Source organism: Paraburkholderia sp. BR10937 (genome assembly GCF_040965695.1).
Lineage (GTDB): Bacteria > Pseudomonadota > Gammaproteobacteria > Burkholderiales > Burkholderiaceae > Paraburkholderia.
This window is the reverse complement of sequence record NZ_JBFRCL010000037.1, coordinates 1-57,671: the sequence shown is the minus strand read 5'-3', so window position 1 is coordinate 57,671 and position 57,671 is coordinate 1. Positions and strand designations below refer to the sequence as shown.

Sequence of the window (57,671 nt, the reverse complement as noted above, 5' to 3'; positions counted from 1 at the left end):
TAAGGAAATACTGACCCAGAAGCAGGCGTTGGCTGATCTGACTTTCAGCCGATACCGATGGAAGCGTCCTGGGCGACCTCGCTACCATGAGGTGCATTACTGGAAATTTCTCTCGTACGCCACAACAGCGTCTTTCCTGCCCCATGGAGAAACGTCAACTCTACAGGCACGAGAATAATTGCCACTCGAATCATGCATGAACCTGGATGGTATTACCGCGCCTGACTCCCGCGCCATCGCTCACGGCAGGCCTGTACTGAGAATCCCAACGTCTCCTAGCACACTGACCCGATGAACATTCCTGCCGCAATCAACACGACATCTGTCCTACTATACGCGTCACTTTCGGCCATCTATAAAAGCGCGCAGGTTCTTCACACTCTACCGACTAGCGGCGGCCCACCTGCATGCATCAAGGTATTCGACATAGAGTATTTGCCGGACATCGACGTCATCGTCCCGTGCTTTAACGAAAACCCCGAAACGCTGCGGGCGTGTCTCGACTCGATTGGCGCCCAGGATTACGCGGGCGCTATCAAGGTTCACGTAGTCGATGATGGATCCGCCAACCGCGATGCGTTGAACGTGGTGTATCGGGAGCACGAGCATGATCCGCGATTCAAGGTACTGCTTCTTCCACAGAATGTGGGAAAGCGTAAAGCGCAAATCGCCGCGATACGTTCTTCGACCTCAGATCTCATACTTAACGTAGATTCCGACACCACTCTGGCGCCGGACGCAGTAAAGAAACTCGTGCTGACAATGAGCGACCCATCGGTCGGTGCAGCCATGGGTCAATTGGTAGCCAGCAATCGCAGCGACACGTGGCTGACCCGCCTAATCGATATGGAATACTGGCTTGCGTGCAACGAGGAGCGCGCGGCGCAAGCTCGCTTTGGCGCCGTGATGTGCTGCTGCGGACCGTGTGCAATATACCGGCGCACAGCGCTTCTTCTGCTGCTGGACCAGTACGAAACGCAAATGTTCCGGGGCAAGCGCAGCGATTTCGGCGAAGACCGCCATCTGACAATTCTGATGCTCGCGGCGGGCTATCGGACGGAGTACGTTCGAGATGCAGTCGCCGCGACCGTGGTTCCGGATAGGCTGCGACCATACCTGCGCCAGCAACTGCGCTGGGCGCGCAGTACCTATCGCGACACGCTGCTCGCCCTTCGCCTTTTGCCTCGTCTTGACCGCTACCTAACTCTTGATGTGGTAGCGCAGAACATTGGCTCTCTGCTGCTGGCCATTTCAATGATCTCTGGCTTTCTGCAGATCGCGCTCACAGCCACTGCTCCTTGGCAGGCATGCTTCGTTATTGCTTCAATGACGATGGTCCGTTGCTCCGTTGCGGCCATTCGCGCTCGCGAGCTTCGATTTCTCGGATTTTCAGTGCACACACTCATAAATCTTTTGCTCCTGCTTCCTGTAAAGGCATACGCTCTATGTACATTGGACAACAGTGACTGGCTTTCCCGCAGTTCTGCCGTCCAAGACCGCGACGAGCACCATGTTCCCAAAAGCGAGTAATGCGTAGCATCGCGCGCGCTACGGAATCTTCCTTAAACAGTGGTCTGTATACATTTCCGGCTCCATGTCTAATGCAGCGATCACCTTCTCCAGCGTAAGGAAATCTTATGGCGGTAAGCTTGCCGTCGACGGATTGTCCTTCCGTGTAGAGCCCGGCGAGTGCTTCGGTCTGCTCGGGCCTAATGGTGCCGGCAAAAGCACTACCACGCGAATGGTGCTGGGTATGGCGCTGCCTGACGCAGGCGTGATTACCGTCCTCGGAGAACCGGTGCCAGCGCGGGCACGCCTGGCGCGGAGGCGCATTGGTGTCGTTCCGCAATTCGACAACTTGGAGCCAGGTTTTAGTGTGAGCGAGAACCTGAAACTCTTCGGGCGCTACTTTGGGATGAGCAAAGGCGAAATCGAGGCGGTCGTTCCATCCTTGCTGCACTTCGCACGTCTTGAGGACAGGGCTCACGCACGCGTCACAGAGTTATCGGGCGGGATGAAGCGCCGCCTAACCATTGCACGCGCGCTCATCAACGATCCGCAACTTATTGTCATGGACGAACCGGCAACCGGGCTAGATCCGCATGCGCGCCACCTCATCTGGGATCGTTTGCGCTGTTTACTCGCACGCGGCAAAACAATTCTTCTCACTACCCATTTCATGGAAGAGGCAGAGCGATTGTGCGATCGGCTATGTGTAATCGACGGGGGACGCAGCATTGCTGAGGGTGCACCTAATGCATTAATCCAGGAGCAGATTGGAAGTCACGTTATCGAGATATACGGCGGCAACCCACATGAACTCAAAGCGCTGCTCATGCCGTTTGCGCAGCGTACAGAGGTTAGCGGTGATGCACTCTTCTGCTACACGGCCGATCCACAACATGTATGCGCGCGACTGCGTGAGCGTAACGGTCTGCGTATTGTGCAACGTCCCGCGAACCTGGAGGACGTTTTTCTTCGGCTGACCGGACGAGAAATGAAGGATTGAATGATGCGCGAAGTGTTTTTGATTACTCTACCCGGCAACGCCTGGAACTGGCGCACAGTATGGCGGCGCAATTATCTGGCGTGGAGAAAAGCGGCACTTATCTCCCTTCTCGGCAACCTGGCTGACCCGATGATGTACTTGTTCGGTCTCGGCTTCGGCGTCGGAATAATGATAGGTCACATCGATGGCACTCCTTACATTGCATTCCTGGCGGCTGGAATGGTTGCGACAAGCGCCATGACCTCAGCGACTTTCGAAACGATTTACGCTGCCTTCGCTCGCATGCAAGTTCAGCGCATGTGGGAAGCCGTGCTCTGTACCCAACTGACAATTGGCGATGTCATTCTTGGCGAATTGGCATGGGCCGCTACAAAAGCCCTTCTCGCGGGCTCCGCCGTGATGGTAGTTGCGGCGACGCTCGGTTACGCGGCGTTTTCGAGCATCGTATCTGTGATCCCTGTCGTTTTTCTGACTGGCCTCGCTTTCGCGAGCGTGGCAATGGTACTCGTTGCGATCGCGCCGAGTTATGACTATTTCGTTTTCTACCAGACGCTTGTGCTTACGCCCATGTTGTTCCTGAGTGGTGTCGTCTTCCCTGTGGGCCAACTGCCCGGCGCGCTTCAAGACCTTGCACAGTTCCTGCCGCTTGCCCACTCCGTTGAATTGATCCGTCCGGCGATGCTTGCACGTCCGGTCGGCGGAATGGGGCTGCATCTGGGCGTGCTTTGTGTCTACACAATACTGCCGTTCTTCCTGTCTGCGACACTGGTCCGCCACCGGCTGATGTCTTGATGCCGACGGCGTTGCGCCTCAGCAGCAGTCTTGTGACAAGCGTCAGACTGGGGCTACACCCGAACCACCGCTTTCAACCTAATGAAATGCACGCCATGACCCACTTGATGCCGAAAACTCAGCCATTCGTGATTCTCGGGATGCCCAGAACCGGCACTCACTATCTGGAAGAACTGCTGAATGCTCATCCGAGCGTCTTGAGCAATGGCGAGTTGCTCAACACCTATGACACCAATTGGCCTGATACCAACCGGCTCAGGTGCAGCAATCTGGAACTTCTCGAGCTTGCCTATCTTCGCTATCCGGTCCAAAAGGGAAAGGCACACGCCACGCATATCGGTTGCAAGATCAATCAGCCGCAATTTCTGGAACGCCCAGGATTCTTTGAGGAATTGGCACGGTGGCCATGCCTGAAGGCAATGCTTGTAGTCCGCAGGAATACGCTGGAATCGCTGCGATCTCTGGTGCAAGCGAGACAAAGTGGTGAATGGCTGAAGTACGGTTCGGACAATGGATCAGCTCCGCCTCCTCAGGTCGCGTTGACCATTGAATTGTGCGAAGCCTACTTCAAAGCTGCAGACGATTTTCATCGTCAAGTCGTCGACTCTTTCGCGCCAGAGAATCTGCTTTCAATAGACTATGAAAACCTCCTCGATGATCCCGCCGGATGCATGGAAGCGGTACAGACGTACCTTGGGACTTCCATGCATCCCTGCTCTCACAGGACAGTTCTTCAAAGGCAGGAAGTACGGCCTCTGGAGCAGACCGTACTCAACTTCGACGAGTTGAAATGTCACTTCAGTGGCGGGAAGCATGAGAGATTTTTTGAAACAGCGAGAGGTGGACTTTCCTGTAATGGCAGGATCCATGTTCGCCCATGTTCATTTCCATAGAAGCAGCACCAAATCTATCCTTCAAACAAGTCTGCTATCGAAAGACTAATTTTACGATCTTGCGTTCCCTACTGGCGCAACATCCCGAACGCGAGGCTTCCACCTCCTGGGTAATCGCACGCCACTGGTTGCGCGTAGACGCAATTGAACAAGGTATCTTTCCATGTCTTCAAAGGTGCAGTGGAAACTGTGCTGGGAAAATGAGCTCCAGCTTTCCGATCATCTCGAATTGGCCCAGTTTTTTCGGACGACGTATGGCCCGACCGGACCGTTCAATGCTAAGCCGTTCGATGGCGGTCGAAGTTGGGCCGGGGCGAGGCCCGAACTCCGCGCAATTGCCTACGATTCGCAAGGTGTGGCGGCGCACATGGGTTCGTTGCGCCGCTTCATCAAGGTTGGCACAACCGATGTGCTGGTGGCGGAACTGGGTCTGTATGGAGTGCGGCCAGACCTCGAGGGGCTCGGAATTAGCCAATCCATTCGCGCGATGTATCCTGTATTGCAGGAGCTTCGCGTGCCATTCGCATTTGGCACCGTCCGCCATGCTTTGAAGAACCACTTCACGAGGTTGTGTCGACATGGAATGGGAACGATCATTCCAGGAGTTCGCGTCCGTTCAACGCTTCCCAACGTTCACCTCGATTTGCCGGCAACACGTGTTGAAGATGTACTGGCGGTGATTTTGCCAATTGATAGGGCTATGAGTGAGTGGCCGCACGGGACTGAAATCGAACGCAATGGCCCTGAGCTATGACTCGCCTGCATCTGTACCGGACATGCGGTCAGCGGCTCGATCTGTCCTGCAACGAGATTAGAACGCACACTCTCGGGTAACTAAATTGAAAACCGTAACGCATTTTGACTTGCTGCGACGGGAGTTGGACGCGGACGACCCGTGGCAACTGGACAGTAATCCGTTCGAGCATGAGCGTCATATGCACATGCTTCGATTATCCCTCTCTAAAGGCCCCGTTGCCCATGCCCTTGAGGTTGGTTGTGCGGGGGGCGCGTTCACAGAGAAATTGGCGCCATACTGTGGGCGGCTCACCGTGATGGATGTGATGCCGCAAGCGCTTGCGAGAACACGCAAGCGCTTAAATTACCCGCCGAACGTGAACTGGATCGTTGCAGACGTCCAGCACTTTTCTAGCGCAGAGCGGTTCGAACTGATCGTAGTCGCGGAGGTTTTCTACTATCTCGCCGACATCGCCGAAGTGCGAGATGCTATCCGCAATCTGGCATGCGTACTCGCGCCTGAGGGCCAGTTGATATTCGGTTCAGCACGTGACGCCAATTGTCGACGCTGGGGACATATTGCTGGTGCCGAAACGGTGCTGAAGATGCTAAACGAACGGTTCACCGAGATTGAGCGAGTCGAGTGCGTCGGCCAGTCGTCCAACGAGGATTGCCTGCTCGCACGCTTCCAGAACGCAGTGCATTTTTCCCATCAATCAGATTTACCTCGCTAGGGTGAAAGATACCATGCGCATCTGTGGCCTCAAGCTGACACACGACGGAGCGATCGCCGTTGTCGAAGATGGAAAGCTCCTTTTTTGCATCGAACAGGAGAAGCGGGACAACAATCCGAGATATCACGCTATATGGAACCTCGATGCAATTGAAACCGCATTAGCCGAGCACGGTCTACAGACAGACGACATCGACGAATTTGTGATAGACGGCTGGGACGGCGAAGTGACGTCAAAGTTCCAGGCGCTGAGCGGCCCCACCCCAATCGTCCTCGAGGGTGCCCCCTATACGGAACGAAGAAACGGCGATCTTCTGGCTTCGGTCGACGGCACTGGGCTGCTGATCGGCGGCAAGTCATATCGATACAGGAGCTACCCTCACGTGTCCGGCCATGTCGCCGCCGCATACTGCACGAGTCCATTCGCACAACTAGGGCAACCTGCGTTATGCCTAGTGTGGGATGGCGGCATGGTGCCACGGTTGTACCATGTAGGACGCGACGACGTGCGGCTCATTGACCAGCTGTTCCCCATCATCGGTCAAATGTATGCAGCGGCCGGACATCATTTCGGGCCGTACGCAAAGGCGGCGGGTGCTGAGTGGGACCTGGGAGTGGCTGGCAAGCTAATGGCGTACATCGCGCTGGGGTCAGTCGACGAAGACATCATTGATATATTTCGTCACCTTTACCTGGAACGCTTCGCAGGCGACACAGAACTCGCGCGAAACTATCGCCAGAATCTCCACCTTCCGAGTACATCGCTCGCAGCGATACGCGATTTCTTCCACGCATGCGTGCCGGACCTGCAAGCTAAACCTCCCGAAGACGTACTCGCCTCTTTCCATACTTTCCTTGAACGCCTACTCGTCCGCGAAATGGAGAAGGCCCTGCGGCAGCATTGTATTCCCGGGCCGCGCAACCTGTGCATATCCGGCGGATGCGGGCTCAATATCAAATGGAACAGTGCATTACGCACAAGTGGCTTGTTCGATGCTACCTGGATTCCGCCCTTTCCGAACGACAGCGGTTCGGCGATCGGTACCGCATGCTGCGCGATAGCCGCGAACGAGGGCTTCATGCCGTTAGAGTGGTCGGTATATAGCGGCCCCGCAATGAAAACGGGCACCCGAGTGCCCGGCTGGTCTGCGTCGCCTTGTTCCTTAGCTGAACTTGCACATATTCTCGCCGAAAATAGACCCGTCGTTTTCCTTGCCGGACGCGCCGAGCTGGGCCCACGAGCACTTGGGGCGAGAAGTATTCTCGCCGCTGCGACTTCGCCGAGCATGAAGGCTCTTCTCAACGATGTCAAGCATCGGGAATATTTCCGTCCTGTGGCACCTATATGTCTTGAAGACCGGGCGCCTGCTGTATTTCTCCCCGGCACTCCAGACCCCTACATGCTGTTCGATCATCAAACACGCGACGAATGGCGGGACAAGATACCTGCCGTCGTGCATCTCGACGGTTCTGCGCGGTTGCAGACCATTGCAAGGTCATCCGAACACCCTGTTGCGCAGCTGCTAATCGAATACGAGAAGCTCACAGGCCTTCCCTTGCTGTGCAACACCAGCGCCAACCACCTGGGACGAGGCTTTTTTCCCGATGCTGCGTCGGCGTGTGAATGGGGACGTGTCGAACACGTTTGGTGCAATGGTCTTCTATTTACCAAGACATGCAGAGACGAGATTTCGGCGTCAGTCGATGAGCCGGTCTCTTTTGGACTCGCATGACTTTGGATCTTCACCGCAATGCCGCAACAAGTGAGCGCTAGCTCATGCCCCGACCGGACCGATCTAAGTAGGCAAGTATGGCGAATGAGCCTTCCACTTCAGAGTTGTATGCGCACGGCTTCCGGGTTCCCCCGGAGGCAAGAGCACGCTTGCTTCGGCAAACGCCGGCCATTCTCTGGTTTACCGGCCTATCAGCCGCGGGAAAGTCGGCTATTGCTGACACCGTGGAGGCGCGTCTCCATACAGCTGGCCGACTCACCTACATTCTTGACGGCGACTCCGTCAGGCTCGGTCTATGCAAAGACCTTGGCTTTACCGATGCAGACCGTCACGAGAACGTACGGCGCGTCGCAGAGGTCGCAAAATTAATGGCCGACGCCGGCATCGTAGTTTTGGTATGTCTCATCTCGCCGTTCCGCCGCGATAGGGAACTCGCCCGCTCTACGGCGGGCCGCCGTAACTTCGCCGAAATCCATGTCCACGCGAGTTTAGCCGCGGCGGAAGCCCGTGACCCTAAAGGGTTGTATCGGCTGGCAAGGCGCGGCGCAATCCAGCGCTTCACCGGCATCGACTCCCCGTATGAGGCGCCGACGGATCCGGACGTCTTCATCGACACATGTTGCAAGTCCATCGACGAAGGTGCCGATATGGTCCTGAATTGGCTCCGCAGTTCAGACCGTTACCATCATTCGTGATTGCATACACGCTCGCAGCAACACCGTTGAAACTGGAGGAGTTCTGCATCCAACAATTGAGAACACCCATCGCTCGCAAGCCAGGTAGATAGATGAATGACGAGGTCCAATGCGGCTCCGGTCGTGCACGTTTGCATCCGCAATCCAGCGCGGTAGCTTTTCACTGCACAACAGGCCGGGTTGTCACGCGTGCCGCAGTAATCGCTGTAGTGTTTCCACTCCTCGGCTCGCTGGCCGGCTGCACGGTCGGCCCCGAATACCACACGCCAGCGCCACCCGCGATTCAGCATTACACAGCAACGCCTTTACCTGATCGCACGGCTTCGTCGCAGGGCGAGGCGGGTCTCGAGCAGCGGTTTGCGGCCGGCGGCGACCTGCCCGCTCAATGGTGGACGCTCTATCGCTGCGAGCCGCTCAACACGCTGATAAGCGGAGCACTTAAAAATAGCCCAACGATCGCAGCAGCCAGTGCCGCGCTACGCCAGGCCGCCGAGAATATGAGCGCACAAGCAGGCAGCGCACTCTCCCCGTCTGTCGATATCAAGCTCAACGCGATACGGGAGAAGCTGAACGGCGCGACGTTGGGGCAGCCCAACATCAACAAAATACTGACTCTATACAACACGTCGGTAAGTGTTTCGTATGATCTGGATCTGTTTGGTGCAGTTCGGCGCGAGCTCGAATCGCAGGGCGCGCAGGTCGATTTTGAGCGCTTTCAGCTGCAAGGCGCCTACCTAGCACTGTCGGCAAACATCGTGACGACTGCCGTCAAGGAAGCGTCGCTGCGTGAGCAGATCAGCGCGACCGAGAACATCGTAGCCGACGAGGAGACGCAGCTTGGCGTTTTGCGCAAGCAATTCGAATTCGGCGGTGCGGACCGGATTGCCGTGCTCTCGCAAGAGACGTTAGTCGCGCAAACACGGGCGACGCTACCGCTGCTGCGGCAGTCGCTCGATCGGACTCGACACCAGCTTGCCGTGCTTTCGGGCAGATTACCGAGCGAAGCAGGTGTGTCCGAATTCACGATGTCGATGTTCACACTACCGCAAACCTTGCCGGTCAGTCTGCCTTCCTCGCTGGTCCGGCAGCGGCCGGATATTTTGGCCGCTGATGCCGTGCTGCACCAGGCGAGCGCCGAGGTCGGTGTCGCCACGGCAAACCTCTATCCACAACTCATGCTCTCCGCGAATTACGGCCCACAGTCTTTAACGCCGGCTGGCATGCTGAAGTATGCCGACATGATCTGGAACATCGGCGCGGGACTCACGCAACCAATATTCCATGGTGGGCAATTGACCGCAAAAAAAAGAGCGGCGGAAGCCGCCTTTGACGAGGCCAACGCGCGATATCGGCAAGTCGTGCTGCTCGCATTCGAAGATGTGGCGGACACGTTGCGCGCACTCGATCACGACGCGGCTGCTCTTGCCGCCCAAACCGACGCCTGGCGCGCGGCTAGCAGTTCACTGGATGTGGCGCGCGGACAGTTTCGAGTCGGCGGAGTCAGCTATCTGTCGCTGCTCGACGCACAGCGCCAATATCAGCAGGCCGTCGTGAATCTCGCGCAGGCGCAAGCAGCTCGCTATGCAGATACAGCTGCTTTATTCCAGGCACTGGGTGGCGGTTGGTGGAATGACACGGCGTATGACGAGAAGGGGCATGCTGGGCATGCAAACGCCGGCGCCCGCTCCCAGTGACTGCTCATGACGATTGCTGCCGCCGCATACGTTTCACGGGTAGCGCGCCAAAGACGCTTGTGCCTCGTGAGTTTGCCGTGCAAGGACACTACGATGACGATGAAAAGACTAACAGGAAAACGGATGACCATCATGCTGATCTGCGTGGGCAGTCTACTCGGCACGCTGATCGGCTTCAATCTTTACAAAGCGCATATGATTAAAAAGTTCATGATGCGCGATGGCATGGCCGCCGCCACGGTCACGTCAGCTGTGGTCAGCTATCAGACTTGGCAGCCGCAGCTTTCCGCCACGGGCAGCCTACGCGCGGTGCGCGGCGTCGACGTGACGACAGAAGTCGCAGGCCTCGTGCGCGAGCTCGAATTCAGTTCCGGTGAGGAGGTGAAGGCCGGACAGGTTCTCCTGCGCCTCAACGCCGACTCTGATCGCGCACAGCTCGCATCGCTAAAAGCTGCCGCGGACCTTTCGCAAACGGTTTACACGCGCGACAAGGCACAGTATGACATACAGGCCATTTCAAAAGCCCAGTTGGATGCCGACACAGCCGAACTGAAGAGCAGACGGGCGCAAGTCGAACAGCAAGCTGCCCTCGTCGCCAAGAAAACCATTCGCGCACCTTTCGCAGGACGCGTGGGGATCACCACCGTTAATCCCGGCCAGTACATCAACCCGGGGGACGCAATTGTTACCCTGCAAGTCGTCGATCCCATTTACGTCGACTTTCACCTACCCCAGGAACAACTGGCGCAACTCGAGGCCGGACAGCACGTCTCCGTAAATACAAGCACATTTGCGAGCCTTAGCTTCGGTGGCCAAGTCCGCGCGATAAATCCGCGCGTGGACAGCACAACCCGCAACGTTCAGATCGAAGCGGTCCTGGACAACCACGAGCGCAAGCTGTTGCCCGGCATGTACGCGAACGTGAAGATAGATGTGGGTAGCGAGCAGCGCTATCTGACCTTGCCGCAAACCGCGATCGCGCACAATGCGTACGGTGCAACGGTATTCGTCATTAGACGGCGCGAGCAAAAAAACGCGCACGGTAAAACAATGCCGGTGGCGCAACAGGTATTCGTGACGCCGGGACCCACGCGCGGGGATCAGGTGGCGATCCTGAGGGGTCTCGACGAAGGCGCGCAGGTCGTCACGAGCGGTCAGCTCAAGCTACAGAACGGCACACCGCTCATCATCAATAATCGTGTGCTGCCTGCGGACAGTCCTGCTCCGACGCCTCAGGAGGAGTGAGAGGCCTCCCAATGAAATTCACCGACATTTTTCTCAACCGGCCAGTCCTCGCGTCAGTACTGAGCGTGCTGATCCTCGTACTAGGCTTGCGTTCGCTCTCCACGCTGAAGGTCAGTGAATATCCTCAAACCCAGACGGGCGTAGTCACGCTTACCACTTCCTATTACGGTGCGAGCGCCGACACAATGGCTGGGTTTATCACGCAGCCGCTAGAAGCCGCCATCGCTCAGGTGCAGGGCATTGACTACATGTCGTCGAAAAGCAGCACGGGCGTGTCGACGATCAACGCGACGCTACGCATGAATTATGATCCGAACCGCGCACTCACCGAGATCAATACACAGATAGCGTCTGTGCGTAACCAGTTGCCGCGCGAGGCCCAGCAGCCGGTGCTGACGATGCAGGTGGGCCAGACCACCGACGCGATGTATATGGGCTTCTACAGCGACGTGCTGCCGCCCAACAATGTCACCGACTATCTGCTGCGCGTTGTGAAGCCGAAGCTCGACTCCATTCAGGGCGTGCAGACCGCGGAAGTACTGGGCGGTCGCCAGTTCGCATTGCGCGCATGGCTAGATTCAACCAAGCTCGCAGCGCACAATGTCACTGCTTCTGATGTCTACACAGCACTCAACAACAATAACTACCTCGCGACACTCGGCACAACAAAAGGCCAGATGACCAGCGTCAGTCTAAACGCGCGTACCGACGTCCGTTCGGTGGAGGACTTTCAGAAACTGGCTGTCAAACAAAAGAACGGAGTGATCGTGCGTCTCGAGGACGTTGCCAATGTCGTGCTAGGCGCGGACAATTATGATTCCAGCGTCGCATTTGGCGGCAAGCGTTCTGTATTTATCGGAATTAAGGTAGCGCCTGACGCAAACGTGCTCGATGTGGCCAGACGCGTTAAATCCGTGTTTCCCGATCTGCAGAAGCAGTTCCCGACGGGGATGGCTGGTGATATCGTCTACGACGCGACAGACTTCATCAACAGCGCGATTGATGAAGTAGTGAAGACGCTCGTCGAGACGTTGCTGATTGTCACGGCCGTTATCTTCCTCTTCTTCGGTCGTTTGCGCGCCGTCATCGTACCCGTGGTCGCGATGCCGCTTTCGCTGATTGGCACGTTCTCCATGATGCAGTTGCTCGGTTACTCGATCAATCTGTTGACGTTACTCGCGATGGTGCTCGCGATTGGGCTGGTGGTCGACGATGCGATCATAGTCGTCGAGAACGTCGACCGCCACATGAATGAAGGCAAGTCTCCCATGGAAGCCGCGCTAACTGCCGCGCGCGAGCTTGGCGGCCCGATTCTGGCAATGACCGCCGTGCTGATCGCCGCATATCTGCCTATCGGCTTTCAGAGCGGCCTGACAGGCACCCTTTTCACTGAATTTGCGTTCACCCTTGCGAGCGCCGTCGCGGTGTCAGGCGTGATTGCGCTAACCCTGTCGCCGATGATGTGCTCGCGCATTTTCCAAAATGTGCACGAGTCCGGGCGTTTCGCCGTTTTCGTCAATCGACAGCTGGATCGTGTGCATGCCGGCTATGCGCGGCTCTTGCATGCGGCCCTCGACACATCTTCCGTGTTCGTCGTCATGGGAGTTATGCTGCTTTGCGGAACCGTTTATCTCTTTTCGACTTCGCAGGCAGAGCTTGCGCCGCAGGAGGACCAAGGCATCGTCCTATCGCTGATCCAGGGGCCGCCGAATGCCACAGTCCAGCAAATGCAGACATACGCCGATCAGGTGTTAGAAATGTCGAAGCGCTTGCCCGAATATGCCCAGCTGTTTCAGCTAACTGGCCTGCCAACATTGAATCAGGGCTTCGGTGGCGTTCTCTTCAAGACTTGGGACAAGCGGAAAAGAGGCGCAACCGAACTACAGCAGGAGCTCCAGCAGAGGTGGAATGGCATTGCTGGTGCTCGTGTCGCCGCGTTCCAGTTCCCGCCTTTGCCGGGCGCACAGGGTTTCCCCGTGCAATTCGTGATCAGCACGACAGAGCCCTTCGAGAATCTCGACCAGGTGACGAAAGCCGTACTCCAGAAAGCGCGTGCAAGTGGCATGTTTCTCTTTATTGATAGCGATCTAAGGATCGACAAGCCAGAAACGGTCGTCATAGTTGACCGCGACAAAATCGCGTCACTCGGCCTCACGCAAAGCGATGTAGGACAGGCGCTAGGCGCTGCACTCGGCGGTAACTACGCAAACTATTTCTCGATCGCTGGCCGCTCATACAAGGTGATTCCGCAAGTCCAGCAAATAGATCGACTGAATCCGTCACAGGTACTCGACTATTACTTGCGCACGCCGGACGGCAGCATGATTCCGGCATCGACGGTTGCGCACCTGAAGCAAGCAGTCGTCCCTGAATCGATCAATCGGTTCCAGCAACTCAATGCGGCAACGATCTCCGCTGTGATCTCACCTAGCGTCTCCCAGGGCGAAGTTCTCGACTTCCTTCGTCAGTCCACGAACGAAGCAGCTCCGGCAGGTTACAACACCGACTACGCAGGGCTATCGCGCCAGTTCATGCAAGAGTCCGGTAACTCCTCGGTCACGCTCATGTTCGCGACGATTATCGTGTTTCTTGCGCTTTCAGCGCAATTCGAAAGCTTCCGCGATGCCCTGGTCATTTTGGTGTCCGTCCCGATGGCGCTCTTCGGTGCTCTCGTCTTCATCAATGCCGGCTTTTCGACGCTCAATATCTATACGCAGATTGGACTTGTCACGCTCATGGGACTCGTCAGCAAACATGCGATTCTTGTCGTGCAGTTCGCGAACCAGCTTCAGCGCGTGGGCCGCGGCAAGCGAGAAGCCTTGGAGGAAGCGGCAGGTGCACGCTTGCGCCCGATCCTCATGACGACGGTCGCCATGGTGCTCGGCGTACTGCCCTTAGTCGTCGCCTCGGGCGCGGGCGCAGCAGGCCGCAACGCAATGGGTCTGGTGATCTTCACCGGACTATCGATCGGCACTGCGTTCACACTGTTCGTGGTACCGGCGATGTATATGTTGCTGGGTGCAAATCATCAGGGGACGCCAAAAGACCAGTCATAACCTGGTTGTCCAACTGTGCAGTAGCGATGTCTTCGTCTATTCAAAATACACACTCCCCGGCACCCGTGCGTCAGCATGATTGCCGTGCGAGGACGAGCGATGCGCTGCTTGGCATTGGATTTCGTCGAGCACGCCTAACCCACCCTTTTGCAGTTAGGGAAGCCAACGCTGGAAGGTCCACCGGTCGTGCTCCTCGAGCGCTCTTGAGCTCACAGGCAATGAGATGGACAAGAGGACGACGAAGCGTCAAACGCTTGCAATGGCACCTAGATCAAGGTGCTGGCGCCGTGACCCTCGCAAACGCGCGGGCGCGACGAGGTTTCTGACCCGATGAAAAAACCATCGTTGTCAGCGCCCTTAAGGTTGACCCAGAGCACATTGTCGGACCTCAGGTATAGCATCTCCATTTTCACACTATCGGCACAACTATCCATAGCCCGCTTCCAGATTGCTACAGACATCAATTTTACTTGCTTGATTTCGCTACAGCAGATTGCTATCGTCGATTGCATAGACATTCCGGCGCGGCATTTTCTACTGACGAGCAACACGTTATCGGAAACGAAATATAGGATCTCGCCCCGTTCTATCGAGATTCGTGCGTCACTTCCCGCCATCATCGTCTTTCGCGTCGATGCATTGCCATTACAGGAGAGGAATTCATGAAAAACTGCGTCGCATCTTCAAAAGTACCATCGACGACCGTCGATCTACTGTATGACTATGCTCCGTTTTTGGACCGGGGCGCATCTGTAGGGGCCATCGGAACTCTCTCCTCGAATATCGCAAGTCCACGCGTTGCTATTGTGGGAGCTGGCATCAGCGGCCTTCTGGCCGCGAACGAACTGATGCGAGCAGGTGTATGCGACGTCACTGTGTTTGAAGCTCGCGATCGTATTGGCGGCAGGTTGTGGTCACAGGCGTTTGATTCAGAGCACCCACATCTCATCGCCGAAATGGGCGCAATGCGGTTTCCCCCAAGTTCGACCGGTCTTTTTCATTACCTTGACCGGTATGATATTCCCACCACAGCATCGTTCCCCGATCCTGGAGTCGTTGATACGGAACTGCATTATCGCGGCGTCCGCCATATCTGGCCGGCCGGAAATCCACCGCCGCCTCTATTCAGGCGTGTACACGAAGGGTGGAGAGCTCTTTTGCAGGATGGATGCGTGATCAATGGCACAGCTCTCGTCGCGCCAGCCGAAATTACTGCCATGTTAAAATCGCAGCGCTTGAACGAAGCACGCACCGCGTGGCAAACATGGCTGGATTTATTTCGCGACAGCTCGTTCTATGCCGCCATCGTCACCATTTTCACGGGTCCTTGCCCGCCTGGAGGTACCGCTTGGGAAAGGCCGTACGACTTCGAACTGTTTGGGTCCCTTGGGATTGGCTCAGGTGGTTTTCTCCCTGTCTATCAGGCCGGATTCACTGAAATTTTGCGTCTCGTCATTAACGGTTACATGGACGATCAACGCCTCATCTCGTGCGGAATTTCAACACTGGCTGAACGCATTGCAGGCGAGAATATTTATGGCAACACCGTTTCCGAACGAGTTCGCTTCAGCGGCGTCGGTCGCATCTACAAAGAAGGTTCAGAGATCAAGATCGTGACTGACGATAACGAAATTGCGACCTTTGACCGGGTGATCGTCACCAGCAACAACAGGGCGATGCAGATGGTTCATTGCTTGACAGATGATGAAACGTTTCTCAGCCGCGACGTATCCAGAGCAGTCAGAGAAACTCATCTGACCGGATCGTCAAAACTCTTCATGCTCACCCGAGACAAGTTCTGGATAAACAAGAAACTGCCCATAACCATCCAGTCTGACAGCTTCGCACGAGGCGTATACTGCCTTGACTACGAACCTCACAACCCAGATGGTCGGGGTGTGGTTTTGCTCAGCTACACTTGGGAGGACGACGCTCATAAGTTGCTGAGCGTTTCGGACAAAAAAGAGCGATGCGAGTGCTTCGTCGACGACCTGTCAACCTTCCATCCAGAACTTGCGCGTCACCTCGTCCCTGCAGATAAGGACTATGAACGCTGCGTCCTCCATCATGACTGGCTGACCGACCCGCATTCGTCCGGCGCCTTCAAGCTCAACTACCCCGGCGAGGACGTCTATTCGCAGCGTCTTTTTTTTCAATTTCAGACGGCAAACGATCCAGCAAGCGATACAGGACTCTACTTGGCAGGATGCGGCTGTTCTTTCACCGGTGGGTGGGTTGAGGGAGCCGTGCAGACAGCGATCAACAGCGCATGCGCCGTTATACGTAGCGTCGGGGGTGATCTTTTGCCTGGCAACCCTCTTGACGATATACGCAGTGCCTACAGCTACTAATATCGCACTCCCCGACCTCCCACTTGCAAAATTTCATGCATTTTCACAACACTCTTGAATCACTTCGCGACGTCATAAGGTCTGGAGCAGTTACAGCGGAAGAGATCCGGGATCGCGCGCTGAACGCAGACGCTAACCAGACACATCTAAACTGCTTCATACGTGCTCGCAGTCCGGAGGCTCACTTCGCGAGGGCGAGGGACAATCTGCGAGGCGCGCCACTCTACGGCATTCCTTTTTCTACAAAAGACAATATTTGCGTCAAGGGACTCCCTGTAACCGCCGGGACACCGGGCATGGTAGATTGTATAGCCACACGCGACGCACTTGTGGTCAGAAAGCTCAAATCCCTCGGTGCCGTCGTCGCCGGCAAGAACAACATGCATGAACTGAGCTTTGGAATCACGTCCGTCAATCCCCATTGGGGAACCGTGGGCAATCCGGCGGCTCCGGGCCATTTGGCCGGCGGGAGCAGCGGCGGCTCCGCCGCAGCTGTGGCAGCCGGTATTGTCCCGATGGCGATCGGAACCGACACTGGCGGCTCGGTGAGGATACCCGCAGCCTTTTGCGGCATAGTCGGTTTCAGACCAACAAGTGGCCGGTGGTCTTCATCCGGGATCATTCCGGTTTCACGCACGAAGGATTCACCGGGCCTCCTGACGCGTTCGGCAAAAGACGCATTGTTTCTATACGACTTGCTGAGCTCCGATAGCCAAAGCCCGCCAAAACAAACAAATACTCGCTGTCGAATCGGTCTTCCAAGCTCCATGTGGAACGACTTGGATGATGATGTTCGGAAGCATTCCTGGCAGGCGATCAGGCGTCTCACTCGTGCAGGCTTTCAGTGCGTCGACCTCGATGACGCTGTTGTTTCAGAATTAAATAAGTTCGGCACTTTTACTATTCCAGTTTACGAATTTTTTACGGACTTTCCGCGCGCACTGCTCTCGTTTGGATGGGGAAGCAGGGTTAATGCTGTGTTCGACAACATCCATGACAAGTGCGTGAGGAGCATCATTCATCAACACCTTGACGGAAGTTTGATTTCCGCGAAAGACTATTCCGCCGCAGTGCAGAACATTAACGACTTGCGGCTACAAATGAATGCGCTGCTCAACGCTCGATGGATCGATTTTCTAGCTTATCCCACTGTCCCGCGCAGCACTCCTCACGTTAGCGATGCACAGCGTCCGGGACTGTTCGCAGACGTAATACGCAACACCGACCTCGCAAGCAATGTCGCAATGCCCTCCATTACCTTGCCTGTGGCGCCGAACGATGCATTACCCGTGGGATTGAGCCTTGATGCCGCACGTGGCCAAGACCGCCGGCTCCTTCTGATGGCGGCCGCTGTGGAGGAGATTCTTGCTTCGTAGCGTACGCGACTCTCAATCGCGCTGGCGCTGGACTTCCAAACGCTCACGCACTGCCAGGAGGTAAACAGTTCATGCAGATTTCGTTGCAAAGAGTTGGCATGCTTTTTGATGCGGGTAGCTTTGTCGAACATGATCCAAGAGCGGACGCCCACTTCCTCTGCGGCGAGGGACTAATCAATTCGGTCAAGTCATTTCTGGTCATGAATCGTGGACAAGACTGTATGTTCAATGGAACCGGACAATGGCGTACTGCCGAGCAAATCATAAGCACTGTGAATCAGGCCCGGGACCAGCGGGCTCCGTTGATATACATTCAGGATCATCCGGGAGAGGTGGGCAGTTTCGATACAACGAAAGTAATTTCATCAGATATGTCGAGATTGCTTTTGTCTCCAGCAGGGATGGGCAGGGTCAGCGCGTCGCTCGCAGAGTTAGCAGAAGCCAATCTGCTGATCTCAGCAATACTAGGACCGACGTCAGGCCCGTTGGCTCTTCCGATCATGCTCGCCGATCTGGTTTTGATGACTGAGAAAGGGGCTCTATGTATGGGCCGTCCGGATATGGTGAAGGCGATGCTGGCTGAGCAGTCGGATCTTCATTCGCTTGGCGGAACAGACGTTCACTGCCGGGGCTCGGGGTCAGTTCAGCTCGCGTTCAAAGATGAACGCCATTTGTTTGAATGCGTAAGAGATTTTCTACGCTGCCTCGTCAAAGGCACACCGTCGACCACGCTTGAATATGAGGAACCCGACGCAGTCGATTTTGAAAATTTGATTCCGTCCAATCATCGCACCCCCTATGACATGCATCATTTGCTGCTTTCTTTTGTGGACAAAGGCAGCTTCACTGAAACAAACGCCGAATACGCACGAGAAGCATTGACGGGCTATGCGCGCATTAAGGGACATTTCGCGGCAATCGTGGCAAACAACCCGCGATTCAACAGCGGCGCCATCCACCGGAAATCCGCGGCCAAGATGGCAAAAATGATAAACATAGCTGCAAAGACCAGCATGCCAATCATCTTCCTTGCCGACGTTCCCGGGTTCATGATAGGCAGGGAAGCTGAAAGTAGCGGTATATTTTTGGCAGCAGCGGAGTTGTTCAGAGCACATGTCAGATGCCACGTACCTAAGCTACTCCTTGTCGTCCGAAAAGCCTACACCGGCGGTGTGTATGCGATGAGCGGCCCCGGATTCGATCCAATAGCCGTGCTGGCGTATCCGCACGCACACATCGGCGTTTTTAGCCCGGACACGATGGGCAAACTGATGTCTGGTGCTGAAGGCGCTATTAAAGACACGATGCGGAAGCTATCTGACGAGATCCAGAATCCTAATCTTTTAAAGGCTGATGGACTGATTACTGACGTAATAGGAGTGGAAGAGACTAGACAAGAGGCTGTCAGATATCTGTTTCCGACGTGACACGGTCCGTTCCTCACGGAAGATTTGAGCGGACGGTCGCGCGCAATGGCGCCTCGAAGAGGACCGTTCTGCGCCATCAAAATCCCTCAGAAAGTTTTAGTAAAATCGAGGCATCTGACGATGCGCAATTAGCCAGACCTGATCGCTTACGCGCACATAGAACCAGACTGCACTATCAGCCGCTAATCGTCGGCGTTGTCACGTTGTCAGTCCGGCACCGGGACTTTGGACATTTCCGCCCCGAGGACACCACGTCGCTGGACCATACAGGCCCCTTCACCGAACGGCCGTTGGCTCTTCCGCACTTGCCCATCCGCTCAACTATGATGTAGGGCGATATCGGTGCATCAGGCAGGGAAGTCAAATCGTTGAATGCCAGCTGTGGTTTCTCGCGTCTCCTAGTGCCCAGATGTCCTTGAGAGACCGACTCGCTGCTGTGGGTTTCGTGCCGCGCCAACCCAACTGTGACGGCATAGGAAGGACGGTCGGCCGCGATGAGATTGCCGTCCTATCCGCAGAAGAGCAGGATCGGTGAACAGTGTGGCAATCAACTCCTGCGGCAAGTCAGCTGTGGCTGAATGCCGCCAGTACTTACGACGGAAGCGAAAACGGCATTTAGAATACGAATGTTTCCTATCCAAACAATTGATTTTCGCAATGGCGCGAAGCGATGCATACTAAAACTTACCGTGCAGTCGTCACGGTTATAGTTTGATATGGTTTGAAGTACTACGGTACTGATGTTGCTTGATCTGCTAGGTGCAACCCGCGCACTACCACCCTCACATCGAATGGCATGCCGAATCGGTATTTATAGGACGCGCCGGACCAAATAGTTTCGGACCGGTGAAGCGACAGCTGTAAGGCGGCTGCCTGACGATTACCGCTTTAATCTAGGCTCGCGCATAGAGCGCCGATTCGCCGGAGCAAATGAATGCACGTTGTCGATATTGATCAGATGGCCCGGTTCTTCGTGAGCTCATTAGAGCTCGTGATGGTGTTCGCTAACGTCTGCGTCGTACTCGAGCTGATCTATCCGGCCTACCGCTACAGTTTTGCGTCATACATTCGAGGCGTGCGGAACTGGATAATCCGCATTGGTTGTGGTGCATTAATCTGGCACCTTTACGCTATGGGGCTGCAGTGGCTAGGGGTGAAACCACTCCTGACAGTCGATTTTGGGGCGTTGTTCCATTCCGGCAACACGATTGTCGGCGTGTTTATGGCGGTTCTTTCTGGCGTCCTGGTTGCAATTGCCGGCGACTTCTTTTACTACTGGATGCACCGCGCACAGCACGCAATTCCGCTCCTGTGGCGCTTGCATGCCACTCATCACTCGATCCGCGAGCTGACCGCGTGGAACTGTAATCATCACATTTCCGAACCGCTTGTTTACGCGGTGTTTGTAGCACTGCCACTCGCGCTAATCCACTTCAATTCCGGTGTCGTGCCCGCGATTGCCATGACGCTAATTAGTTTTCAGGCACATCTTTCTCACTCTAGCACGCGCGTGAATCTCGGGCCGCTCCGATACATCATCGGCGATAACCAGTTTCACCGCATTCACCACTCAATGGAGTCGCATCACCGGCACCAAAACTATGGGTTCTTCACCACCATCTGGGACACGGTTTTTCGCACGGCATACTGGCCGGATAAAGAGGAATGGCCGGAAGTGGGTCTTCGCAACCAACCGGAACCGCATACGGTTCGCGACTACGTTCTGTTCCCGTTTGACCAACGCCGCTGGTTCCGACCGGCGGTCAAAAGTGGCAACAGGATGAGTGAATGATAGTTCCGCAAAGTTACCGCTCATATCCCCTAAAAGCCAAGAGAGACCAATCTCGACTGACATCATCCACTGTATAGGAGACAGCAACCTTATGCCGCGAACGCCATTCCTCGCCGGCTGTGCCGCCACAGTTTTGATGGTTTGCAGTGCAGAAGCACAGGCCGATGGCTGGTCTGCAACTTCGCCCGAAGCCTCGTCCTGCTATCCGGCCGATCTCCTTTTTGCTTCTAGCTCCTACGGTAGCTATACGTTCAACAATGACGTTTGGGCGCCCTGCCAAGGTGTCGCCGCAGGCAAGCAGACGATCTGGGCCAAGAGCAACGTTGACTGGGGCGTCTCTTCAAAACAACCCGACACCGGCCACATCAAGTCTTATCCGCACATCGGATACGCGGTCAACAAGCCACTCAGTTCGCTTAACTCGCTGACCGCTGTCGTCTCATCGACCACGCCTTACGGCGGCGCTTGGGAATCGACCTTCGATATCTGGGCCGGAAACAATGCGCACGAAATCATGGTCTGGCTCAACTATACCGGATTGCCTGATGGCTGCGGCAACGTCAAACCGATTTCCGCGAACTGGACGTTCTCCGGCTGTGCGATCCCAATTCAGAAAGATGTCCCGCTGTCGGGTGGTACCTGGAATGTCTACGTGGGCAGCAACGGCCGTAACACGGTCTATTCGTTTCTTCGCACAACAAAGACCGACCACACCACGCTCGACGTGCTGGCGTTCATGAATTACCTCAAGTCGCGGAATTATTTCGATGACGTCGTGCTTGGTGAGGTTCAGTACGGCTTCGAGATCACGTCGTCGCCTAGTGGCCTGTCTTTCGCGTCCAAAAACTTCGCCGTCACCACCGAGTGATGTGGCCGCCTCCAGTCCTCGCGTAAGCGTACGGTGCAGGCCGTTCTTGACACCGGTGAGTGCTTGAGGATTCTCAGGCGTGGTCGTTCTTGAGATGATCGGCAATTACCCACGGAAGCAGTTCGCCGACGCGACTGACTGGATGATCGGCGATACATGCAATGACGTAGCGCAGAGCTTCGGGGTCGAGGCCGTTCAGCTTGGCCGTGGCGACCAGCGCGTAGATTGCGGCAACCCTTTCGCCGCCACTGCCCGAGCCGAAGTGCAGGAAGTTCCGTTCCAGCGCTACCGTTTTGCGTCTTTGCCCTCATGCGATTTGCACGTTTTGATCAAACCATGCTAATCGCCCCCTTAGCGGGAGATGCCAGAATCGCTCGTGCGCTGGATCAAGTCATGCAGAAGATCGAGGTTTCTTTCCAGCGAACCCTTGACGGTGTCGAGACAAAAGGCGCGGCCCGCGGCCTCAGTGACCGTCTTGTTATAGCGGTCCGATTACCATTCGACGAAGCGGTTCCACACCGTCGTCGGCAGCGGGCCGTCGCGTTCGATGCCAAGATACAGTCTGCTGGCGTGGGCCTATGTCTGACGGCCACATCCGATGCTGGCCATCAAGCGCTGGCCGCCTGATCATGCCACCGACCCGCATACACCATTCTTGACGATTTCTCGCAGACCCGATCGGAAACACGAGCGCCCCGAACCAGGGGACCTACATGCCGTCCTGCTGCGCAAGCGGCAGGACGCCGGCCAGCGCAAGCACGGGCCACACTGCATGCGGAACTTGCGGCTACCGACCGAAGGAGAGCGGCCCGAGAAAGCTGATGGCGACTGCAAGACCGAGTGACACGCACGCGCCGGACGGCTTCGAAGTAGCACAGCGTCATGCCCGCCATCGCACTACCGAGGACGATGGCGGCGATCTAGCGCCGCCGGAGAAGGTTGAAGCGGCGGTCGCACCACGATTGACGGTACCACGCCCGCGAAACAAAGGCACACCCAAGTCGTGCTGAACGTACCATATTGTGCCATCACGGGCCGCGGCAACGCGGCACCAAGCTGTACGCTGCACATCGACGCGATGGCCATGATAGGCGCGGGCCCACTTGCACTACGATTTACGCGGACGGAATCCGATTCTTCGCTCATACACGGCTCAGTGACGATGAGGCACAAATCCTAGCAGCACCAATTCGCTTTATATAAATGGTTATTTCTTCTGGATACTTCAATCATATTGATGCCCCTTTTAGTCCATTGTATCGTTGAAAAAGCACCTTATTTGGTATCCAATGGAACACATGGAAAAGATGAACTTGACCACGCTTGGACGGTCGAGCGTCGCGCCAGGGAAGTTGCTGCGAGCCATGCTAGTCTGGATGCTTTACAGCGTTCGCTCGGAGCGCCAACTGATGGAGCAGGTGGCTACATACCGCGGAGAGTAATGCATGTTGCATGAGCACGCTGCGGGTTTTCGTGCCAAACGGCACGAAAACAAGACTTTTCATGTAGTCATGCAGAGCACTTTCCGAAATCTTAGTAGTCTTATGACCTCCGCAACTAAAAATCTGACAGATCCCTTCGGGCGTCGCTTGATTGTCTGCGCCGCCCTGTCGGTTATCCCTCGCCCGGTAGCCGGGGCCATTGAGCGTCTAACACGCTGTTGAAGCGTTTCGTCTTACCATAAATTGGCGTTGCAGATTATCTTGCAAAGGTTCACCCTGCGACTGTCAAAAAATCTCACCGTCGATGGCCGGCTCTGCCTCGAACTAGCAGCTGCTTCATCCGCCACTTACGCTTCAGTCAAAAAGGACGCGATCATCCCTGCTCAGGATATCATCCTACCGCGCTCGGAATTCCGAGCGTCTCGCACAGTCCCTGCTCGACGCGTCGCAGCTCCGCGCGGCCCTTGATGGCCGTAGCGGGTTAGCTATTGTGCGTGACAGGACGGCGAATCAGGGAAACGGCCACAGGCACAAACCGAAACCGAGATGAACTCCGCGCGGCGGGCGCCTACGTGCGGCCGCACCTGGCCAGAGACTCGCAACGAGGCTCGACGTAGCGCAGGCCGAGAGAGAGTTAACCAGCGCGAACGGCCCGCAGCGTGCCGGCTGGTGCATCGTCGCTCTCGATGAGGAACAGACTGCGATCCTTGCCAGCGATCCAGGCCGGTTCACGGCCCCGGCCGCTCCACTCGCGGCCAGTGGCCGGGTCTCGGTACTTCGCGAGAACCGGCTTCATGTGGTACGTGCCACGTCGATATCGCCGGAGCTCGTTCGAAGTAATATCCCACTCGGTCATCTTCTCACGAATCTCCCGCAAAACGTTTTGCCGTTCGTCCTGCCTCGCACTCTCAATGCGCCGGTTCAACTTTTGCAACTCGGCGATGAGGTGCTTGTACGTATCGCCTTTCACCTGATTCTGTCCTCCGTGCTAGTCGATGCGATCAGTTCGAACCGGCCGCCTTCGGTGCGGTCGGCTTCCACGTCTGGAATGCCTTGTCTGGCTTTGTCAAGTTAAGCGATGGAGTTTGCCAAACCCCATTAACAATAGGCATCCTTATCAGATAACCATGCAGTTCGTACCGGTCCACTCAAACCAGCAGCGCAGGTGCGCCTGAAGTTCAGCTCTATGGCAGGCTGCGCTCATTTGATGCCGGGGCAACGCCGAAATGCTGACGGATCGGTCCGAAGCGCGTAAGAAACGCCTGCGTTCGGTGTGGATCGCGAAACCCCTGCGTTTGACACTAACGCCCGCGCGTGGGCTGGTGGCTATTCTCGGCGCGGTTGTTGACCCCGGCAGAGGCCTTCACGAAGAGGTGCTTCACACCGACCAGCTCGGTCACTTCCGCTTTGGCTGCCGGGTAGCTCCGCAACTGGTCGGTAACGATCTTCGTGGGCACCGGGGGTGCGAGCAGAGCCCCCCTGAAGAAGCGTTTGGCCGCAGCCTTGTCGCGGCGCTCTTGCAGCAGCACATCTAAGCTCTGCTCCATGTTCGTCCACCGCGCGTCACAGCACGTACGACCCGCCGCGCAGCTTCACGAACATTTCATCGAGATGCCAGGTGGAGCCAGGCTTTGCGCGCGCGGCTTTCCCGCGCCGCGTGGGCCCCGAACCGGTCGCACCAGTTTCGCACCGACTCGTAGCTGACCATCACGCCGCGCTCGAGCAATAACTCCTCCACGTCGCTCAGGCTCAGGTTAAAGCGGTAGTACCAGCGTACCGCGCAGCTGATGATCGCGGCCGGAAAACGCAAACCATAGTACGGCGTTTTGTTCCTCTTCACCCTCTCATTCTAACCGCCTTCGACTTGAAAAAGCCAAACAGACGGCCGCCAGCCATCGTTGTGTCTGCTGGTACACGAGTTGCCACGGCGTATAAATTGGTCGGCAGCACTCGCCACGCCGCCCAAGCGCGAGCCATCCAGCGCAACGCATTGAGCATCTCGCGCAAGATCGGTTGATCGCTATTCAATGCCTCCTTGCTTGCCGTCTCGCTCGTGAATATCTTTATCGGACAGATCGTGACGGCGGGCTTTGTCGCATCGATTATTCAGATCCAGACGACAGAATGGGCTCGCGAGGATATCCTCCACGTGACTAGTTGGAAATTGTGAGCGGAGCGCCACCCCAATTGCTTGCCAATTGGTAAAGGCACCGCTTTCGGCGAATTCGAAGGCCTTTTTTCGGATTCGCTCGCGCCGCTCCATCGTGTCGGTGTCGATCATATTCTTCATAGTCGTCCAGCTTCAGTGCGAATTAAAACTTGAACTGCAACGGCGTGAGGCCCCGTACGGCTTGCGCCAGCCAGCGCATCTCCTCGGCAGTGACCTTGGCGCCCGGCCGAGGACCGGCTCGACGAGCAAGGCGCTTTGTCCGCCGTTGGCGAAGTCGGCCAGCCAACGATAGACGCTGCGTTCGTTCACCCCGCAGGCCGCCACTACACTCGCCACGTCCTGTCGTTCGCCAACGGCTTCACTGCTTGCTGGCGCATTGCCTGCAACCTCACGTGATCCAGTTTCCGGCCATAGGGATGACGTTTGGATTTCATGCTCGTACTGTCTCGTCATTGTGACAATACTTTGAAAATGTTAGTAAACGCGGTGCGCCACGCGCTAACGGCTTGCCGCACGCTTGCGCACCTGCATTCGCAAAGATACTCATGCGACTCGACATCGACGTTGATATGCATCATATGGTTCTTGGGAGACGGGCTCACCCGTAGAATTGGCGTTGTCACGTTAAGGTACGAGATGCAAGAGCGCACAGGACGTACATTCGCTCAGAAATTGGACGGATCTTGGGTGAGCCTAGTGAAGCGATGCCACCCGGCAGAGCGTGCGTCGAGCTGTTTGCGATAGAGTGATGCACGCAGTAAATGTCGCTTGAGCGCGAAGTGCTGGCGAATCGGTCCGAAGCTCGATAAGAACGCTTGTGTGCGACCAGGATCGCGGAAACCACACATCCGGCGTTCGCGCTCACGCGTAGGTTGATGGCTGTTTTCGGCACCGTCTCGTAACTGACAACGACAGCGCGCTCGAACAGCAGTTCTTCAATATCACACAGGCTAAATTGGAACCAGAAACACCGCCGAACCGCGAGACTAATGATTGCCGCTGGGAAGCGGTGGCCGTGATAAAGCGATTTTCTTTTCTTCATCGAGACATCTTACGTTACAGTGCCCTCGCTAGTCCTGATAGTCGGACATTAACGCAGTTGGGTCGACATCGGCGGTTATTCCCTTCGCGTCATGCCCACCCGCATGACGCGCCTTTTTTCGCTACATTTACTCCTTGGCAGCATGCTTTCTGCTGAGGTGTGAGTGGCCTGCCGTTAAGAATCTAAACGCGGGTTAGCATCGCTCGCGCCGGGTTTTGACGGCGCCGCACCGATCGACTTCCAGCATGCAAGCATACAGCTCAACGCCATGTGGATAAGACGATTGTCACGCGCGGTGAACGCGAAACCGTCAACTGGAATATCTGAGCGGTCATCTCTCGGCGATGCAATGATTGCGACATTACTATAACTGAACGACATTTCAATTCTTTTGATATTAATTGCCTTGCGTCTCTACTGAACGCGAGGCACACTTCTGAAAGCGTGTATAAAGTATTAGATCCGTCGACGAACAATAGATTTGTCAACCCGAGGCCGAACCGCGAGTGCCTATTTGCGCGGGTCTTGCATTCCAACCACGCTAAGCGCACAGGAGGAAAACCCATGGTCCGGCTCACCAATCCCCCGCCTACAGCCACAATTGATGCTTGCCACATAAACCACAGAAATGAACGCACGCTGCCCGTCACAGAACCAATAGCATATAGACTGCAGCCGGGTAGGCGATTAGCACGAGAACCGCGTAATGCTGGTCAATCATGACGTAAGGCGCAACAACTAACCACCGCCGCACTGAACCTGTCATAGGTGAAGGCATGCTCGCTCATTTAATTAATCAGACACATGCTGAAACTAATGAAGCAAAGTAATGCTCTACACGAGTCAGATCGCCCGGTGCCAAAGGGGCATCAAGCTGAAATTCAAGCCCCCTCTGACGACGAGGGCCTGGAGATCTCGTCAGTTGCAGCCGGTCGGATCCTCGACGCGATTCGCGATCTTGCCCCGGACATGCTCGCGCGCGTAACCGAAATCGAAGCCGGACGATGCATGCCGTCCGACCTTATCGAGAAATTGCGATCGATCGGGGTGTTCCGCGTGTTCGTGCCACGCAGCCGTGGAGGATTAGAGTTAGATTTGCCTTGGGGAATGGAAGTGATCAGCGCGTTGGCTCGGCTCGACGGGTCAGTCGGCTGGACCGCGATGATCGGCATTTCATCGGCAATTATGAGCCCTCGATTGCCGAGACAGACTTACGATCTGATGTATCAGGAGAAGTCGGACATCATCATAGCTAGCGTATCCATGCCTGGAGGCACCGCCGAGAAAGTGCCAGGTGGGTGGCAGATCAGCGGCCGTTGGCCGTTCGCCAGTTGTTGCCGCAACGCCGACTGGATGGCGGGTCTGTGTGTCATGTCGGAAGGAGGAAAGCCACTCCTTGGCCCGGCAGGGGATGCCGGGCCAGCCTTGGTCCGGGGTGTCGCCTTGCCGGCCTCGGCTTGGCATATTGAAGACACTTGGCACGCCTCCGGCCTCAGAGGTACCGGCAGTCACCACATAGCCCTACAGAACGTACTCGCGTCGGAGGCCAATTTTTTCGACTTTCCGGCTGGCGCATCATGCGAACCGGGACCGCTTTATCAAGCTTGGCGGCACCTCCAGTCGGTGCTTATTGGCGCGGTCTGCGTAGGCATCGCGGAGGGCGCGTTGTCGGATGTTGCCGAGCTCGCCCAAAGCGGCAGGCAACAACTTCGAGCGCCGGCTCCTATGCGCGACTCGGAGATGGTCTTGGGCGAGCTGGGCCGAATTGAGGCAGATGTGCGTGCGGCGCGGGCGGCCATGCAGGTTCAGGCGGAGAGTCACTGGCGGCACGCCTTGGCCGGCACGCTGAATGGCCAAGCGCTGTACAGCGAGGGCATACAGACTGGAATCTGGATTGCGACGATCTGTGCCCGCGCAGCGCATGCCTGCTTTACCCTGGCCGGCGGTGTCGCAGTGTATGAATCTTCACCACTTCAGCGGCGGCTGCGCGATCTGCAGGCGGCTGCGCAACACGCCATGGTCCACCAGCGGCACTACGCGGAAGCTGGTCGGATGATGCTGGAGCGGGTCGTATGAACGTCAAGGTCGGACAAATGGCCATAGAACGGATCGGGGAACGGCAGGAGGCTTTAGGAGTGGCAGGCCTGCGTATCAGCCTTCCGCATGTCCATACTCAGCGAATTCCAAGCGCGCCAACCTCCCGATCGGTCGGCTTTCCTCCTATATGGTTAGTTATCCGATCGGCGTTGGCAATGCCAGTTCAACCCCTCGCAAGCACACCGGGGCCGCACCATGATGACCGTTATAAGGCGCAACTAAGATGCAGAGTATCCAGCTCGCCCCAAACTACGAGATTTCACGAGTGATCCACGGAGGCTGGCAACTCGCGAGTGGCCACTGCACGCCCCGAAGCGAAGATCCCGTGGCGGACCTGGTGGCCTTCGCGGATGCCGGAATAACCACCTTCGACTGTGCCGACATCTATACCGGGGTCGAAGAACTGATCGGTCATTTTAGAAGGCGCTATCGCGATCTGCGAGGGGAAGAGGCCCTCGCCCGAATCAAAGTCCATACCAAATTTGTGCCGCATTTAGACATACTACGGCGCATCAGCAAGTCTTATGTCGAGAGGGTGATCGACCAGTCACTGCAACGCCTCAACCAGGAGCGGCTCGACCTCGTACAACTCCACTGGTGGGAATACCGAGAGCCACGTTGGATCGAGGTGGCGCTGTGGCTCGATGATCTTCGCCGCGCCGGCAAGATTGATAAGATCGGCGGCACCAATTTCGACACTTACCATATGCTGGAGATCGTGAACGCAGGAGTGCCGTTTACCTGCATGCAGGTGCAGTATTCGCTGCTCGACGGACGTCCAGAGCGGCGGATGGCTGCGGCGGCAGTCGAGTACGGTATCCCCCTTCTGTGCTATGGAACCGTGGCAGGCGGCTTCCTCGCCGACAGATGGTTCGGCGCACCGGAACCGACATGGGAGCTGGAGAACCGTTCGCTGGTCAAATATAAGCGGATTATCGACGACATCGGCGGTTGGGATCTATTCCAGGCCCTTCTGACAATGCTCCGCCAGATCGCGGACCGGCACGGATCCGACATCGCCACAGTCGCCAGCGCTGCGATGCTCGACCGACCGGGGGTGGCGGCCGTCATCATCGGCGCGCGCGACCGCACTCATCTAGCCTCGAACGTCGCCATCTCAGGTCTCACCTTGACCGCCAAGGATATGGACCTTATCACCGGAGTTCTGGCAGAAGCGACGGAGCTTGAGGGGGATGTCTATGGGCTGGAGCGCGACGACCAAAACGGTAATCGCACCCGCAAACCCTGATTCACCTCAATCTAGGCCGGTATCCGGATATAAGTTGGAGAGAGTTGAATGAGAAACGCTTTACCGCCTAAGCGGGCCTTCGGCATCTTGGACGACGACGATTTGCGCAATTGGACAACAATACGTGGACCGCCTCGGGCTAGCCGAAGCCTGTCAACAGCGAGGCTTTTACGCCTACCCTCTGGCGGAGCACCATTTTACGGCGCATTGACGACGCCGTTCCTGTCGAGCGTCGCACAGCGCGCCGCGTAACTTCGTCTCGGCCCTCTAGTCATGCTGCTTATAGCCTTCGTCATCCGCTACTTGCGCTTGAAGAGATCTGCATGCTTTATCACCTGAACGGTGGTGGGTTCGAAACAGCACAGGCTCGGCTCTCTTCCGATCAAGCGAGGTTACTTCGGGATAGATGTGGACGCGGTGCCAGAACGTTACTTCAAAGCAAGCGAGATTCTAATGGAGGCGATAAAAGGTGGCGCCCTTTCGTATCGGGACCACCGTTTTCAGCTAGACAACGGCCCTTTGACTGATGCCCCATCAAGGTCCGTGCCAACCGCCACCAATGGACCAGAGTCTGCGGGCAGGGCCGCTGCAATCGGCGCAAAATTCGCATCCGCAGCGCCCGCGTCGTCTTTCGCAAGTCGGCCCCTGAAATGCGAAAACCCGAGGGCACATCACCAGGGGCCAAGACGAGAGCATAACGGTTGCAAAAGCCGCGTCACTCAATCGAAATTAAGAATTCTCAATGAGGCAATATGGGCTACATCATAAAAACGGATGACAGTGCCAGGCTAAGACTCGGCATCCAAAGCCGGTTATACGAACAGTCCAGTGTCGACCTTATAAGCAGAGCCGGCACGCTTCGCGGAAGGAAGATCCTTGAAGTTGGCTGCGGTAGTGGCGCAATGACACTGAATCTGGCGCGCGCGGTTGGACATCAAGGAACGGTGACGGCTATAGATAACAGTCCGGCGCAGCTAGATGCGTCCCGCGAATTGGTAAGAGAAAATGGTTTCAAGAATGTTCGCTTTTTCGAAGGTGACGTTAATTGCCTAAATCATTTGGATAACTCATATGACTTAGTCTATTGTCGGATGGTGCTCCATCATGTGGCGGATGCTGATCACGCGATTCGTGAAATGGTGAATGCGCTCCGCCCAGATGGCCATTTGCTGTGCGAAGAGCCGGTGATTCATGACGGCTCATTCTCTTTTCCACCGTCTGAAGCAATCGATGAGTTTATAAGAATCTTAAGATCTTGTTTTATCGTGAACGGCCGTGATTACAATATCGCCTTCCGTATGGAGAGTGTTATCAGGAATCTCGGTTTGACAATTGAACATTACCGCTTATATCACCCGTTACTCAATTCAGCCAAAGATAGGTTGCTTTACGCGATGAGCTTGAGTGACCTCGCGCCGCAGATGATCAAAAACGGAATAATCGATCCTTCGTCAGCTTCTGAACTTCATGAGAAACTAGTACACGTGGCGAATTCTGAGACAACAATGACTTGGGCGAGGATGCACAGCGTTCTGGCACGGAATTGTTCAAAGGCTTAGAGACGGCTTCATAAAATTGTTGGGCTTGCTGAAAGGTGTTCCAGCAGATCACCCAACAGCCAGCTTAGAAGGCGCTTTGCAGCTCTGTTAAGGGCTGCGCAGTGGAAGAGAATAAGCAGGGAGAACACGACGAAATGCAAACCAGCCAAGGTTTTGGGCAAACCCTCGTAGTTTCTGGCCAGTCGTCTGAGGCGGTTGAGCCAGCCGAAACTGCGCTCCCCCACCCAACGACGCCGCAACAGTACAAAGCCTTCATTTGCCTCCGGCAACCTGACCACGCGAAGCTCGATGCCTTCATCGCGAGCGGCTTCTGTGGGCTCTTCGCCGGTGTAGCCTTGGTCAGCGAGCGCGATTCTCACCGTCTCCCCCGTAGCCTGCTCGACCTGTCGCGCCAGTTCCCGATCTATGCACGCTCCTGTTCACTCGGCGGCGTGACATGCGCGCCCAGTGGTTGCCCAAATGTACGCACGGGCAGGGTATATGAGCTTACTACCCGTCATAGCCTGCGCGTGGACCACGCTACCACTTCGACTGCAGAGCGCGTCCATCGAGAATGCCCCCACTGACCCCGGCGATCGTGCGTCACGCAGATAATCAACCGCAGACACTTACCATTTATTTGAAACAGCCTGCCTGGAACCAGCGCTGCGTCTACTGGTAGACCGTCTCCCAAGGCGGAAAGTCATTGGGGGTTAGTTTCCCCAGTCTGGCCTACCGCCGCAGCCCTCTCCCATAGCATCGGACGCCGGATTTCGACGAAGTAATACGATTGATTCGCGAATTATCAACTTCACAAGTCTAACGGACTCCTAGTGTCTGACTATCAAAGCATTCTTGTTTATTACGACGGATCGGAAGAAAGCCAGCAAGCTCTGAATCGTATTCCCGAGCTGCGCTGGCAAGGAGCGGGTGAACTCCATGTGCTTGCTGTTGCCGACATTTCCACTGCACTCATATCGACAGCTGGGATCGTGACCGACCTTGCTTATTCAACATATTTAAGCAATACATCACAGTTGCTGGACAACGCGCTTTGTCGTCTGAAAAGCGAAGGCATTAGGGCGAGCGGCTACCTTTCTCACGGTACAGTGGTCGACAGTGTCGTGCACTACGCGGAGCGATTGAATGCTGGTTTGATCGTGGCGGGATTTCGCCATCGTCAAGGAATTTCGAGGCTATGGCGTGGCCGCCCTTGGCAATTCGATTTGATCGAGCGTTTGGTTGGCCGAATGGTTGTTATTGTCTCTCAAATCTGACGCCAGCATTGAGGTTCCCTCGGTTTTTCGCCTTCCAGAGTTTTCTGGTTACGCGGCCACATCCTTGGCCTGCTGAGCTTTGATGCAGTCTTGCAGCAACTGAACCGGCGATACAAAGCCGAGCGACGAATGAGGACGACCGCGGTTGTAAAACACTTCAAAGTATCCGAACAGGTCCACCATCGCTTCCTGATGGGTACGGTATCGCGTAGCATGCCCCCGTTCGTTCTTCAGGCTGTTGAAGAAGCTCTCCGTCGGGGCGTGTCCCAACAGTTTCCCTTGCGGCTCATCGAGCAGCACATACCGTATTGCGCCAGCTTGCGCTGGAAGTCGTCGCTGGCATATTCGCCACCCCTGTCCGAATGGTGCAGCGCGCCGGGCTCGGGCTGGCGTCGGAACCATGCCATTGTCAGCGCGTCCGTCACGATGTCAGCCGTCATGCGCGGCTTGATCGATCAGCTGACAACTTCCCGCTTAAACAGGTCCAGCACGATCGCAAGATACAGCCAGCCCTCATCGGTCTAGATGTACGTGATGTCCGATGTATAGACCTGATTCGGCGCTGTCGGCGTGAAAATCGCGCCCCAGCAGATTTTCCGCGACCGGGAGCTTGTGCTTCGAGTTCGTCGTGACAGGGTAACGTCGCTTGTGCCGAGCCCGCATGCCGTTCTCGCGCATGAGCCGCTCGACCCGCTCCTTGCAGGCCGGAAAGCCGCGTGCGCAAACTTCCTCGGTCATCCGTGGTGAGCCATAGGCGTTCTTGACCGCGGCGTGGATAGACTGGATCAGGGCGAGCAACTGGGCCTCTGTGAGACGCTCGCGCCCGGGCGTGCCGCCGCGCATCCACGTCCGATACCGACAGGACCCGCACAGCGCCGACAGCGGATAGTGCCGGCGATGCGAATCAATCCGGGCATACTTCACAGGAGGTCCTTCACGAACAACGCCGCCGCTTTTTTTTCCGATTTCAAGTTCCATCTGCAGACGCTTGTCCTCAGCCCCCAGGCGTGAGAACTCCATCTGTTCCGGCGTGGCAGCCTTTGTCCCCGGGACATTGAGTGTGCCTGCCTCATCGGCCTTGACCCAGTTGCGCAGCGACTGGTGGGAAATCCCCAGTTCACGAGCAACATCCCGCGCGCTTTGCCCGTCCTTCACTCGCTTTACCGCGATCGTCCTGAACTCAGCGGTGTATGCCTGCTTTGGTACCTTGAACATCGATTCTTTCCTTCCTTCGGGTCGAGTTTACACATGACCTACTGGAAGGCGAAAATTCTGGGGAAGCTCATATATCCTTATGTCTTACTGTGTCACATAATTAGTTGCGCGCTCTATTGCCGCGCAGGAAGAGAGCCATCGTTGCATGAGTCTTTGTCCAAGCAGGATGCGCAACGTAGTGATGGAATCAGGAATGTGGCGTTGAGCGCGCTGGACTGCCCCGCGGGATGTAATCCGGAGGAAGGGCAGGCAGCGCGCGTTCAAGGAAGTTTTTTATCGCGTCCATCTGGTCGCATTCGGAGTCGCTGAGCCATCAGAAACGCATACGAGGCGATACTCAGTGTGGCGTGGTGGTGAAAGCCACGCCAGCCCCTCCCTTCATGATGACCGAGCCCAAATTCCTGTTTCAGGTCCTGATAGTCGCGCTCGATGCGCCAGCGCATCTTGGTCACGAACACAAGCTGCTCAAGTGTCGCTTCCTCGGGGGCGGTAGCGAGAAAGTATTTGAGCGGCTCCGTTTTGCCATCGGGCCATTCGATGAGCAGCCATTCTTCGTCGCGGACGGCGCTTCGCCAATAGTCGCGATGTGCGGGACGAACCCGTACGGCGGCAAAGCGTGAGGATAGTGCTGCGTTGCTGCCTTCCCGCCAGGTTACGGATTGCCAGGCGTTCACGGGTAATTGCATGTCCAGCTCCTTCACGGCGATCGGCTCGTGGCCGGGCGCACGGCGCAACAATGTCGGCGGCTTGCCGCGCCCGCTCCAGGGCTTGGGCGGAAGCGGCTCCATACCGGGCGCCCACACTGAAGTGCCAGGCCGGATCCCTACCGCATACAACAAACCCAGTTCAGTTATGCTTTCCCGAAAAGCGGTTTTATCGCCGTACCCGGCATCTGCGAGCACAATGCCCGGTGCAATGCCGGATGCTATAGCCTCTCGAAGTTGGGCCAGCGCAATCTGTGGTTTCGTCTCGAAGGTGAGATCGTCGGGAGTGCCGGCATAACGCGCTCGTTCACGGTCGTCAATCCATTCCTTGGGGACATACAGCTGCCAGGCAATCAGCAGACTGCCGCGTTGCGTCGCGATCGACAGGCTTACGGCGACCTGACAGTTGTCCTGCTTTCCGAGCTGCCCGCCGTACTGACGTGCCACCTCGACCGAATGACGTCCCTTCTTTGGAAAACCGGTGTCGTCAATAATCCAGTAATAACCGTTCTCTTCGGCTGCGTGTGCGTCTAACGCAGGCATCACCCATTCTCGTACCCGCTGCAAGACCGCACGGTCAGACCAGTCTGCCCTGGCTACAAAGTGGTGGAGAGACTAGTGCTTCGCACTCGCGTGAAGTGGGTCAATGTGCGCGGCCATTGGCTCGACACTCTTGCGCGACAGGGGCAAAACCAAGCCCGAACAGTAGCCGCTGAGGCCGGCATGGCGATCGGCATGCCCTAACGCCTGCCCAAGATGATTCGGATATGTCTCAAATTCGTCGACATCTTCTCTCATCGATCGCCCGAAGTCTATAGTATTCAATGCGACCAGGTATCGCTTTGCCGCAAACAGATTTTGTGACACAGTAAGACTTCTATGGTGCAATGGAAGTCAAGCCCTTTCGCGATCCGTTTTCCCGTCAGTTATCTCCCGAGCGCGACAGGTGGTTATCCACGGCCGGCCGGCGGGGTCGTCTGTTACGACCACGACGCTGGCCGTGGACAACCTGCTCGATCAGATGTTTTGCAATCCTCCATATCAAGCGAGAACAGTAGTGAGGTCGGGGTGTCTGAAGTCCGGGCACTTGACCGGACCAACTTCTATCCGTTCCGGCACGAGACCGGGCACCACATACCGCATGCGCAAGGCACTGGAACCGCCCCTTATGGACGCGCCCCATCTAGAACTACGGTCACCTGCGAAGGTGACCCGCTTACTGTCCGGGCGCGCCGAACCTTCAAACGCTGCTGCCGCTCGACGTTGGCTACTCAGGTCGCTGTCACCTTCTTCGCAGGGGCTTGAGGGTTGCCCCGAGGGGAATCTCGCCGAATGCGCCATAGCGCGACCGCCAGACGTCTGGCAAGTGCCACAATGCCGATGCGTCGCATACGCTTGTCGCCGCCTGCAAAGCGCTCGTTGAACCAATCGCTTAGCTGGCTGCTGGGCTGGAAGCGCAACCAGTTCCACCATCAGCCATCGCGCTCGCTTGTTGCCGATCTTGCTGATGCCCTGCTCAACTTCACTGGTGCCGCTGGCATAGGGCGTCGGGGCTAAGCCCAGGCAGCCGGCCACTTCACGGCGGTTGTGAAACTGCCGCCAACCAAACAGTTCCCTGATCAGGACCCAGGCACTGCCGGTGCCGATACCCGCAAGGAGCGCGAGCCGCGCAATCGCGGGTTGCGCACCGCTGCGCACTTCGCGCTGCTGCTGTACCTCGAGCGCCCTGATCTGGCCTGGCAGCGAGCAACAGCCGTTCGAATTCGCGTTCGATCTCGGAGCGCAGGGCAGGCAACAGCTGTGCAGTGTGCTGCGTCCACCAGTGCGCCCACGCGCGGCCACCGATTCGCTCGGGCCGCAGGTTGTGGAGTACAGCAGCGAGCGGATGCGGTTGCTATGGGCAGTGCGCTCCTGCCTCAGGCGAGCGAGTTCACGGTGTACCCGCCGCTCATCTTCCTGTTCGGGGGTGGGGATACGTGCGACCGCCCAAGCCCGGCGCTCACCACCGTAGTAACGCATCAGCATCGACAGAAGCTTGTCGCTGTCGAGACGGTCGGTCTTGACGCGACGTCTGCGCCGGTTCACTTCGATACTGGCTGAATCCACCACCAGGTTCGTGATCTGATGTGCTTCCAGGCAGCGGCGAAGCCAGAAGCCGTCACGCCCGGCTTCATAACAGCTGCGCACCGGGGCATCGATGGTCAGATGACAGCGCGCTTTGGCTTTTGAAATCGCCGTAAAGACCGCGGCCGTATCGCCAGCGGCCACTGTGCAGCGGCTCGGGAGTGCACTCCATCGCCCAGCGAGAGCTTCCAGTTCTTGTCACCCAGTTCAAAGGCGACGTACAGCGATCCGGTGATGGTTGTATCCTGCCCATGAAGGGCCGTGCGAGGCGCATTCATTTGCGTACCACCTCGGAAAACGGGTGTCGGAATCCTCGTTTTACTCCAGGAGGCTTACTTCCGCGGCCCTTCCCTAGTATCTAGCAGGCTGTTGAAATACACCTCACTGATGCGCGGGATGCCTTTCCAAAGAGTCGCTGCGTCGGTTGGGTTTGTGTCGATTTGTTACCGGGCGCTCCCGCGCAAGCCCACTCCTGCCGAGAAGCGTGCGGTCGGTTCCGTCACTTCACAAGACGTGCATTCTAGCGCTCCGATCTTACCGCGACAAAACCATTTACCTGCAGAACAAGCTTTTTCTGGATCGCGAATCATCGATATGATTGATGCGCTCAAAAATATTAATGGCTCATACGAAGCGGATCTGCGCTGTTAGGATTCTCCCGTCGTTGCCACGAAGCCGAGTATGAGCGAAGATTTAGATGCCGTCCAAGCGAATCGTATCGACACCGGGCTTGAGCCAGTTAACGGCGATGCGTTTGATGCTAACGCCCTTGGTTCTGAGCCGTCTTCGCAACGTTTTTCCAGCGTGCTCGCGCCTGCCATGGCTATCGCATCGATGTGCAGCAGCGTGCAGCTTGGTGCTGCATTGTCGCGACCCGTGATGATCCGATACGGTACGCTCAGCACGACTTGGCTGCGTCTTTGTTTCGCGGGATTGGTACTCGCGATCGCGATGCGACCGCCGCTCCATGCCTACTCCCGACAGCGCTGGATCGCCGCTCTCGTTCTCGGTAGCGCCATGGCCGGCATGATGCTGTGCTACTTCGAAGCCGTGCAACGCGTGCCCCTTGGTCTCGGAGTCGCCATCAGCTTCATTGGCCCCCTCTTCGTCGCGATGGCCGGCATCCGCAAATTCCGGATGCTAGTGTGGTGTGGCCCATGGTGGCGATGGTCGGCGTCGTCCTGATTGCGCGGCAGGGCGGCATATGGACCACCTCGCTCGCCGCGCTGGTCTTTCCGATTGGGGCTGCGCTCGGCTGCGCAACCTACATCGTGATGATGAAACGAGTCGGCACGCTGTTCGATGGCCTGCAGGGGCTCTCAATGTCGCTGATCGTCGCGGCCCTTGTCACCACGCCGTTTGGTCTTGCGCAAAGCGGTGGCCATCTGCCCCGCCGCTCAACTGATTGACGCCGCATATCTCGCGGTACTCGTGCCGCTCCTGCCCTACGTACTCGAAATGTTCGCGCTGCGGCGCATGACGGCGTCCGCGTTCGGCATTCTGATGAGCGTCGAACCCGCCATTGCCGCCGCAATCGGTTTTATCGTCTTCGGTCAGCCTATGACGGGCTTGCAAAGCATCGGCACGTTGCTCGTGGTCTGCGCCAGTACAGCCTGCTGTCGCCAAAAATAGGCCAGTGTTGCCGGCAATTGGATCGTCGTCTCGCACTGCATTTTTTTCCAAGTCTTCGAATGTTGCCGAGACACTAACTAGGGATGGTTCGCTTCGTCGTTGTATGTGTCGCGCTCGCGATGCTGTTTCCCTTCATGTAGTTTTACTGGAGACTGAAAATGGCCCACCAAGATCGTGCCCGTTTCGAACCGGTTGCAGACTGTGAAATGCAGGCGCTCTTTTCCGCCTCGCCCGACACCGCCGCGTTTCACCGCGGCGAACGGATCGACCGCGAATACTATCGGCGGCATCTCGTCGAGACAGTGCTGCGCATCCGCCTGAACAATGAAATCGATGCATTCGCGCTCTACAAGATTGGCTTCAAGGACAATCAACTCGCGCAGATCCTCTCGCAATACCTCGCCGAGCAATACGGCCACGAAGGACTCTTTCTGCGCGACATCAAAAAATTTGGCCTCACCGCCGAACGGATTGACACCATTCAGCCGCTCCACTCGACCAGCAAGCTGATCAATTACTTGTATCTCAGCATCGAACGCGATGGCCCGTTGCCGACGATGGTGTGGAACTGGTTCGTCGAATGGTATTCGGGCCGCTACAATAAGACGATCACCGAGGCTGCGGGTCGAGCCTTCGGCCACCACACCGTTAAGGGTTCACTTGGCCATATCCAATACGACAAACCGCGCGACCGCGACGGTCTGATGTGCGCCTCCCTCCAGCGGGCGATCGACGGATGGGGTGGCATCGACAAGGCCGAAATGCATCTGCGCAACTTGCTTGGTCGGCGATTACTTCGACGAACTGAAGGCAGAAACCGGGCGCCAGTCGGAGGTGGTCGTCGCATGAGGAGCGCATCATGGCTACTGTCGTAGTAGAGCCCGTCTCATCGGGCACCGCGCCGGTCGCTGCAGCGCAGCGGCTCGGGCATCCGGTACACGCGTTCTGCGCAGATACTCGCATCGTGCCGCCAACGCACCTACGGACCGTCGCGTCGCTGACGAGTGTCGACACTGGCTCGGCTGATGACGTCGCTGCGGCGGTGCGGACAGTCGGAGGCATCGACGCGCTCGTTGCCGGCTTTGAGTACGCGGTCGACATCGTCGCGCAGACGGCCGCACAATTGGGCTTACCTCATCTAGCGCCCGAAGCGGCCGCGCTCACAACGCGACAAATACCGTTGCCGTCGGCGACTTAGCATGTCCGGGCTCGCCGTCCCGCGTTTCGCGTCGATCGCGAAGCGTGGCGACGTCGCCCGCGCGGCGGCGCACGTCGGATTTCCTGCCATAGTGAAGGCGGTCGATGGTTGCGGCAGCCTACTGGTGCGCCGCGTCGATTCCCTCGCGCCGTTGCACGCGATAATCCGCAGCGTTGCGAATCGATCTGTGCCGGACATGGGCCGCGAAGTCGGTCAAGCGATGATGCTTGAAAGTATCTCGACGGCCCCGAGTACAGCGTAGAAGGCTACGTCGGTCCACTCGGTCCGCGCGTGCTTGCCGTTACCGAAAAGATCCTCGGGCCCGAGCCGTACTTCGTCGAGATGGGACATGTGGTCGACGCTACGCTCGACGAGCGCGACCCAGCTCGGCTGAGCGCGTATGTCGAAACGGTGGCGAGACAGATCGGCTTGACGCTGGGCGTGTTTCATGCGGAAGTGCGCATGACGCGCGACGGTCCCACGCTGATCGAAATCGCCGTGCGGCTCGGTGGCGACCGGATCTATCGGCTCGTTGAGCTAGCTAAGTCAATCTCGATTACTGTCAACGCTACGCGCAGACCAGTACTGCCGATGTTCTTATTGGATACACGGCTGCCTGTAGTCGCTGAACGCCTCCCCATGTCAGAGCTCCGCATTGCAGCTCAGAAACCACAATGAGGCCCGGCGCAATAGCTACCAGTATTCGTCTTCTCGAACATTCCAGTGCTTGCACTCCACGCTGGCTCGCCTGTTGCCCACCGCCTACAAGGCAACACCGTCACCGAAAGACCCTTCTTCCCCGGAATCAGTTGACCGCGACAGTTCGCTTTAACGTTGTCCGAGTTTTTGTCGAAGAAGTGCCACATTGCGCGTTATCTATATAACAATCCAGACATTCCCGCCTAGTGCATTCAGGTCGCGGCAGACGCGCTAACTCATTCGGAATCAAGGATCGGGGGCTTGGGTCTGTGGTTATGCCGGCAGACAGAACAATCCCTCGACGAGAAGGACCCGGGACGCACTCTCAGTTAATGCCGAGTGGATTCGGTCCTGCGAAAAAAGACCTGGTACCGGCCTTGTGTCACGCGGCAGCTTTCGCGCTTGCCCGCGTTGCTGGTTTTCTAACTCCTCGCCCGTGGAAACTAGCGCATTCGGATCGCCCCCCGGCAACGGGCGCGTATATCTTCGATCTCCCTTTCCCGGGACTTCTTCCTCGCCGATGCAATCAGGTCGGCACATTGGCACCGATTTTGCTCTGAGGTAACCCGCCCGGCGGATGCAATAGTGCTCCGGCAAACCAAATCGCGACTTACGAAGGAGACTTGACCATGGCGTTATTGGAACGCGTCGACTGGTACGACATCGCCCGCGCCAACAATTGGACCCCGTCCTACGTGTCGGATTCGGATCTCTTTCCCGACATCATGTCTGGCGCACAAGGTATTCCGATGGTCCAATGGGAGAGCTACGACGAGCCGTACAAGACGTCGTATCCCGAGTACGTCCGTATCCAGCGCGAAAAAGACGCTGGTGCCTATGCTGTGAAGGCAGCCCTGAATTGCTGCCGCAGCTTCGAGGATACCGATCCAGGCTGGCTTTCCATCCTTAAGGCCCATTACGGCGCCATTGCACTCGGCGAGTATGCGGCAATGAGCGCCGAAGCACGCATGGTTCGCTTCGGCCGTGCACCAGGGATGCGCAACATGGCCACCTTCGGCATGCTCGACGAAAACCGTCACGGGCAGTTGCAGCTCTACTTCCCTCACGACTACTGTGCAAAAGACAGGCAGTTTGACTGGGCGCACAAGGCCTGTCACACGAACCAGTGGGGTGCAATTGCCGCCCGCAACACATTTGACGACCTTTTTATGTCCCGCAGCGCGATCGAGATCGCGGTTATGCTCACCTTCGCGTTCGAAACGGGCTTCACCAATGTACAGTTCCTCGGTCTGGCAGCCGACGCAGTCAACGTCGGCGATTTCACTTTCGCAAGCCTGATCTCCAGCATTCAAACGGACGAATCGCGACATGCGCAAATCGGCGGCCCGGCGCTGCACATTCTGATTGCAAACGGCCGTAAGACGGAGGCCCAGAAGCTCGTGGATGTCGCAATCGCACGGACATGGCGCCTGTTCTGTCTGCTCACGGGATCGTCGATGGACTACGCCACGCCGATCGAGCACCGCAACCAGTCGTTCAAGGAATTCGCGCGCGAGTGGATCGTCAGTCAGTTTGAGCGGACACTCATCGATCTCGGCCTCGATTTGCCCTGGTACTGGGACCAGTTGATCAATGAATTCGATTACCAGCACCACGCCTATCAGCTAGGCATCTGGTTTTGGCGTCCCACGGTTTGGTGGGACCCCGCAGCTGGCGTGACGCCCGAATGCCGCGACTGGCTGGAAGAAAAATATCCCGGCTGGAACAACTCGTTCGGCAAGGTATGGGACGTCATTATCGAAAACCTGCTCCTCGGCCGCCGGGAACTTACGATGCCCGAAACGCTGCCTGTCCTCTGCAACATGAGCCAGTTGCCCATTTGCGCCATTCCGGGCGATGGCTGGAACGTGAAGGACTACCCTCTAGACCATAACGGCCGCAGGTATCACTTCAATTCGGAAATCGACCGCTGGGTCTTCCAGCAGGACCCGGTTCGTTACCGCGATCACCTCACGCTCGTCGATCGCCTCCTCGCCGGTCATATCCAGCCACCCGACCTGTTGGGCGCGTTGAACTACATGGGGCTCGCGCCGGGCGAAATGGGCGACGACGCGCACCAGTATGCATGGGTCGAATCGTACCGAGGACCCGTGACAACAAAACAAGCCGCCTGAGGCTGCCACGCAAACGAGGACGACATGGCACTCTTCCATGTGATCTCAAATTTTCAATACGACTTCGTATTGCAGCTGTTGCCGGTGGATACCGGCAATACGATGGATGAAGTTGCGGCCGCCGCCGCGTTCCATTCCGTGGGCCGACGCGTCATCCCACGGCCTGACAAGGTTGTGCGCGTGCGGCGCCAGGGCGCCGGGCAGTTCTACGCGCGCGACGCAAAGCTCGGCGAGACGGATATCAAGCCGATGGAAACGCTCGAATTCATCTTTTGCGACGAATGAGGTCGAAATGAAGTACCAGAAAGTCTGCACGCTCGACGACCTTTGGGCAGGCGAGATGATCGAAGCGGAGGTGGATGGCCGCGTGATTGTGGTGGTGAACTCAGAAGGCGGCGAGCCGCACGCCTTTCGGGGCGCTTGTCCGCATCAGGCGATTCCGCTCGGGGAAGGAAAGTTCGACGGCCGCGTGCTGATGTGCCGCGCGCATCAATGGACCTTCGACGTGAATACCGGCAAAGGAATCAATCCTGGCGACTCCCGGCTTCGCGAATACCCCGCAAAGATCGAGGGCGAAGACGTTCTCGTTGCGGTGGGCAGCGTTGAAACCCTCTTTGCCCATTCCTGAACGTCACAGAGAACCGATCATGACCACCGAAACCACCGCCTTGGCTTACCGCAACAACCGCGTGGGTCCCGTGCTTCGTGCGGGCAGCATTACGGCGGGCGTCATCGAAGCCGCGCACGAAGACAACCCCGGCAAGACGATCCGCGTGGACGACAAATTCGCGTATGTGCGCATCGATACGGATGGCGAACTGATCCTCCGCCGCTCCACGCTTGAGGAAACGCTTGGCCGACCGTTCATGATGTGCGAGCTGGAAGTCAGCCTCAGCTCGTTTTCAGGCCGCATCGAAACAACCGAATGCTACGTGCGGTTTTACTACGAGAAAACGCTTTAACCGGAGACGAGCATGACTGAGCCCGAAGTCCTCAAGCCGCTGAAAACATGGAGCCATCTAGCCGCGCGGCGGCGCAAGCCAAGCGAGTATGAGATCGTCTCGACGAACTTGCACTATACCACCGACAACCCCGACGCCCCCTTCGAACTGGACCCTAACTTCGAAATGGCGCAATGGTTCAAGCGCAACCGCAACGCCTCGCCGCTGCGACATCCCGACTGGAACGCATTTCGTGATCCAGACCAGATCGTCTATCGCACGTACAACCTGCTGCAGGATGGTCAGGAAACTTACGTATATGGTCTCCTCGACCAGTTCTCCACGCGCGGTCACGACGCCCAACTCGCCCGGCCATGGGCGGCCTCGCTCGCACGCGTCTATACCCCCGCTCGCTTCCTGTTTCATGCGCTGCAGATGGGCTCAGCGTATCTGGTCCAGATGGCCCCCGCTTCCACGATCTCCAACTGTGCCGCATACCAGACCGCTGACTCTCTGCGCTGGCTCACGCACACCGCGTATCGCACCAAAGAACTGTCCCTGACTTTTGCGGACCTCGGCTTCGGCAGCGATGAGCGGCGCCGCTGGGAACTCGACCCGCCTTGGCAGGGCTGGCGAAAACTAGTTGAAGAAGCACTCACCGCGTGGGACTGGGCTGAATGCTTTGTCGCGCTAAATCTCGTGGTACGCCCGGCAGTGGAAGAGACCGTATTGCGCGGCCTCGGCGTCACGGCGCGCCAAAACGGCGATATCCTACTCGGCCTTCTTACCGATGCGCAGCTCATTGACACCGAGCGGCATCGGCGTTGGGCCAAGGAGCTCGTTCGCATGGCCATCGAACAGGAAGGCAATCACGCCGTGCTGCGTGCGTGGGTGCACAAATGGGAGCCGCTTGCCATTGACGCCATAACAGCATGGTGCGCCGTCTTGCCGGACGCACGCGGAGCTAGCGCACGCGCGAAGGTAGCCACGCGCGAATTCCGGCGTTCGATCCGACTGTGAGTCAATAGGCCTTGAATGAAGGAAGTGTCGTCGGAAGCCCGCCCGCTCCGACAATTTGGGGAACGTCAAACGTAACAACACCTAGAGCGGAGCTTTAGATCATGAGGACAATCCTTGCAGCTTCGGCGATTGTATGCACCCATCTGCACGATTACCTAAGCCAAGACCATCGGCAGCGGGCTCACGGAGGCGGGCACGCTTCGAGCAAATGTATCGGTGTCGTGGCTTGATGATCCCGGCTAGCCCTTGCTCCGAATGAATGATGTTGCGGCGTGAGCCCGAGCCAAGCGGCAAGTTTCCCTGGGCGTGTCGATGTCTATCGTTTGTAGGATCCGTCCGTCTGCTCCGACATAAGCGACGGGCTAATTAATCAGTATTTCCTTTCCAAATAGGAAAAATATGAGAGTTCTTTGTGAAATTCTTATTCGTGGCACGTTGCTGCTATCTTTTCTTTATGGGGTGCCGGCCCATGCTTGCCTCTCAAAAGTTATCCCGGAAGCGGATCGAAGATACGACGTATTGAATAGCAAAATATTCTATACAGGGCCCGTTACAATTCAAAAGGCGAATGACTTGATAGCGGCGCTGGACGAGTTGAACGCGAAGTACCCGAAGCTAAAATCGATCTATCTATACATCGACAGCGGTGGTGGAGATACGGACGCGGGGTATATTACTTACCGCGCCATCCAGAGTTCGAGGGTTCCGGTAATAACAGTTAATTTAGCCACGGTGATGTCGGCTGCTACGATGATGTTTTGCGGCGCTCAGGATCGCCTCTCCTTTCCTGGGGGACGCTTTATTCTGCACCCGCCAAGCATAGACCTGAGCAACAGGTTTCAGCCGGATCAGCTCAATGTTGCCACGGAAAATTTGGATACCGTCAAGCAAATGCTTTCAGATATCTACAGAAGTTGCACCAACCTGAACGGCAAGGAAATAAATTCAATGATTTACAGTGAAAATAACAGAAAGGTTCTCAGTCCAGATGAGGCTTCTGCAAATGGAATGGTGACTGGCATAGCTCATGAGATTATTGATGCACCGGTGTCCTACTATGTAACGGATCGCGCAAAGTAAGCTTTCTGGGATGGACTGGCTTCCGGTCGCTTTGTCATTAAACAAATCGAACTTGCGCCGGCATTCATGTGACCGAATGCCGGCTCGATCGCACCGCAATCTTGTGGCCCCAATGAATAAATGCGCGCCGGCAAGCTGTTTGCGATAAAGTGAGGCACGTAGGACGCGTCGCTTGAGAGCGAAATGCTGATGGACCGGACTGAAACAATCGCCACCATCACGGAACGCGGTTTCCAGCCGTTCGCATTGCGCTAGGCGATCCTCGATCGTGTTGCGGTGTTCATTGAACGCCAGCCGCTGTCGAACTTGCGCGTGCTCAAGCGGCGTCGGTGTGTCGGCCCCCAATCCGCACGTCCAATGTAGTTCACACCATGCTGGAGCAGGAACGATTTCAGCCCGCATCGCAGCTGTTTAAGGTCTTCTCGCGCCGATGACCAAGCACTGGCCAGATCGCGACACGCTTCATCTTCCGCCGCATGGCACATGCACCGCGGACAGATCGCCCGCTCGCAGCGAACGCACCAGCTTGATGGCGTCACGCCGGTCGGTCTTGACGGGCTCGCCGGGTTTGCGCGGGATGAGCGATGGTGCACATACAACATGTCGAGGCCTTCTGCATCAGTCGCCGGCAAAGGCCATAGCCGCGTGGAACTGCTTCGTAGACGATGCGGATGCGCGTCGCTTTGAACTGCAGTCGTTTGCATAAGCGATCATCTTCCATCTGTGACGTGCCGATCTTGCCGAGCAGTTCCACATCGCTCATACCGACCGCATAGGCAACCATGATCGAATCCTTATGAACGTCGCGCCCTACATACAACGTGCTATCGTCTTGCATGCTAGCTTCCGTGCCGGAAACAGTACCTGTTTGGCACCAGTCCCCCGTCCAGGCAGCACACTCGCGCCCGCCGCGAAATGCCTTCTTGACATTCCTGTCTTCCTTTTTCCACTCGCGCATACGTCGCTCGATCCGGGCGATTTGCTCATCAAATCCGCTCAATCCGTTCCACTACTAGCGCAGCGTGTCCGTCCACGCGGCAGGCATCCGCCGCGCTACGTAAGGCAGTAGACCTTGCTCACCGTTCCCTGGAACAGTGCTTCGCGCTCATCGGCGCCAGCTTGCGCAGTCAATTTCCTGAAAGCGTTCCAACCGTTTCTGAATGGGTGGCATCCCTTATCGACAGGGAAATTGCTCTCGCACATGCAGCGCTCCGCACCGAACGCTTCGATACACGTATGCATCCAAGGCTTCCACGCGTGCGCCAGCTCATCCGATGACGGCGGACGTTCGCCCTTTTCAAACGCGAAGCCATTCATACGCATGCCGAGGCCACCAAGCTTCACATAAACATTCGGCAACCCGGCGAGCATGCGCATCGAACGGGACCAGGCATCGAACACTTCCACGCGCTGATTCGCATAGCACGCGATGCGGACGACACCGCCGCAATGGTTGATGATGAAAGGTGTATCCGGAAAGGCCTTTGCCATGTCGAACAGCTCCGGCAATTGCGGAAAGAATAGCCATGCGTCGTACGACAGGCCCAGCGGAGCCAGTTGTGCAACGCCCGCCCGATAGTCGGGGTCAAGCAGCAGCCCTCGCGGCGGCGCCGAAAAGGGATTGGCGAGTGTCTGGTCCGCGTCCCATGTAACGAGATGTCGAATGCCACAGAACCGGCCATCGCCGGCGTGCAGTTCCGCTCCGAGAACATCGCGCACCGCCGCGCCCCGTCGAAGATCCGCGTAGCCGATCATACCTTTCGCTACCTGTGGCTTGCCGCCTTGCAACGCCGCGGTGACGCCAGCCACGTATTCGATTTCGCCGACCGGGCGCAACGACTCCGGACCAGAGGCGCGATACCGTGTCAGCGCCTGCATGAACACGGAGGCGGTGATGTTATGACCCGTGCGCGCGTCCTCGAGGTACTCGTCGAGAAGGTAGGTCCAGCCCGGTCGTTCGTAAAAGTGATGATGCGCGTCGATGATCGGCATATCGGGTTCGAGCGCCCCTTCGCCACCGGAGGCGAGCCAGTCGGCACTAACGGGGCAGCTAGTTGTTGGTTATACTCACGGAATGCGTTTCCTCTTTTGCAAATGCAAGACGCGCGCTGATAGCGGGCAACAACATCGATGTTGCGAGAGCGCCGAGGACCTGAGGGCGTCGGAACGAGGGACGTGGCTCCATTCTTAATCTCCGCGACCGAAGGCGTAGAGGGAAAAGGTCAGCAAGGTCGTGATACCCAGCACGATCGAAAGACCAGAAGCCGGCCTCGCCGATGCCCAGCAGCAGCCGGATCGCGTAAAAGCTCTTTGGGCCCACGGCCAGCGCTGTTGCCGCTGCGAAGAAGCCCCACGTGATCACGATTCGCGCGAGCCAGCGCGGCCCACCGAAGCGGTACAACGCCAGGTTGCTCGGAACCTCGAACACGCAGTACCCGGCGAACATGATGCCCGCGCCCCACCCGAACTGTGTGGCGGTCAAACCAAGATCGCGATTCATCGTCAACGCCGCGAAACCGACGCTCGTGCGATCCAGGTCGTTGAAGAAGTACGCAAGCGCGATCAGCGGAATGAAACGCCACGCCGCCTTCCTGACCGCGGACTGCACATGAGCGGACGCGAACGCGCTGCCCGTTGCGATGTTTGATGAGATGGATGTCATGTCGTTTCTCCGCGCGGCGGCCTCTCCTGCTTCCGCGGCTCGATGATTCCATGTGTCTTTCGTGTTACGTGGCTGCTTCAGGCGCTGGCGAGTTCGTTCGCCGAAGGCTTCGACGCATCGCCAGGCTGCCTGTACGCACACTTGAGGACACCGAACTCGGTCAATTGCCTCACATCCTCCGGCCTGTATTCGAGACCCATCAGAAGCGCTCGCGTGTCCTCACCCAGTGAGGGCGGTCCCGCGCGCAGTTGCAAGCGCTCGCCGCCGAGCGTCAAGGGCCGCAGCGGCGTCCTCGTCTCGATGGGCCGCCCTGCGCCACTGGCATCGGACGGCAAAGTCACCTCGGCGAGCCCGAAAGCGTCGCAGAACAGTGCCCATTGGGTATCGGAGACCACCACCAAAAAATCTGCTCCCCGTTCTTGACCGAAAACACGTCGTAGACAGCCCACGCGAAAATGCGGTTCGGCATCGGCGCCGCGGCCTGGCCCGTCACGGCAAACTGCATCATGTGCTGGGCTACGAGGAACACATTGTTCTCGAACAACGCGCAGGGCACTTCCTGACCGCGGCCCGTGCCTTCGCGTTGAGCCAGCGCCGCCATTGCGCCGAACATACCGCCCATGATGTCGTTGACGCTCGTCCCGGCGCTTAGCGGTCTGCCCTCGGGCCCCGTCATGTAAGCGAGTCCGCCCATCATTTGCACGACTTCGTCGAGCGCGGTGCGATGATCGTACGGGCCGGGCAGAAACCCCTTGTGCGACGCATAGACGAGACGTGGATTGACCCTGGAAAGCGCGACATACCCGAGGCCTAGCTTGTCCACTCTTGAAGTTTTCGCTGAACACCGCAGCCGCGGCAAGCAGCTTGTGGACGATTTCCACGCCACGCGGGTCTTTCACATCGACCGCAATGCTTTTCCTGTTCCCGTTGAACGTGCCGAAGAAGTCCAATCCGGAGCCGCACAAGGCACGTTCGCTGGCACCGATCCCTGCCCCCCGCGAAATCAATACTCCCAACCGGTCGGATAATCCCAGCCTAGGCCGACGCGGTACCCGTGACCCAGAAAGCCGTGGTTACCTTTGACTACATCGTGAAACGCCGGCGGATTAGCGGCCGCAGTCTTATATATCGATGCGCCGGGGAAACCGAATGTATTGTCACTGGCTGACAGCAAGCGAGCGAAGAGCCCGACGAATCTCGGTGAGGCCAAGCTTGTTCCGCCAAACGGCGAGGCATTGCCGTGCCGTAGATAAGCGCCCCAGTTTCCGCCTTTGCATCAAAGGGAATGTCGGGCACGCCGCGCCCAGATGGACCCGCAGAGGACCTTAGCGCAGATTGCCACGGCGGCATTGGTCCGTAGGGGCGAGTGCCGCCCCCTGTCGCCCACAGGACTCCTTCTTCCACCCATCGTTCCAGACGCATAAGCTCCGCTATGAGTTGTGTAAAGCGCTGTTCCGCCAACAGAAATGACGTGCGGGGACGAAGACGGCAATGAAAGCATCGAAACCGCTCCTGTCCGCTCGTCAGCCGGACTTGAGTGCTGATGGACCACTCCCGGCAGATGTTCAAAAGACAAGTCAACCGAAGTCACAACGTGCATCAAGCGATGAGTCGCATCGTGACGACTCAGACAAGCACCAATATGACTCGCTCACCAACTTCAATTGTTAGCCCGAGCCGGCAGGGATTCACGCAGGCTATCAAGAGAGATATGACGCTCTCCGTCGGCTTCCTGAAGAACTCTGAACACCTTTTGCTCAGCGGGCGTGGAAATGACAAAGTCGTTGTACGCTTTCAGCAGGAGATTTCGATAAACCAAGAATAAGGTTGCGTCGTGATCCGCGGACAGGTCCTCCGACTGTCTGATGTACTGGAAGAAACGCCTTAGTATATGTAATCGACTTACGTCCACCACCTTGTCGTCATATGAGATGGCGAAGAATCGGAAGAAGTCCTCAGCCGACGAAAGCCGGTGCAGTTTATCGATCAGTACTTTCATGTTGTTGCTCCGCATGACAAAGTTGGCCGCAAAGCCGTGCGTAGCGAGGCGGCGAGTTTTATATGCCATCGTTAAGCGCTTTCAAATTGACGAAAGGTATTAACTTGTCTGCGCCTTCTAACTTAGCGGCCGACGGCACGCAAGGTCCGTGCCTGTCCCACCTAAACCTGGAAGGTGTTGTGGCATGCATCGCCATTCCCGATCACCGTAACAGGGGGGGCCGGTCTCACGTTGCCTTTGTCTGAATCGTCGGGATTGTCTGGATTGTGACAGCGTGGCGCGTTGCGCGAAGCGCATCCGCTTCGGTTGCCGGCGAAACTTTACTGAACATGAGTTGGGACGTTGCTGGCGCAACTCAGTCTGCTCGGGCCACTAAGAACGGACTTGGTCGCCGGATAGGTCAATAGTTTATCCGTCACGAGTTTGGTCTGCGAAAGCCAGCGGGGCGATTCGAAGCGTGTCGTTTGGTTACGACTAGAACCTGTCTGATGAGTGACACAGGTCAAGACTACCTTTCCAAGCGTTTGCGGTTACAGCGGTATCGCCTGCGTCGATAAGACTTCCTTTAACACCTTGAAGCTATGCAGTTCCCGTACTCCCGGCAGTTGCAACGCTTGTGCAGCATGCAACCGGTTGAAGCTTTCGTTGCCGCGCGCTCGAACGAGCAAGATATAGTCAAACCTCCCGCTCACTGCGTGGCACGCTACGCAGCCAGACACCTTCTGCGCCGCTTTCTCGAATGAGGCAAACGCCTCGGGCGTCGAGCCGTCCAGCACGATCCCGATTACGGCGAACATGCCCGCGCCTAGAGCCTTCGCGTCGAGCAGTGCGACGACTCTTCGTATCAGTCCCGTCTCCTTGAGTCGTTCCACACGCCGCAGGCACGCAGGAGCACTGCGTTTCACTTTCGCTGCAAGGCTGACAATCGATAGCGAGGCGTCTTGCTGCAAGTGTCTGAGGATCGCGCGGTCTACGGAATCCAAGACGGCTATGCCCTTCTGGGCCACGACTGGATGCTCTATCAATTTCATTTCACTCATCTCCCATCCGAAGAATTAGATGTCATCCGAAAAATGTATCGTTGTTTCATGCGTTATCCGTGCAACTCGCTCTCTCCAAGCGAGAGTCGCCTGCGCCAACCATTCTATTTCTGCTAACTTCGCGCCGTTGTTCCGCCTGCGTTTCCCGAGCGTGGCGCTAGTTTCTCTGTGTATAGGATAAACTTAGTTTAACGTCGAATGTAGACGTCCAAGATCGCAAACTTCAACTGGTTAAAGAGGACGTGTATCGACTCGCGATGAGTCGCAAGGCTCGCGCCCCGGATCTCGCTCACTTGTTTGCTATGGCGCAAGGAGATCTGCACCTTGCCGTTCCGCGCATTGCTTCACTCTTGCACACTCACCTCAGCAATCTAATTCCGTATCTGAGCGATAGTATTGCGAGCGATGTGGCGCAGTACTTGCTTTCCTTCCTCGTGCAGATTCACATTGTAGAGACGGATATAGTTCTCTATTAATTTTCCAGGAAAATCTATGATCTCCCAACGATCAAGCATATCGACAGAACCCGCGTGTGAATTTTTTACGTTCACGGCCCGAGCAGCAAAAGAAGCCGCCGAGCTTGTCGCGCAGAGCCACGAAGCGCCGCTTTATATTCGACTGCGTGCCGAATTTCATGCGGGAAGACAGCCGGAATATTTTATTGTCCTGGTTGACTCCGTAAGCGATTCCGACACGAAGGTGCTTACACAGGGCCTCACTGTGTTCGTGGACGAGACTAACCTACGTTATTTTATCGGCACGCAGATCGACTATGAGGAAGATACCCCGCTTCCGCGCTTCGTGATTGAAAGTCCGATCGCATCAACATCCTGCGGCCGAAGTGAATCATTTTCCTCATGTCCGCGCTAACATCGTAGCAGCCTGATATTTATCCCGCTTGCACGTGGTCTCGATGCAGAACAAGATGGTGAATCGGCGACGCGCGGACCACCGAATGCAATGAGAGTCGTGCAAGCCTAGGTTGGTTTGCGCGCTGGTATCAACAGTACCAGAATGAACGCACTTACGGGTTCATTCAGTCACCTAACACCCGTTGCCCAGCCATATGTGAGTACCGCTGGGCAAGCAATCATGCTGGCATCAGCCTGCGGAGCACCAGTCGCAACTGCGCTGGATTGACGCCATACCGTGGCGCGCACACGCGTACCGGGTTCAATCTCGATGCCAGACGCTGTCGGCAAGAGCCGCGGACTCGACAAGGGTCTCGTCGCTCGCCAGCTTTGATTGGATCCGCAATGCACAGAACCTGATCCTGACAGGGCCACTGGCGCCGGAAAAGACTGCTTGCCTGCGCCTTCGGCCAGCAGACTTGCCGACACGTGCCTTTCCGTGCTTTACGTGGGCTTCGCCCGGCTATTTGAGGTATTGAAGCGACAATCACGCCGGCACGCGGTACTCGATCATTACCAACCAATTTCCCCCAAGCACTGGCGCGCCCGGCTCAAATCGCCCACGCTTCCCGATACGAATTGAGCATCCATTGAGCACCCAAGCTTGCAGCGAAGAGGCGATTCGATGTGCAAGAATGACGCGCCTAGTCCGATCTCGAACAGTCGCGGTAGAATTGAACTCTACGCCGCACTCCCCCTAGCCTGGTCGACTTCACCAAAACGGCCGCTCAACTCGCCGGAAATAGGCAGCTGCACCTCAGTCCTGGACGACGGTTCGAAATCGCAACAAACTTCACGGCGATCAAATTGATCGGGATCGACGTGGCGAACGGGCGGAGCTTCCAGTTCTTCTCGCCCAGCTCAAGAACCATGTCCAGGCGGACACCTAGCGTCGTATTCGTCCACGGAGGGCTGTGTCAGACGCGTCCGTTTGCGTGCTCCTCGGAGAAGATGAGCGCGCGAATCCCGCTCTACACCAGCAGGGCTTACTTCCCCTGCCCTCTTTCATTGCATCAAGTCAATTCATCGAGATTTACAACTTCCAGCAGGGGCTTTTAGAGGATAGTTGCTAATCGGACTACGGAGCGCGGCCATACCCGCGTGCTGTGGACAACTAGTAAAAAATCGTGCGGACCGCGATCCGCCGAGCGGCCGCGCACGATCGCCCACGTCGAGGGCCTGGGCAAACCAAGTCTAGGCAACAATCATTCTGTCATCAGCGAACAATGTCATAACTGTAATCAGTCTTTGCAATGTCGATTGTACTTGCATCGAGCTTTTCGAAGAATTCGTCAAGTAGTGCCAATAGAACGCGCAATCCTCCCTCATATCCCCACGTCGGGAAACGGTGATAGTGGTGCCGGTCAAAAATAGGAAACACGAGTCGCACTAGCGGTGTTCGCGTATCACGCTCCAAGTATTTCCCATGAGTGTTGCCGATCAGGAAATCGACTGGTTCGGTAAATAGCAGCGAGCGCAGATGCCAGAGATCGCGCTTCGGATAGGCGCTGCATCCCGCACCGTATGGCGACGCGTCCAACAACGCCTTGACCTTCTCGGCCCAGCCGTCGTTACCGTTTGTCGACACAATATGCACCGGCTCTGCACCGAGCTCGAGCAGGAATTGCGTGTAACCTAGCATCTGATCGGGATCGCCGTAGAGCGCATAGCGTTTGCCATGGAGAATAGCCTGACTGTCCGCCATTGCATCAACGAGTTGCCCCCGCTCCCTTTCCAGTTCAGGCGGAATCGGTCGGCCCGTGACACGCGATATCTCCATGAGGAAATGGTCGGTACCAGAAACGCCGACTGGCGAATTAAGCACAATTACCTCTTGGCCGTGTTCCGCGATATACTTCGCCGTCTTTTCGCAGCAATATTCTTGAAAAATGAACGTTGCTTTCGCATTCAGGGCACGTTCAACTTCTTCCTTCGTGGTCCCACCCTCGTACATGCGGAATTCGCCATCCGTTGGTGTGTTCCATGTGTCGGAAGGATCGCAGATGATGTTGACGTTCACGCCGAACAGATCGAAGATACGTCGAACCTCCTTGATGTTGCCCACCACGAAACCGTCAAAGCCACCGATAAAGTTTACACTCTCGTCCTGCACACGTATGAGTGGTGTTGCGGTACCGGCCTTGCCGTCCCAGAAGTGTTTGAGAATGCCCAGTAGAGCGTTGTCGTAACCCGTCACATGACTGCCGACAAACGCGGGCGTGTGAGCGAACGGCACGTCGTAGTCTTGCGGAACGCTTCCCTTCTGCTTACTATTCTTGATGAATGCATCGAGGTCGTCACCGATGACCTCTGCCATGCAGGTCGTCGATACGGCGATCATCTCGGGCTTATAAAGGTTGTATGCATTCGCCAGACCGTCGATCATATTATTGAGACCCCCGAAAACCGCCGCGTCTTCGGTCATTGACGAACTCACGCACGACGTCGGCTCCTTGAAGTGCCGCGAAAAGTGTGAGCGATAATAGGCCACGCAGCCCTGAGAGCCGTGCACGAACGGCAGTGTCTTATGAAAGCCGTTTGCCACAAATACCGCCCCCAGAGGCTGGCAGGCCTTCGCTGGATTGATGGTTAGCGAGTCGCGCGCGAAGTTTTTCTGCTTGTAGTCTTCAGTCTTTGTCCATTCGGCAACCTCTCTCACCGCCTCATCAGGATGGTTAAACTCAAAATGTTGCTTCTTGTTTCGCAAAAGCTCCTGATATTCCGGCTCGCGAAAGAGCAGTTCGTGATCGAGAATTTTGTCGCTTGATTGGGGCATGACTCGCTCCTGAATCGATTTCCTGAAGAGCCGTCCGGCGACACGGCCGTACCGCCAACGGGGCCACCTGGCTCACGCTGCCTTTTTCCAAGGTGACTTGGAGAGATTCCAGACAGGACTCGAAATTGCCATGTCCATGTCGCGCGCAAAGATCGCGAATCCGTCGTAGCCGTGGTACGGTCCTGAATAATCCCAACTGTGCATCTGGCGGAAAGGAACACCCATCTTCTGAAAGACGTACTTTTCCTTGATTCCTGAACCTACGAGGTCCGGCCGCATGCATTCGACGAACCGCTCGAATTCGTAGCCGGTCACGTCGTCGTAAATTAGCGTGCCGTCGTGAATGTGATGCGTAGTGCGCTGATAGTCATCGTTGTGGGCAAACTCGTAGCCTGTGCCAATGACTTCCATGCCGAGGTCTTCGTACGCCCCGATGACGTGGCGCGGGCGAAGGCCGCCTACAAAAAGCATCACTTTCTTACCCTCGAGGCGTGGCTTATATCTCGCGATTACCGCATCCGTGAGCAGACGGTATTTGGCGATCACTTTCTCGGCCTTGGTCTTGATCGTGTCGTCAAATCGGCTCGCAATCTCTCTCAAGCTCCTTTCAATCATTGTGGGACCAAAAAAGTTGTATTCGAGCCAAGGGACACCATACTTCTCTTCCATATGCCGGCTTATGTAATTCATTGACCGGTAGCAGTGGAGCAGGTTAAGCTTTGAGCGCGGCGTATTCTCCAGTTCAGCGAGCGTGCCGTCGCCCGACCACTGCGCAATAACGCGCAAACCCATCTCCTCAAGGAGAATGCGGCTTGACCATGCGTCGCCACCGATATTGTAGTCACCGATGATCGCAACGTCGTACGGAGTTGACTCGAGCGCGGAATATTTATTCGGATCGACACGGTCGAACACGCAATCGCGAATCGCATCGTTTGCGAGATGATGCCCAAGCGACTGCGATACGCCGCGAAATCCCTCGCAGCGTACGGGTACGATTGTGTGCCCGCCATACTGTGCGCTCTTCTTCTTCGAAACTGCCTCGATGTCATCGCCGATCAGACCGATCGGGCATTCGGTTTGAACTGATATGCCTCTGTTGAGCGGAAACAGCTCCTGAATCTCATCGACGATTTTGTCGAGTTTCTTGTCGCCACCGAACACAATGTCCTTCTCCTGAAAGTCAGAAGTAAATTGCATTGTGACAAACGTATCGACTCCGGTTGTTCCGACATAATAATTGCGGCGCGAACCCCACGAATACTGGCCGCAGCCGACTGGTCCGTGACTGATGTGAATCATGTCCTTGATCGGCCCCCAGACCACGCCCTTCGAACCGGCATATGCGCAGCCGCGAATCGTCATCACACCAGGCAGCGACTTAATGTTGGACTTCACCCCACAGTCCGGCTTACCCTGCTCGAAAGTGCATAAATGCTTGGCCCGCCGCTTGGCCATCTTCTCCGGGTAAGCTCGCAGCACTTCGTCAATGAGAGCCTTGTGAGCGGCCTTACGTTCTTCAACCGTTTCGGTCATTACATATCCATAAGTGGAGAAATGGGATCGCCGGGATCGGTTGCCGTACGCCGCACGGCAACCGTCATCCCCGCAGCCGTCAAGCGGTCAGCTCAGCCGCTGTCTTGCCAACCTTCGCCTCATCGACCTGCGACATGATTCCTTTTTCCATCAGGAGATCTTCGAGTTCGTCCATCGTGATCGGCGTTGGGATCACGCCATTGCCGGCGTTGTTATGCACCTTCTCTGCAAGCGCACGATACTGGCCGGCCTGTGCGCTCTCTGGCGCGTACTCGATCACAGTCATGCGGCGTAGTTCCGCATGTTGCACGACGTTGTCGCGCGGCACGAAGTGGATCAGACGTGTGCCGAGCATCGCTGCGAGCGATTCCGCAAGCTCGAGTTCCTTGTCGGTCTTGCGCTCGTTGCAAATGAGGCCGCCCAAACGCACACCACCGCTGTTGGCATACTTGAGAATCCCTTTTGAGATATTGTTCGCAGCGTACATAGCCATCATCTCGCCTGACATCACGATATAAATCTCCTGTGCCTTGTTCTCGCGAATTGGCATTGCAAAGCCTCCGCACACCACGTCGCCCAGCACATCGTATGAGACGTAGTCCACTCCGTCGTAGGCGCCATTCTCCTCCAGGAAATTGATCGACGTAATCACACCGCGACCCGCGCAGCCGACACCCGGCTCGGGACCGCCCGACTCCACACAGCGTATGTCTTTGTAGCCAATCTTCATGACATCCTCGAGTTCGAGGTCCTCCACAGAGCCGGCTTCCGCCGCGAGAGAGAGAATTGTGTCCTGCGCCTTCGCGTGCAGTATCAGCCGTGTCGAGTCTGCCTTCGGATCGCAGCCGACAATGAGGATCTTTTGCCCAAGGTCGCTGAGCGCCGCGAGCGTGTTTTGCGACGTGGTCGATTTTCCAATCCCGCCCTTTCCGTAGAATGCGATCTGCCGAAGTTGAGCCATCGTGGTACTCCATTGAGATAGAAGGATTAAACCAAGGTTGCCAATCAAGGCTGCAAAGCCGCGATCATGTCCTCAGCGTGCAGTGTCCATATGATCTTCTTCTGTGGAGTCACGCATTGGCCGGATGGTGTCCGCGCGGATCGCTATAGTGCAGTTTCTATGCCAACACTCCAGAATCGTTGAAATGCCATGCACATCGCGCTTTGAGAAAACATGTCGGCATGGCGCCTACCGACGTTCGCAGCGTCGGCTTCCTGACAAATCGTGCGTTGTTGTCGCAAACCAGATTTTCACCACCATTTTCGGCCCACCTCGCTCAATGGC

General features: G+C 56.7%; 42 protein-coding genes and 14 pseudogenes. 35 read left to right on the top strand and 21 right to left on the bottom strand.

The window, feature by feature from the left end; all coding sequences use genetic code 11:
• Positions 1–291: 291 nt before the first annotated feature.
• The 16 genes from nodC (at position 292) to AB4Y44_RS27200 (ending at position 21,899) form a co-directional block, all read left to right on the top strand.
• Positions 292–1,530, top strand: coding sequence for a chitooligosaccharide synthase NodC (gene nodC, locus AB4Y44_RS27275; RefSeq protein ID WP_083245589.1), 1,239 nt, complete (start codon positions 292–294; stop codon positions 1,528–1,530).
• Between the two features lie 64 nt (positions 1,531–1,594).
• Positions 1,595–2,509 (top strand): nodulation factor ABC transporter ATP-binding protein NodI, encoded by a 915-nt coding sequence (nodI, locus tag AB4Y44_RS27270; RefSeq protein WP_368619617.1) that lies wholly within the window; start codon positions 1,595–1,597, stop codon positions 2,507–2,509.
• Positions 2,510–3,301, top strand: a complete 792-nt coding sequence (locus AB4Y44_RS27265; protein WP_305120853.1) for an ABC transporter permease — start codon at positions 2,510–2,512, stop codon at positions 3,299–3,301.
• Between the two features lie 95 nt (positions 3,302–3,396).
• Positions 3,397–4,194, top strand: coding sequence for a sulfotransferase (locus AB4Y44_RS27260; RefSeq protein WP_083245588.1), 798 nt, complete (start codon positions 3,397–3,399; stop codon positions 4,192–4,194).
• 163 nt (positions 4,195–4,357) lie between these two features.
• The gene (locus tag AB4Y44_RS27255; RefSeq protein WP_342922752.1) at positions 4,358–4,948 is read left to right on the top strand and encodes a NodA family N-acyltransferase; all 591 of its coding nucleotides are present in this window, start codon (positions 4,358–4,360) and stop codon (positions 4,946–4,948) included.
• Positions 4,949–5,033: 85 nt separating this feature from the next.
• A complete protein-coding gene (gene nodS, locus AB4Y44_RS27250; RefSeq protein ID WP_069268326.1) occupies positions 5,034–5,663 on the top strand; it encodes a nodulation methyltransferase NodS in 630 nt (209 codons plus the stop codon).
• Between the two features lies 1 nt (position 5,664).
• Positions 5,665–7,395: a nodulation protein NodU gene (gene nodU / locus AB4Y44_RS27245; RefSeq protein ID WP_305120852.1), complete on the top strand. Its 1,731-nt coding sequence runs from the start codon at positions 5,665–5,667 to the stop codon at positions 7,393–7,395.
• Between the two features lie 77 nt (positions 7,396–7,472).
• The gene (gene cysC, locus AB4Y44_RS27240; protein ID WP_368619618.1) at positions 7,473–8,090 is read left to right on the top strand and encodes an adenylyl-sulfate kinase; all 618 of its coding nucleotides are present in this window, start codon (positions 7,473–7,475) and stop codon (positions 8,088–8,090) included.
• A 92-nt stretch (positions 8,091–8,182) separates the two neighbouring features.
• Positions 8,183–9,784: an efflux transporter outer membrane subunit gene (locus tag AB4Y44_RS27235; protein ID WP_368619619.1), complete on the top strand. Its 1,602-nt coding sequence runs from the start codon at positions 8,183–8,185 to the stop codon at positions 9,782–9,784.
• A gap of 93 nt (positions 9,785–9,877) precedes the next feature.
• Complete coding sequence (locus tag AB4Y44_RS27230; protein ID WP_069268323.1) at positions 9,878–11,029, top strand: efflux RND transporter periplasmic adaptor subunit; 1,152 nt, start codon at positions 9,878–9,880, stop codon at positions 11,027–11,029.
• A gap of 11 nt (positions 11,030–11,040) precedes the next feature.
• Complete coding sequence (locus AB4Y44_RS27225; protein WP_368619620.1) at positions 11,041–14,085, top strand: efflux RND transporter permease subunit; 3,045 nt, start codon at positions 11,041–11,043, stop codon at positions 14,083–14,085.
• 662 nt (positions 14,086–14,747) lie between these two features.
• Positions 14,748–16,436 (top strand): NAD(P)/FAD-dependent oxidoreductase, encoded by a 1,689-nt coding sequence (locus AB4Y44_RS27220; RefSeq protein WP_368619621.1) that lies wholly within the window; start codon positions 14,748–14,750, stop codon positions 16,434–16,436.
• A gap of 35 nt (positions 16,437–16,471) precedes the next feature.
• A complete protein-coding gene (locus AB4Y44_RS27215; RefSeq protein ID WP_368619622.1) occupies positions 16,472–17,812 on the top strand; it encodes an amidase family protein in 1,341 nt (446 codons plus the stop codon).
• 71 nt (positions 17,813–17,883) lie between these two features.
• The gene (locus tag AB4Y44_RS27210; RefSeq protein WP_368619623.1) at positions 17,884–19,239 is read left to right on the top strand and encodes a carboxyl transferase domain-containing protein; all 1,356 of its coding nucleotides are present in this window, start codon (positions 17,884–17,886) and stop codon (positions 19,237–19,239) included.
• Positions 19,240–20,173: 934 nt separating this feature from the next.
• Entirely contained in the window at positions 20,174–21,031 is an 858-nt protein-coding gene (locus AB4Y44_RS27205; RefSeq protein ID WP_069268317.1) for a sterol desaturase family protein, read from the top strand.
• Between the two features lie 91 nt (positions 21,032–21,122).
• On the top strand, positions 21,123–21,899 hold the full coding sequence (locus AB4Y44_RS27200; protein WP_069268316.1) for a glycosyl hydrolase: 777 nt from the start codon (positions 21,123–21,125) through the stop codon (positions 21,897–21,899).
• 73 nt (positions 21,900–21,972) lie between these two features.
• Here the strand turns inward: AB4Y44_RS27200 and AB4Y44_RS27195 are convergent.
• Positions 21,973–22,176, bottom strand: a pseudogene (locus tag AB4Y44_RS27195) (transposase domain-containing protein); the annotation flags it as partial.
• Between the two features lie 116 nt (positions 22,177–22,292).
• Between AB4Y44_RS27195 and AB4Y44_RS27190 the strand changes: the two are divergent.
• The gene (locus AB4Y44_RS27190) at positions 22,293–22,526 is read left to right on the top strand and encodes a hypothetical protein (RefSeq protein ID WP_176732985.1); all 234 of its coding nucleotides are present in this window, start codon (positions 22,293–22,295) and stop codon (positions 22,524–22,526) included.
• 698 nt (positions 22,527–23,224) lie between these two features.
• A pseudogene (locus AB4Y44_RS27185) lies at positions 23,225–23,320 on the top strand (transposase); the annotation flags it as partial.
• Between the two features lie 655 nt (positions 23,321–23,975).
• Here the strand turns inward: AB4Y44_RS27185 and AB4Y44_RS27180 are convergent.
• The 6 genes and pseudogenes from AB4Y44_RS27180 to AB4Y44_RS27155 all read right to left on the bottom strand — a co-directional run bounded on the left by AB4Y44_RS27180 (position 23,976) and on the right by AB4Y44_RS27155 (position 26,553).
• Positions 23,976–24,311 (bottom strand): H-NS family nucleoid-associated regulatory protein, encoded by a 336-nt coding sequence (locus AB4Y44_RS27180; protein WP_069268313.1) that lies wholly within the window; start codon positions 24,309–24,311, stop codon positions 23,976–23,978.
• A 147-nt stretch (positions 24,312–24,458) separates the two neighbouring features.
• Positions 24,459–25,181: pseudogene (locus tag AB4Y44_RS27175) on the bottom strand (IS6 family transposase).
• A gap of 52 nt (positions 25,182–25,233) precedes the next feature.
• Positions 25,234–25,348 (bottom strand): annotated as a pseudogene (locus AB4Y44_RS27170) (transposase); the annotation flags it as partial.
• A 13-nt stretch (positions 25,349–25,361) separates the two neighbouring features.
• Complete coding sequence (locus AB4Y44_RS27165) at positions 25,362–25,631, bottom strand: hypothetical protein (protein ID WP_069268312.1); 270 nt, start codon at positions 25,629–25,631, stop codon at positions 25,362–25,364.
• A gap of 25 nt (positions 25,632–25,656) precedes the next feature.
• Positions 25,657–25,945: pseudogene (locus AB4Y44_RS27160) on the bottom strand (helix-turn-helix domain-containing protein); the annotation flags it as partial.
• 231 nt (positions 25,946–26,176) lie between these two features.
• Positions 26,177–26,553, bottom strand: a pseudogene (locus tag AB4Y44_RS27155) (transposase).
• Positions 26,554–27,369: 816 nt separating this feature from the next.
• Between AB4Y44_RS27155 and AB4Y44_RS27150 the strand changes: the two are divergent.
• The 3 genes from AB4Y44_RS27150 to AB4Y44_RS27140 all read left to right on the top strand — a co-directional run bounded on the left by AB4Y44_RS27150 (position 27,370) and on the right by AB4Y44_RS27140 (position 31,458).
• On the top strand, positions 27,370–28,629 hold the full coding sequence (locus AB4Y44_RS27150; protein ID WP_141710874.1) for an acyl-CoA dehydrogenase family protein: 1,260 nt from the start codon (positions 27,370–27,372) through the stop codon (positions 28,627–28,629).
• Between the two features lie 244 nt (positions 28,630–28,873).
• Positions 28,874–29,899 carry an aldo/keto reductase gene (locus tag AB4Y44_RS27145; protein WP_069268311.1) on the top strand — a complete coding sequence of 342 codons (1,026 nt, stop codon included), beginning with the start codon at positions 28,874–28,876 and terminating at the stop codon, positions 29,897–29,899.
• 752 nt (positions 29,900–30,651) lie between these two features.
• Complete coding sequence (locus tag AB4Y44_RS27140; protein ID WP_083245587.1) at positions 30,652–31,458, top strand: class I SAM-dependent methyltransferase; 807 nt, start codon at positions 30,652–30,654, stop codon at positions 31,456–31,458.
• A 77-nt stretch (positions 31,459–31,535) separates the two neighbouring features.
• Here the strand turns inward: AB4Y44_RS27140 and AB4Y44_RS27135 are convergent.
• Positions 31,536–32,157 (bottom strand): annotated as a pseudogene (locus AB4Y44_RS27135) (transposase); the annotation flags it as partial.
• A 113-nt stretch (positions 32,158–32,270) separates the two neighbouring features.
• Between AB4Y44_RS27135 and AB4Y44_RS27130 the strand changes: the two are divergent.
• Positions 32,271–32,714, top strand: coding sequence for a universal stress protein (locus tag AB4Y44_RS27130; protein WP_368619624.1), 444 nt, complete (start codon positions 32,271–32,273; stop codon positions 32,712–32,714).
• Positions 32,715–32,762: 48 nt separating this feature from the next.
• Here the strand turns inward: AB4Y44_RS27130 and AB4Y44_RS27125 are convergent.
• The 3 genes and pseudogenes from AB4Y44_RS27125 to AB4Y44_RS27115 all read right to left on the bottom strand — a co-directional run bounded on the left by AB4Y44_RS27125 (position 32,763) and on the right by AB4Y44_RS27115 (position 36,901).
• Positions 32,763–33,929 (bottom strand): annotated as a pseudogene (locus AB4Y44_RS27125) (IS3 family transposase).
• A 187-nt stretch (positions 33,930–34,116) separates the two neighbouring features.
• Positions 34,117–35,431 (bottom strand): annotated as a pseudogene (locus AB4Y44_RS27120) (IS701 family transposase).
• Between the two features lie 243 nt (positions 35,432–35,674).
• Positions 35,675–36,901, bottom strand: a complete 1,227-nt coding sequence (locus AB4Y44_RS27115) for a transposase (protein ID WP_368619625.1) — start codon at positions 36,899–36,901, stop codon at positions 35,675–35,677.
• A gap of 537 nt (positions 36,902–37,438) precedes the next feature.
• On the opposite strand from AB4Y44_RS27115, the gene AB4Y44_RS27110 reads away from it, so the two are divergent.
• From AB4Y44_RS27110 to AB4Y44_RS27055, 12 genes are all read left to right on the top strand, one after another.
• Positions 37,439–37,942 (top strand): hypothetical protein, encoded by a 504-nt coding sequence (locus AB4Y44_RS27110; RefSeq protein ID WP_342950269.1) that lies wholly within the window; start codon positions 37,439–37,441, stop codon positions 37,940–37,942.
• Entirely contained in the window at positions 37,915–38,166 is a 252-nt protein-coding gene (locus tag AB4Y44_RS27105; protein WP_342950270.1) for a hypothetical protein, read from the top strand. Before AB4Y44_RS27110 ends, AB4Y44_RS27105 begins: the two co-directional genes overlap by 28 nt.
• Before the next feature lie 22 nt (positions 38,167–38,188).
• The gene (locus tag AB4Y44_RS27100) at positions 38,189–38,389 is read left to right on the top strand and encodes an EamA family transporter (RefSeq protein ID WP_368619626.1); all 201 of its coding nucleotides are present in this window, start codon (positions 38,189–38,191) and stop codon (positions 38,387–38,389) included.
• A gap of 158 nt (positions 38,390–38,547) precedes the next feature.
• Entirely contained in the window at positions 38,548–39,264 is a 717-nt protein-coding gene (locus AB4Y44_RS27095) for a hypothetical protein (protein WP_368619627.1), read from the top strand.
• 324 nt (positions 39,265–39,588) lie between these two features.
• A complete protein-coding gene (locus AB4Y44_RS27090; protein ID WP_368619628.1) occupies positions 39,589–39,849 on the top strand; it encodes a hypothetical protein in 261 nt (86 codons plus the stop codon).
• Between the two features lie 29 nt (positions 39,850–39,878).
• Entirely contained in the window at positions 39,879–40,265 is a 387-nt protein-coding gene (locus AB4Y44_RS27085; protein ID WP_069268307.1) for an ATP-grasp domain-containing protein, read from the top strand.
• Positions 40,266–40,915: 650 nt separating this feature from the next.
• Entirely contained in the window at positions 40,916–42,421 is a 1,506-nt protein-coding gene (locus AB4Y44_RS27080) for a toluene monooxygenase (RefSeq protein WP_368619629.1), read from the top strand.
• Positions 42,422–42,445: 24 nt separating this feature from the next.
• Positions 42,446–42,706, top strand: a complete 261-nt coding sequence (locus tag AB4Y44_RS27075) for a toluene-4-monooxygenase system B family protein (protein WP_342925261.1) — start codon at positions 42,446–42,448, stop codon at positions 42,704–42,706.
• Positions 42,707–42,713: 7 nt separating this feature from the next.
• Positions 42,714–43,049 (top strand): Rieske 2Fe-2S domain-containing protein, encoded by a 336-nt coding sequence (locus tag AB4Y44_RS27070; RefSeq protein WP_069268304.1) that lies wholly within the window; start codon positions 42,714–42,716, stop codon positions 43,047–43,049.
• A gap of 19 nt (positions 43,050–43,068) precedes the next feature.
• A complete protein-coding gene (locus AB4Y44_RS27065) occupies positions 43,069–43,383 on the top strand; it encodes an MmoB/DmpM family protein (protein WP_368619630.1) in 315 nt (104 codons plus the stop codon).
• A 12-nt stretch (positions 43,384–43,395) separates the two neighbouring features.
• Positions 43,396–44,382 carry an aromatic/alkene monooxygenase hydroxylase subunit beta gene (locus AB4Y44_RS27060; RefSeq protein ID WP_069268302.1) on the top strand — a complete coding sequence of 329 codons (987 nt, stop codon included), beginning with the start codon at positions 43,396–43,398 and terminating at the stop codon, positions 44,380–44,382.
• 399 nt (positions 44,383–44,781) lie between these two features.
• Entirely contained in the window at positions 44,782–45,462 is a 681-nt protein-coding gene (locus AB4Y44_RS27055; RefSeq protein WP_342925257.1) for an ATP-dependent Clp protease proteolytic subunit, read from the top strand.
• Positions 45,463–45,690: 228 nt separating this feature from the next.
• Here the strand turns inward: AB4Y44_RS27055 and AB4Y44_RS27050 are convergent.
• The 7 genes and pseudogenes from AB4Y44_RS27050 to AB4Y44_RS27020 all read right to left on the bottom strand — a co-directional run.
• Positions 45,691–46,300, bottom strand: a pseudogene (locus AB4Y44_RS27050) (IS110 family transposase); the annotation flags it as partial.
• 42 nt (positions 46,301–46,342) lie between these two features.
• A pseudogene (locus AB4Y44_RS27045) lies at positions 46,343–46,531 on the bottom strand (IS110 family transposase); the annotation flags it as partial.
• Positions 46,516–47,647 (bottom strand): annotated as a pseudogene (locus AB4Y44_RS27040) (amidohydrolase). The pseudogenes AB4Y44_RS27040 and AB4Y44_RS27045, both read right to left, overlap by 16 nt.
• A 72-nt stretch (positions 47,648–47,719) precedes the next feature.
• Positions 47,720–48,124, bottom strand: a pseudogene (locus AB4Y44_RS27035) (MFS transporter); the annotation flags it as partial.
• A 77-nt stretch (positions 48,125–48,201) separates the two neighbouring features.
• Positions 48,202–49,107 (bottom strand): annotated as a pseudogene (locus AB4Y44_RS27030) (CoA transferase); the annotation flags it as partial.
• Between the two features lie 677 nt (positions 49,108–49,784).
• Positions 49,785–50,123 carry a nitrogenase stabilizing/protective protein NifW gene (nifW, locus tag AB4Y44_RS27025; protein ID WP_069268345.1) on the bottom strand — a complete coding sequence of 113 codons (339 nt, stop codon included), beginning with the start codon at positions 50,121–50,123 and terminating at the stop codon, positions 49,785–49,787.
• A 530-nt stretch (positions 50,124–50,653) separates the two neighbouring features.
• Positions 50,654–51,154, bottom strand: a complete 501-nt coding sequence (locus AB4Y44_RS27020; RefSeq protein WP_069268299.1) for an Lrp/AsnC family transcriptional regulator — start codon at positions 51,152–51,154, stop codon at positions 50,654–50,656.
• A gap of 501 nt (positions 51,155–51,655) precedes the next feature.
• On the opposite strand from AB4Y44_RS27020, the gene AB4Y44_RS27015 reads away from it, so the two are divergent.
• Positions 51,656–52,033: an iron-sulfur cluster assembly accessory protein gene (locus AB4Y44_RS27015; protein WP_083245583.1), complete on the top strand. Its 378-nt coding sequence runs from the start codon at positions 51,656–51,658 to the stop codon at positions 52,031–52,033.
• Between the two features lie 1,257 nt (positions 52,034–53,290).
• Here AB4Y44_RS27015 and nifK read toward each other — a convergent pair.
• From nifK to nifH, 3 genes are all read right to left on the bottom strand, one after another.
• Positions 53,291–54,850 carry a nitrogenase molybdenum-iron protein subunit beta gene (gene nifK / locus AB4Y44_RS27010; protein WP_069268297.1) on the bottom strand — a complete coding sequence of 520 codons (1,560 nt, stop codon included), beginning with the start codon at positions 54,848–54,850 and terminating at the stop codon, positions 53,291–53,293.
• Between the two features lie 72 nt (positions 54,851–54,922).
• The gene (gene nifD / locus AB4Y44_RS27005) at positions 54,923–56,386 is read right to left on the bottom strand and encodes a nitrogenase molybdenum-iron protein alpha chain (RefSeq protein WP_069268296.1); all 1,464 of its coding nucleotides are present in this window, start codon (positions 56,384–56,386) and stop codon (positions 54,923–54,925) included.
• Positions 56,387–56,465: 79 nt separating this feature from the next.
• Positions 56,466–57,347, bottom strand: coding sequence for a nitrogenase iron protein (gene nifH, locus AB4Y44_RS27000; protein ID WP_069268295.1), 882 nt, complete (start codon positions 57,345–57,347; stop codon positions 56,466–56,468).
• Positions 57,348–57,671: the final 324 nt, after the last annotated feature.

Coding starts and splice junctions, on each gene's coding strand:
- AB4Y44_RS27165 (WP_069268312.1), bottom strand. CDS start 25,631: ATGAAGAATATGATCGACACCGACACGATGGAGCGGCGCGAGCGAATC.
- AB4Y44_RS27255 (WP_342922752.1), top strand. CDS start 4,358: ATGTCTTCAAAGGTGCAGTGGAAACTGTGCTGGGAAAATGAGCTCCAG.
- AB4Y44_RS27105 (WP_342950270.1), top strand. CDS start 37,915: ATGGTGGCGATGGTCGGCGTCGTCCTGATTGCGCGGCAGGGCGGCATA.
- AB4Y44_RS27020 (WP_069268299.1), bottom strand. CDS start 51,154: ATGAAATTGATAGAGCATCCAGTCGTGGCCCAGAAGGGCATAGCCGTC.
- AB4Y44_RS27210 (WP_368619623.1), top strand. CDS start 17,884: ATGCAGATTTCGTTGCAAAGAGTTGGCATGCTTTTTGATGCGGGTAGC.
- nifK (WP_069268297.1), bottom strand. CDS start 54,850: ATGCCCCAATCAAGCGACAAAATTCTCGATCACGAACTGCTCTTTCGC.
- AB4Y44_RS27090 (WP_368619628.1), top strand. CDS start 39,589: ATGTCCGGGCTCGCCGTCCCGCGTTTCGCGTCGATCGCGAAGCGTGGC.
- AB4Y44_RS27070 (WP_069268304.1), top strand. CDS start 42,714: ATGAAGTACCAGAAAGTCTGCACGCTCGACGACCTTTGGGCAGGCGAG.
- nodC (WP_083245589.1), top strand. CDS start 292: ATGAACATTCCTGCCGCAATCAACACGACATCTGTCCTACTATACGCG.
- AB4Y44_RS27060 (WP_069268302.1), top strand. CDS start 43,396: ATGACTGAGCCCGAAGTCCTCAAGCCGCTGAAAACATGGAGCCATCTA.
- AB4Y44_RS27075 (WP_342925261.1), top strand. CDS start 42,446: ATGGCACTCTTCCATGTGATCTCAAATTTTCAATACGACTTCGTATTG.
- nifD (WP_069268296.1), bottom strand. CDS start 56,386: ATGACCGAAACGGTTGAAGAACGTAAGGCCGCTCACAAGGCTCTCATT.
- AB4Y44_RS27015 (WP_083245583.1), top strand. CDS start 51,656: ATGATCTCCCAACGATCAAGCATATCGACAGAACCCGCGTGTGAATTT.
- AB4Y44_RS27055 (WP_342925257.1), top strand. CDS start 44,782: ATGAGAGTTCTTTGTGAAATTCTTATTCGTGGCACGTTGCTGCTATCT.
- AB4Y44_RS27265 (WP_305120853.1), top strand. CDS start 2,510: ATGATGCGCGAAGTGTTTTTGATTACTCTACCCGGCAACGCCTGGAAC.
- AB4Y44_RS27235 (WP_368619619.1), top strand. CDS start 8,183: ATGAATGACGAGGTCCAATGCGGCTCCGGTCGTGCACGTTTGCATCCG.
- AB4Y44_RS27225 (WP_368619620.1), top strand. CDS start 11,041: ATGAAATTCACCGACATTTTTCTCAACCGGCCAGTCCTCGCGTCAGTA.
- AB4Y44_RS27260 (WP_083245588.1), top strand. CDS start 3,397: ATGACCCACTTGATGCCGAAAACTCAGCCATTCGTGATTCTCGGGATG.
- AB4Y44_RS27065 (WP_368619630.1), top strand. CDS start 43,069: ATGACCACCGAAACCACCGCCTTGGCTTACCGCAACAACCGCGTGGGT.
- AB4Y44_RS27205 (WP_069268317.1), top strand. CDS start 20,174: ATGCACGTTGTCGATATTGATCAGATGGCCCGGTTCTTCGTGAGCTCA.
- AB4Y44_RS27145 (WP_069268311.1), top strand. CDS start 28,874: ATGCAGAGTATCCAGCTCGCCCCAAACTACGAGATTTCACGAGTGATC.
- AB4Y44_RS27190 (WP_176732985.1), top strand. CDS start 22,293: ATGCAGAAGATCGAGGTTTCTTTCCAGCGAACCCTTGACGGTGTCGAG.
- AB4Y44_RS27230 (WP_069268323.1), top strand. CDS start 9,878: ATGACGATGAAAAGACTAACAGGAAAACGGATGACCATCATGCTGATC.
- AB4Y44_RS27140 (WP_083245587.1), top strand. CDS start 30,652: ATGGGCTACATCATAAAAACGGATGACAGTGCCAGGCTAAGACTCGGC.
- nifW (WP_069268345.1), bottom strand. CDS start 50,123: ATGAAAGTACTGATCGATAAACTGCACCGGCTTTCGTCGGCTGAGGAC.
- nodI (WP_368619617.1), top strand. CDS start 1,595: ATGTCTAATGCAGCGATCACCTTCTCCAGCGTAAGGAAATCTTATGGC.
- AB4Y44_RS27110 (WP_342950269.1), top strand. CDS start 37,439: ATGAGCGAAGATTTAGATGCCGTCCAAGCGAATCGTATCGACACCGGG.
- AB4Y44_RS27150 (WP_141710874.1), top strand. CDS start 27,370: ATGAAGCAAAGTAATGCTCTACACGAGTCAGATCGCCCGGTGCCAAAG.
- cysC (WP_368619618.1), top strand. CDS start 7,473: ATGGCGAATGAGCCTTCCACTTCAGAGTTGTATGCGCACGGCTTCCGG.
- nifH (WP_069268295.1), bottom strand. CDS start 57,347: ATGGCTCAACTTCGGCAGATCGCATTCTACGGAAAGGGCGGGATTGGA.
- AB4Y44_RS27220 (WP_368619621.1), top strand. CDS start 14,748: ATGAAAAACTGCGTCGCATCTTCAAAAGTACCATCGACGACCGTCGAT.
- AB4Y44_RS27095 (WP_368619627.1), top strand. CDS start 38,548: ATGGCCCACCAAGATCGTGCCCGTTTCGAACCGGTTGCAGACTGTGAA.
- AB4Y44_RS27215 (WP_368619622.1), top strand. CDS start 16,472: ATGCATTTTCACAACACTCTTGAATCACTTCGCGACGTCATAAGGTCT.
- AB4Y44_RS27080 (WP_368619629.1), top strand. CDS start 40,916: ATGGCGTTATTGGAACGCGTCGACTGGTACGACATCGCCCGCGCCAAC.
- AB4Y44_RS27200 (WP_069268316.1), top strand. CDS start 21,123: ATGCCGCGAACGCCATTCCTCGCCGGCTGTGCCGCCACAGTTTTGATG.